The sequence below is a fragment of the Anoxybacillus sp. TBDG-1 genome (assembly GCF_054815885.1).
Genome location: NZ_JBTZSY010000016.1, coordinates 1 through 55,870 on the forward strand (window position 1 = coordinate 1; position 55,870 = coordinate 55,870).

The following is a 55,870-nucleotide window of genomic DNA, read 5'->3' on the forward strand; positions in this document are numbered from 1 at the left end:
CCGATGATCCTAAGACCATTATCCAAGAACATCGCGAAAAGTCCAACCCCGATGTAGTGCCATCCACGGGGGAGGGGCGCGCCCCTCCCCCGTGGGCAAGTCACTTACACATATGCGATTGTCAAGGAGCATATCCAACTGGAAATTCGATTTAAAAATCTTTCTAAACATACTATACGAGGAGAATGAAACATGAAACTGACTTACCACGGACATTCAGCTGTAAAAATTGAAACGAACGGAAAAACGATTTTCATTGATCCTTTTATTACAGGAAATCCACTAACAGATTTAAAAGCAGAGGACGTTCATGTCGACGTTATTTTATTAACACATGGCCATAATGATCATGTTGGTGATACAGTTGCATTAGCAAAGCAAAATGATGCGCTTGTTATTGCTCCTTATGAATTAGCTACATATTTAAGCTGGAAAGGTGTTCGGACTCATCCGATGCACATCGGTGGATCATTTACGTTTGAGTTCGGCAAAGTAAAATTGACGCAAGCGTTTCACGGTTCTAGCTATGTAGAAGAAAACGAAACGATTGTTTATACAGGAATGCCAAGTGGCATTTTATTCTATGCAGAAGGAAAAACGATTTATCATGCCGGAGATACAGCGTTATTTTCTGATATGAAACTTATTGGGGAAATGAATGATATCGATGTTGCTTTTTTACCAATCGGAGATAATTTTACGATGGGACCAGAGGATGCAGCGATTGCCGCGGAATGGTTAAAGGCAAAAACGGTTATTCCAATTCATTACAATACATTCCCTGTCATTCAACAAGATCCACAGCAGTTTGTGTCGATGATTGAGGGCGTTGGGCGCGTCTTGCATGTTGGGGAAAGTATTGAACTGTGAAAACGTTCGTTGAATGCGATCATGCACACCCTTATAATAAGAGTAAGAAACTGTCGAAAAAGGGTGGGGCAACTTGACAATTACGAAGCACGAACAAATTTTGCAATATATCGAGAGCTTACCGATTGGAGAAAAAATATCCGTTCGCCAAATCGCAAAAGAAATGGGGGTAAGCGAAGGAACAGCTTATCGTGCCATTAAAGACGCTGAAACAAAAGGATATGTGAGCACAATTGAGCGAGTCGGAACGATTCGAATTGAACAAAAAAAGAAAGAAAATATTGAAAAGTTGACGTATGCCGAAGTTGTCAATATCGTTGATGGGCAAGTGCTCGGAGGAAAAGAAGGATTACATAAAACATTAAACAAATTCGTCATCGGTGCGATGAAACTTGAAGCGATGATGCGTTATACAGGTGCAGGTAATTTGTTGATCGTTGGGAACCGAACAAAAGCGCACGAATTAGCGCTTGAAGCTGGGGCGGGCGTGCTCATTACAGGTGGTTTTGATACAGAAGAACATGTGAAAAAATTAGCGGATGAGCGGCAACTACCGATTATTTCGACAAGTTACGACACGTTTACGGTTGCGACGATGATTAACCGTGCCATTTATGACCAGTTAATTAAAAAAGAAATTGTTCTCGTTGAAGATATTTTGACGCCATTTGAAAAAACGGCATATTTGTATGTGACAGATCCAATCGAGCGATGGTATGAACTGAATCGTGAAACGAAGCATAGTCGTTTTCCGGTCATCGATCAACAATTAAAAGTACAAGGAATCGTGACGGCAAAAGATATTATGGGATATGAGCGTGACGTGTCGATTGAAAAAGTGATGACGAAACATCCGATTACGGTCAGTGGGAAGACGTCAGTCGCTTCCGCATCGCATATGATGGTATGGGAAGGAATTGAAGTGTTGCCGGTTGTCGATGAGTACAATCGACTTCAAGGAATTATTAGTCGCCAAGACGTATTAAAAGCGTTACAAATGGTTCAGCGTCAGCCACAAGTTGGCGAGACGATTGATGATATTGTAACCACCCAGTTTTTAACGGAAACAGCTGATGGTGTTTTTCGTTGTAACATTACTCCGCAAATGACAAATCATTTAGGAACATTATCATACGGTGTATTTACGACGATTGTAACCGAGGCGGCTACGCGTGCGCTTCGTTTACATAAGCGAGGCGATCTTGTTGTAGAGAACATTACCATTTACTTTATTAAACCCGTCCAAATTGATAGCGTCATCGATATTAAGCCGAAATTGCTAGAAATTGGACGTAAATTTGGGAAGGTTGACGTTGAAGTGTTTAATGAAGGGACGCTAGTCGGAAAAGCGTTAATGATGTGTCAATTGCTTGAACGACAATAGGCTGCGTACGGCAGCCTATTTCGTTTCTTCCGCTTCTTTTACCGCAAGCGGAAAATAATAGCGATGGGCACGGTAACCTGCCCAAATGCTTCCTGCACCGACGAGAAGAAACACAATGCCAACGATGAGAGATACCGTTGACTGATGAATGAAAAATTGGTTGATCGCAAAGAAAAATACAAATGAGCCAAGCGCAATGCTTGATTTTGCGCTAATCCATTTTCGCTCCATCGGTTTTTTACTGCGGAAATATTTTATTTTGTAATACAAATAAAACGAAAGCGAAAAAACGATAAGTATAACAAATATTGGCATATCCAATCCTCCAACATAAAAAATCGTTGCGTGATTATTTTACATCTTTTCGAATCATAATAAAATATGTTTTAATGGAGAAAAAAAGGGAGAAGCGCCATGGAACAAAAAGTTTTGGAAATTATTGATCATATTCGACAATTTGATACGATTATTATTCATCGGCACGTTCGACCAGACCCCGATGCGTACGGTTCACAGGGAGGATTAGCCGAACTTATTCAAGCTTCATTTCCAGAAAAACGAGTATATACAGTTGGAAAAGACGAACCATCGCTTGAATTTTTACGTAAAATGGATGTCGTTTCGGATGAAATGTATAACGATGCGCTTGTGATCGTTTGCGATACAGCAAATGAAGAGCGCGTATGTGATCAACGCTATAAGCTAGGGAAAAAAATTATTAAAATCGACCATCATCCAAATGAAGATCCATACGGTGACATCTTATGGGTAGATACAAATGCAAGTTCCGTTAGCGAAATGATTTATGAGTTATACTTAATTGGAAAAGAACATGGTCTCGTTTTAACGAAAGAAGCTGCTCGGCTTATTTATGCGGGCATTGTTGGTGATACAGGCCGTTTCCTTTTTCCAAGTACAAATCCGAAAACATTTAAATATGCAAGCGAACTAGTTGAATATGGGTTTTCGTTTGTCGATTTATATGATCAACTGTATCGGACAAAATTATCGATTGCACATTTAAGCGGATATGTGCTGCAAAATTTCGAGCTATCCGAACATGGAGTGGCTCATATTATATTAACAAAAGAGTTGTTAAAACAATATGATGTAACGCCATCAGAAGCTTCTCAACTCGTGAGTGTGCTTGGAAATATTGAAGGAATAAAAGCGTGGGTGTTTTTTGTAGAAGAAGATGATCAAATTCGTGTCCGTCTTCGTTCAAGAGGCCCGATCGTCAATGAAGTGGCGAAAAAATATCATGGCGGTGGTCATCCGTTAGCCGCAGGCGCATCTATTTATTCGTGGGAAGAAGTTGAACACGTATTGGCAGATTTAAACGAAGTGTGCAAGCAACAGTAGGATGCTTTCTACTGTTGCTTTAATTTTAATTCTATTGATATATTTGTAAAAAACAAAATTGTCTCGATATCGAGATGGTACGTTCGATTGTCGATAATGTACGTTTTATTTTCAATTGCTTTTTTTAATAGCTCTTTACTTTTATATACTGTTTCGATATCTTTGGCCGTTATATGTTGAATATCTCTTTTTATATCTTCTTCAATGCGGAAGGTTGTGTACGTATCGATGCCATACGATTGGGCGTTAATGATTTTCACATCAATTGATTGAATTGTCAGTCGCTTTTTATTTTCTTTGTTTAGCTGAATGTAATCTTGTTGCCAAATGTTTAAATCATGTTTTAACTGGGCAATAATTTCTTGTTGTGTTTTCAGTTGACGCACTTGTTTTTCTTGTAAAATGCCAAAAATTTGTGTGAAAACGATCCAGCTGATAATTGTTCCAATTGCCGCTCCAGCGAAAAAGCGTTGCCATCCTGGATCGCGTGAGTATGGTGGAACTCTCATGCGCCATGCTCCTGCGTAAACCAGCGAATGAATGTCATACCTGTTTGCGCGCCACCAGTTGCCGATAAAATGAGTAAAAATTGTTTAATGACATCCCGTATTTCTCCTTGGAAAAATCCACGTTCAACGCTATAAAACGTATCAAACGTGCCACCAATGGCTGCAATTAGCGCCCAAATTTTTAAACTGCTTGCAAATCGGTACATCATCGTCAGCGGCGGTTCGCCAGACAAAAAAGCCCCGAATCCACCGATTAACGCCCCTCCAACTAACACGCCTAAAGCAATGAAATAGCTTTGAATAAAAGCAGGTAAAAACGCTGTTTTCATCTCCATCTTGCTCACTCCTTCTGTATACTATGTATATGGGACAAACGAACAACGTATGTTTTGCTTTTCAGTTTTTACAGAGCTTATAATAGAAAAAAATAGAAAAGGTGGGAGACACATTGTCGTTTATCCATCTACAAGTGCGAAGTGGCTATAGTTTATTAAGTAGTACGGTCAAAATCGAGGAGCTTGTCACACGTGCACGCGATCTTCAATTTCCAGCGATCGCATTAACGGATGAAAATGTGTTGTACGGCACTATTTCTTTTTATGAGATGTGTCAAGCACATGGAATAAAGCCAATTATCGGTATGATAGCAACAGTCACGGATGAACATGGTTATATAGATCAGCTCGTGTTGTTAGCGAAAAATAACGACGGATATCGTCAACTTGTCCATATTGCTACAGCCGTTCAATTAAATGACGGGAAGGGCATTTCTTTATGTGACTTATCCCGCTACACGAGCGAATTAATCGGTATGACAAGCGGAGTACATGGAAGAGTGGAGCAGCATTTGCTGAACGGAGAAATCGGTCAAGCAGAAACGCTCGTTCAAACGTACGCGAAGCTATTTCAACGCGGCGATTTTTATATAAATGTGCAGCGACACGGCTTACAAGAACAAGAATATTTGTGGCCGCTACTTCTTGAATATAGTAAACGATGGAACATTCCACTTGTCGCAACAAACGATGTACGTTACATCTATAAAGAAGATGCGCTTGCATGTGAGTGTTTGCTTGCGATGAAACACGGAAAGAAAATGAATGACCCAAGCCGTCCGCGCTTTTCAACAAATGAATACGATTTAAAAAGCGCAGATGAAATGGTCTCTTTATTTTCAATGTATCGTGAAGCCATCGAGGAGACGGTGCGTATTGCACAGCGATGCAATGTGACGTTTGAGTCTAAAAAATGGTTTATGCCGCGCTATCCTGTTCCTTCGGGGAAAACAGCTGACGAATATTTGCAAACGTGGTGTTGGGAGCAATTCACAAAACGCTTTCCTGATCGCCCAGAAGCATATGTTACTCGATTACAATATGAACTGCAAATCATTCAACAGATGAATTTTAGTGACTATTTTTTAATTGTTGCTGATTTTGTTCGTTTTGCGCGTGAACAAGGTATACTCACAGGACCAGGACGCGGGTCAGCTGCAGGTTCGCTTGTCGCTTACATACTCGGAATTACACAAGTGGACCCATTAAAATATGGGCTTTTGTTTGAGCGTTTTTTAAATCCAGCCCGTTTATCTCTTCCCGATATTGATATCGATTTTGCAGATGACCGTCGTGAAGAAGTGATTCGTTACATTGAGCAAAAATACGGAGCCGATCACGTTGCACAAATTATTACGTTCGGGACTTTCGGGATGCGTTCTGCTATTCGTGAAGTTAGTCGTATTTTTGATGTCGATGAACAAGAAATTCAACAAACATTAGCAACTGGAACCCTCAATCATACGCGACCATGGCATTACGTTGCACAACGAATTGAAGGATTACCGAAGCATACGTCCGTTCATGCTGCTGGCATTGTTATTAGCCCACGTCCATTAACCGATGTGGTTCCTCTCCAAAGTGGGCAAACGACAACATATGTGACGCAATATGCGATGGATGCGCTTGAACGACTAGGATTATTAAAATTCGATTTACTTGCCCTTAAAAATTTAACGATGATCGAGCAAATGGTTCAAAGCATTGAGCAGCGTACAGGTCATCGCTTACGGTTTGAAAATGTGCCGCTTGACGACGAACAAACGTATGTGCTTTTAAGTGAAGGGGACACATTTGGCGTGTTTCAGCTTGAATCAGAAGGAATGAAGCGGGTATTGCGCGAATTACAACCGACAACGTTTGAAGATATTGTTGCAGTGAACGCTTTATTTCGTCCAGGACCGATGGATCAAATTCCGACATATATTTCTCGTAAACATGGTCGCGAACCGATTCGTTACATGCATGATGATTTGCAATCGATTTTGCAGTCGACATATGGCGTCATCGTTTATCAAGAACAAATTATGAAAATTGCTCAACAAATGGCGAACTTTTCATTAGCAGATGCTGATTTATTACGCCGGGCAATAAGTAAAAAAGACATTGGGCAAATGGAAAAAGAAAAAAAGCGTTTTATTGAAGGATGTATACAAAATGGATACGCTGCCCATATCGCAAACGAATTGTATGAGATCATCGTTCGTTTTGCTGGGTATGGGTTTAACCGCAGCCATGCGGTAGCATATAGCTACATCGCATATATGTTGGCGTATATTAAAGCGCATTATCCGCTCGATTTTTATGCAACATTATTAACAAACGTAAGCGGACAAAAAGAGAAAATGATGCAATGTGTATATGAACTTCGGAAAAAACGAATACGTTTACTTCCTCCTTCCATCGGACGAAGTGAAGAACATTTTACCGTTGATGAAAACGGCATTCGCTTTGGGCTGTTAGCAATTAAACAAGTGAGTTTCGCCTTTGTCAAACAAATGATTCGCGAGCGTCAAAAACGTCCGTTTTCCGATTTTTTTGATTTTGTTTCTCGACTACGCATCGAGTCTTCACAAAGAAAAATAGTCGAAGCACTTATTTTTTCTGGCTGTTTTGATGAATTTCATATCGATCGAGCCACGCTTTATGCAAGTATTGACGTTGCGATTGAGCATGCAGAGTTGATGAATCTCCCTCTGAATGTACGACCAAAATACGTTCATGTTGAACCGCTATCGCTTATCGATCAGCTGAAATATGAGAAACAATGGCTCAATGTATATGTGTCCCCTCATCCTGTTGAATCATTTGCCCATTTTTATTCGATGTGGGGGGCAAAACGTATGTATGAATGGATCATAGAAAGAGCGAAGGACGGAAAAGTGATTGTATATGTTGAGGAGGTGACGAAAAAGCGGACAAAAAAAGGGGAAGAAATGGTGTTTGCTACGATTTGTGACGATAGTGATGAGTGGCACGCAATTGTATTTCCAACGAGCTATAGGCGGTTTCATGCTTTATTGCAACAAGGCAGCGTACTGTATATGGAAGGAAAAATAGAGCAGCGACCGAGCGGTTGGCATCTTATTGTACAACAAGTGGGGAAACCGGTATGCGTTTATGTAAAAGTTGATGAGCAACATGCGTCATCAGCTGTGTTACAGCAGTTGAAAGATATATTCATCGCCTATCGTGGATATGCACCTGTTATTTTGTATTACGAAAAAGAACGAAAAAAAGTACAACTTTCTCATGAATATGCTGTATCTCCAACCGATGAATGTATCGAACAGTTAAAGGCACTGTTAGGGAATGGGAATGTCGTCGTGAAATAAAAATGCTTTACTATTTTTCATTTTTATTATATTTTTATAGAAGTTAAGTGGTCAGACCAGTAGCGACCACTTTGTGGGGGGATTGTTAGTGTCGTTGTTTGAAGAAGCGCTTCATATGCATGGGCGTTATCAAGGAAAACTAGAAATAAAAGCGAAAGTACCGTTAAAAAATGCTTACGATTTAAGCTTGGCTTATTCTCCCGGTGTAGCAGAGCCGTGCAAAGTTATCCATCATGAACCGAACAAAATATACGATTATACGTTGAAAGCGAATACAGTAGCTGTTGTATCGAATGGGAGCGCGGTATTAGGACTTGGGAACATTGGAGCAGAAGCGGCACTGCCGGTCATGGAAGGAAAGGCTGTGCTTTTTAAAAGTTTTGCTGGAGTTGATGCATTTCCAATTTGCTTAAATACATCAGACGTGGAACAAATCATTCAAACGGTCAAACTGCTTGAGCCAACGTTTGGTGGCGTTAACTTAGAAGACATTGCAGCTCCACATTGTTTTATGATTGAAGAACGATTAAAAGAAGAAATGAATATCCCTGTCTTTCATGACGACCAACATGGAACAGCGATCGTGACAGTCGCTGGCTTAGTCAATGCGTTGAAGCTAGTAAATAAAAAAATAGAAGATATTCAAATCATTATTAACGGGGCAGGAGCGGCAGGAATTGCGATTATGAAGTTGCTTCGTTGTTATGGTGTGAAACATATGATTATGTGCGATTCAAAAGGAGCGATTTACGAAGGACGTCCATATGGAATGAATGAGATAAAACATGAAATTGCTCAATGGACAAATGCTGAGAAAAAAGCGGGTACGTTACAGGAAGTGATCGTTGGGGCAGATGTATTCATTGGTGTGTCTGTTGCAGGAGCGTTGACAGCTAGCATGGTGGAAACAATGAATCGCGATGCCATTATTTTTGCAATGGCAAACCCGACGCCAGAAATTATGCCGGAAGAAGCGTTGCAAGCAGGGGCAACGGTTGTTGGCACAGGACGTTCTGATTATCCGAATCAAGTGAATAACGTGTTAGCATTTCCAGGTATTTTCAGAGGAGCGCTTGATGTGCGTGCAAAACAAATTAACGAAAAAATGAAAATAGCGGCAGTTGAAGCAATAGCACATTTAATTGCAGAAGATGAGTTGCGTGCGGATTATGTGATTCCTGCTCCGTTCGATCCGCGCGTCGCTCCAGCAGTTGCTGCTGCTGTGGCAAAGGCAGCAATCGAAACAGGAGTGGCTCAAGTGATTGTTGATCCAAAAGATGTAGAAAAGCGAACACGACAATTAGCTTTGATTGCAGGTGAGAACACCGATGACTACTTCTAAAGTGTACATTGAAACGTTTTGGCAAATTCATCGCATGATTGAAGAAGCAGGACTTCAACCAGGGGATCGATTGCCTTCGGAACGAGAGTTAGCTGACCGATTACGAGTCGGTCGCTCTTCCGTTCGTGAAGCGTTGCGAGCGTTGGAGTTGCTTGGATTAATCGAAACGCGCCGCGGTGAAGGAACATTTATGAAACCGTTTGGTGACCATCAGCTCATTCAACTACTCAGTTCGTTTATTTTGCAAGGAAATCGGGAAAAACGAGATTTAATCGAAACAAAAATGCTTATCGAACGAATATGTCTGCAGCTTGCTTGCGAACGACTAACAGATCAGAAGCTCGAACATATAGCCCGTGCTGAGCATACGTATGATTTATTTTTTCAACGAGTTGTGGAAGCAACCGATAACTATTTATTACTGCGCATTTGGCTTGTATTAAACGACTTTTTTGAACACGTATACACGTTGACTCTCCCTTCCGAGTTTTATGAACAAATGTGGACGGCGCTACAAAAACGGTCGTGTGAAGAAGCGACGGCAATTTATGAACAATACGTGATGCAAAAAATGTCGAAAGAAAACTGACACAATGTGACAAACAAAGTTGTCTCTATTCGGTAAAGTAGAAATGGACTAAGTAAGGGAGGGAAACATGTGCTCAAAGATTTGTTCTCTAAAAAGAAAAAGTATGCCACGATTCCTTCTGAACAAGCGAAGCAAGATGTACCAGAAGGTATTATGACAAAATGTCCGAAATGTAAAAAAATTATGTATACGAAAGAACTAGTGAAAAATTTACGTGTTTGTATATCGTGCGGTTATCATCATCCGATGTCTGCTCCTGAACGCATTGCGTGTTTGTTAGACGAAGGGACGTTTCATGAATACGATCGTCACCTTCTTTCTAAAAATCCGCTTGATTTTCCACAGTATATGGAGAAAATTGAGGAAGATCGTGAGAAAACGAAATTGAATGAAGCGGTTGTGACAGGAGAAGGAACGATAAACGGCTTTCCTGTTGTTATTGCAGTGATGGATTCCCGTTTCCGTATGGGGAGCATGGGATCAGTCGTCGGAGAAAAAATTGCACGCGCCATCGAACGAGCGATGGAAAAATCAGTACCTTTTATTATTTTTACCGCTTCAGGTGGAGCGCGCATGCAAGAAGGTGTATTAAGTTTAATGCAAATGGCGAAAACGAGCGCAGCGTTAAAACTGTTTAGCGAACAAGGTGGACTCATCATTTCAGTCATGACCCATCCAACGACAGGTGGTGTATCAGCAAGCTTCGCCTCGCTTGGAGATTACAATTTCGCTGAGCCGGGGGCGCTGATCGGTTTTGCGGGAAGACGAGTCATCGAACAAACGGTTCGTGAAGAGTTGCCAGAAGATTTTCAAACAGCGGAATTTTTATTGAAACATGGACAACTAGATGCTGTGATTCCGCGTCATGAGCTAAAAGACGTATTAACGAATGTATTAGACATTCACCAATCGCGAGGTGGAGACGAATGGCGTACGAATTAGAATTTGAAAAACCACTTGTAGAACTGCGAAAAAAAATTAGTGAATTAAAAGAATTTACAAAGCATCGTGACGTTGATTTTTCCGATGAAATTAATAAGTTAGAAGCGCGACTGGAAAAGCTTGAAAATGATATTTATACTAATTTAAGCCCGTGGGATCGTGTGCAAATTGCCCGACATCCGAATCGCCCGACAACGCTTGATTATATCGATCGGTTGTTTACGAACTTTTTTGAATGTCACGGTGATCGTTGCTTTGGCGACGATGAAGCGATTGTCGGAGGAATTGCGAAATATCACGGATTGCCTGTGACAGTCATCGGACATCAACGCGGAAAAGATACGAAAGAAAATATTCGCCGTAATTTTGGTATGCCTCATCCAGAAGGATATCGAAAAGCCCTTCGTCTAATGAAACAGGCCGAAAAATTTGGACGTCCGATTATTTGTTTTATTGATACGAAAGGGGCGTATCCAGGAAAAGCTGCTGAGGAACGCGGGCAAAGTGAAGCGATCGCGCGAAATTTATTTGAAATGGCGGGGTTGACTGTCCCTGTCGTATGCATTGTGATCGGTGAAGGTGGAAGCGGCGGTGCGCTTGCACTTGGTGTCGGAAACTATGTTCATATGCTTGAAAATTCAACGTATTCCGTTATTTCGCCAGAAGGGGCAGCGGCTATTTTATGGAAAGATGCGTCACTTGCCAAAAAAGCTGCCGAAACGATGAAAATTACAGCAAAAGATTTAAAGCAGCTTGGCGTCATTGATGAAATGATTCCAGAAGTACGCGGTGGTGCCCATCGAAATGTGGATGAACAAGCGAAATATATTGATGATGTGCTTAAACGTTCCTTGTGTGAATTGCTTCCATTACGTGCTGAACAGTTGATTGCGCAACGATACGAAAAATATAAGAAGATTGGCGATTTCATTGAATCCGAACAACATGTTTCGGTTATGTAAAAAGGTCATCCATTTTAGATGACCTTTTTCTTTACATGAACTAGACGACTTTGGGCAAACTCTTTGTAGTGAAAAAAAATCAACGTTTTGTGAAACATTTCATTATGTATTGTGTTCCACATACCTTCATGTTATCTTAAAGTAAGAGGTCATACTTCTTATTTTATTTTTTTAAAGAGGTGAAGAGCGATGAAAAGAATTGGTGTGCTTACAAGCGGTGGCGATTCACCGGGAATGAATGCTGCCATTCGTGCAGTCGTCCGAAAGGCGATTTATCACGGATTAGAAGTGTACGGCGTTTACCATGGATATGCAGGATTAATTACCGGTCAAATTAAAAAGCTTGAAATCGGAGATGTTGGCGATATTATTCATCGTGGCGGAACGATGTTATATACTGCCCGTTGCCCAGAATTCAAAACGTTGGAAGGACAGTTAAAAGGAATTGAACAGTTGAAAAAACACGGGATTGAAGGGCTTGTTGTCATCGGTGGTGACGGCTCATATCAAGGCGCGAAAAAGTTGACAGAACACGGTTATCCGTGTGTCGGTGTACCAGGAACAATTGATAATGACATTCCAGGAACAGATTTTACGATCGGTTTTGATACCGCGTTAAATACGGTCATTGATGCGATTGACAAAATCCGTGATACAGCGACATCTCATGAACGTACATATGTCATTGAAGTCATGGGACGTGATGCGGGTGATATCGCGCTTTGGGCAGGTCTTGCAGGTGGAGCAGAAAGCATTTTAATCCCAGAAGCTGATTATGATATGGACGAAATAGTGGCGCGTCTCAAACGTGGACATGAACGTGGTAAGAAACATAGCATCATTGTTGTTGCAGAAGGTGTCGGTAGCGGTGTAGAATTCGGTAAGCGCATCGAAGAAGCAACAGGGTTCGAAACGCGTGTGACAGTGTTGGGTCACGTCCAACGTGGTGGTTCACCAACTGCTTTTGACCGTGTTCTTGCAAGCCGTCTAGGCGCGCGCGCAGTAGAGTTGTTACTTGAAGGAAAGGGCGGACGTTGCGTTGGTATTCAAAATAACCAGCTGGTTGATCATGATATTATTGAGGCGTTAGCCCAAAAACATACAGTCGATCAGAAAATGTATCAACTATCAAAAGAGCTTTCAATTTAATGGATATTTGTGGTATCGTTTCCATATGCAAAGTGTAGGAGGGTATTTATGCGTAAAACGAAAATTGTTTGTACGATCGGTCCCGCGAGTGAAAGTATAGAAAAACTTGTGCAACTTATTGAAGCAGGAATGAACGTTGCTCGTCTCAATTTCTCGCACGGAAGTCATGAAGAGCATGCTGCACGCATTCGCAACATTCGTGAAGCATCAAAAATGACTGGAAAAACGGTTGCCATTTTATTAGATACAAAAGGTCCAGAAATTCGCACACACAACATGGAAAATGGTGCAATTGAGCTAAAAGCGGGTGCTGAAGTCACCATTTCGATGAAAGAAGTAATCGGTACACCGGAAAAATTTTCGATTACTTATGAAGGACTCATTGATGACGTACATGTTGGTTCAACCATCTTATTAGATGACGGGTTAATCGGTTTGGAAGTATTAGCTGTTGACAGAGAAGCGAAAGAAATCAAAACAAAAGTGTTGAACGGTGGCGTATTAAAAAATAAAAAAGGTGTCAACGTTCCAGGTGTGAAAGTCAAATTGCCAGGCATTACGGAAAAAGATGCAGATGACATTCGTTTCGGTATTGAACAAGGCATCGATTTTATTGCTGCATCGTTTGTTCGACGTGCTTCCGATGTGCTTGAAATTCGCGAATTACTCGAAGAACATAACGCATTACACATTCAAATTATCCCGAAAATTGAAAATCAAGAAGGCGTAGACAATATTGATGAGATTTTAGAAGTGGCAGACGGTTTAATGGTTGCTCGCGGGGATTTAGGTGTCGAAATTCCAGCGGAAGAAGTACCACTTGTGCAAAAAGAGTTAATTAAAAAATGCAATGCGCTCGGAAAACCGGTCATCACAGCGACACAAATGCTTGATTCAATGCAACGCAATCCACGACCAACTCGTGCAGAGGCAAGCGATGTAGCGAACGCCATTTTTGATGGTACAGATGCAATTATGCTTTCCGGAGAAACAGCAGCCGGTGCTTACCCAGTCGAGGCGGTACAAACGATGCACCGCATTGCTTTGCGCACAGAGCAAGCGTTACAATATCGCGATTTATTATCAAAACGGAGCAAACAAAGCGGAACAACAATTACAGATGCGATTGGACAATCGGTTGCTCACACGGCGTTAAATTTAGACGTTGCGGCAATTGTGACACCGACAGTAAGCGGTCATACAGCGCGTATGATTTCGAAATACCGCCCAAAAGCGCCAATTATTGCTGTTACATCAAATGAAGCTGTCTCTCGTAAATTAGCACTCGTTTGGGGTGTTCATCCACGCGTTGCCCAACATGCGACGTCAACAGATGAGATGCTTGATATTGCTGTTGAGGCGGCTCTCGATACAGGCATCGTGAAACATGGTGATCTCGTTGTCATTACAGCAGGCGTTCCGGTTGGAGAAACAGGTTCGACTAACTTAATGAAAGTGCATATGATTGGCGATATGATTGCGAAAGGTCAAGGCATTGGTCGTAAATCAGCATTCGGAAAAGTCGTTGTAGCGAAAACGTCTGAAGAGGCGCTTGAAAAAATGATTGAGGGCGGCATTTTAGTCGTCCCAGCGACAGATGCGGACATGATGAAAGCATTAGAAAAAGCTGTGGCTATCATCACCGAAGAAGGCGGCTTAACAAGCCATGCAGCTGTTGTTGGCTTAAGCTTAGGAATTCCGGTCATCGTCGGTGTAAACAATGCGACAACCATTTTAAAAGACGGACAAGATATTACAGTAGATGCGAGCTTCGGTGCTATTTATCGTGGTCACGCGAGCGTGCTATAATAAAGAAGGGGATGTCCCCTTCTTTATTATTTTGGAGGGATGTATGTGCGAAACATCTTTTTTCTTCTTTTTATCGTTATTCCAGCGTTAGAAATTGTCGTTCTTGTTTTGGCGGGAAAGGCGATTGGCATATGGTCAACATTTTCACTAATCGTTTTGACAGGCATGATCGGTGCATTTTTAGCAAAAAAACAAGGATTGCATACGTTACAACGGATGAAATATGAATTCATGAACGGACGCATACCAAGCGATGCATTATTAGATGGTGTTTGTATTTTAGTTGGTGGGACGTTATTGTTAACGCCAGGGTTTATTACTGACATGGCGGGTTTTATTTTACTTCTCCCATTTGCGCGTGAAAAAATAAAACCGTGGCTTGTGCGCCTGTTTAAGTGGATGTTCTATACAAAAACATGGATTTATATTCGAAAATAAAAAGCATAAGCTCAATAGCTTATGCTTCCTTTTTTCCGACAATAAAGTTCCAAATATCTTGAAAAACGCCAGCATGATGTAGTGTTCGACCAATGACAAGTAATACCGGTCCAACGATTAATCCGAGAAAACCGATCAATTTGAAACCGACGAATAAAGCGATCAATGTAGCTAATGGATCGAGCCCGATATTAGATGAAAGAAGTTTCGGTTCCATCACTTGTCGTTGTACGAGAACGACGAGATATAGCACACCAAGACCGATAGAAAAATGAGTATCGCCGCTCATCGCTGCGTAAACAATCCATGGAACAAACACTAATCCTGTTCCTAAATACGGTAAGATATCAACAATGCCGATGATAAGAGCGATTGTAATGGCGTACTCTACTTGCAACACGAGCAAGCCAACTAGTACGATCAGTGTTGTAATAGAAATGAGTGTCGCTTGCGCTTTAAGAAACCCAAATAGCGCCTTTTTTAATTCGGCAAACACTTTTGTCGTGCTCGTTTGCACTTTGTTTGGTAATAATTTTTGGAACAATGTTTTTAGACGATACCAGTCTTTGCTTATAAAAAATGTAGCAAGCAACGAGAAAATAAAAATTGTTGCAAAATTAGGTAACCATCCAATGATAGAAGGGATATTTTGTAATATATTTTGGATAAATTGCCCCACTGTTGTGGCAATTTTTGTTCCAACAGATTGAATGTTTGACATAATCGTATCTTGTTGTGATGTGTCTAAATTTTTAAAGAGCGTAGCTAGTTGGTTGTAGAGCGGGATGATTTGGCTTGCCACAAACTGTTCCATATAAATAACGAGTTTTTGAAAATGACTTGGCACAACTGTTGCTAAGTATTGTGTTCCGGTCACGATTTCTGCAATAAGAAGGGTGACAAGCCCAGCAACGAGTGCAAGTAAAAGAATTAAAACAACGATGACTGCCAACGCCCTTGGTATTTTCGCTTTTTTCTCCATTACATCGACAATTGGATTAATGAAAAAGGCGATCCCTAACGCAATTAAAAACGGATACGTTAACGTGGACAAATAATATAAGCTTGCTAATCCAGCGATGATCACAACGATTACAAATAAAAAACGAAGGGAACTGTACAAATATTGATTCGACATTCCCTCACCTCCCGTCTTTTGTCATTTACAACTATTATAATATACAATGCAAAAGAAGAAAAAGTTTCAAAGAAGGGGGCGTATTTCGTGCAACCATTTATTTTTTTGTTTATTCTCCTTGTCATTGGTATGATAGCAAAAAATCATTCCCTTACTGTTGCTGTATTTTTTTTACTTGTTGTGAAAAGTATCGGACTAAGCTCTAAAATATTTCTTTATTTAGAGCAAAAAGGAATTAATCTTGGTGTGACGATCATTACGATTGCTGTATTAGTCCCAATTGCAACTGGAAAAATAGGATTGAAAGAACTGACAGAGTCTGTTCGCTCGATTTACGCTTGGATCGCAATACTGTCAGGGATTGTTGTCGCTTTGTTGGCAAAAGGAGGCGTTACATTGCTTGCGAAAGATCCCCATATGACGACTGCACTTGTTCTTGGGACGATTTTAGCTGTATCTTTATTTAAAGGGGTCGCTGTCGGTCCGTTAATAGGTGCTGGCATTGCATATGTAATCATGAAAATGGTCGATGTATTTTCATGATCGATTACTTTTTTATAATAATATTTTTGAATTATGATTTCTTTTAGTTCACAAAAGTCTGATAATTGTTTATAATGGTAGTGGAGCATGTACGAAACTATCGTATATATTCCCCTGCTCGCTTCGTGAAGCGGATAGGTGAATATATAACAAAATGTAAGCATTTTCTTTGCATTTTTATTCAACTGTTTTGAGCAATCGCTCGACGACGCGTTTCAACATGGGAAAAGGGGAATAAAAGAAAAAAGGAGAGATGTAAGATGACAGTAACTCGCGGTCTCGAAGGGGTTGTAGCAACCACTTCCACAATTAGTTCAATCATCGATGATACGCTCACATATGTTGGGTATAATATCGATGATTTAGCGGAACATGCGACGTTTGAAGAAGTTGTTTATTTGCTTTGGCATCGAAAACTGCCAAATAAGGAAGAACTAGAGACGCTAACAAAACAGTTAGCGGAAAATGCCGATATTCCGCAACAAATCATTGATCATTTTAAAATGTATCCGCTTGATCAAGTTCATCCGATGGCAGCGCTTCGTACAGCGATTTCATTTCTTGGCTTATACGATGAAGAAGCGGAAGCGATGAATCCGGAAGCGAACTATCGCAAAGCTATTCGTTTACAGGCGAAAGTATCAACAATTGTTGCTGCGTTTTCCCGCATTCGCAAAGGATTAGAACCTGTACCACCGCGCAAAGATTTAAGTTTTGCGGCAAACTTTTTATATATGCTAACAGGTAAAGAACCGGATCCGATTGCTGAGGAAGCGTTTAATAAAGCGCTTGTGCTTCATGCAGATCATGAATTGAACGCTTCAACGTTTACTGCGCGCGTCTGTGTTGCCACTTTATCAGATGTATACTCAGGCATTACAGCAGCGATTGGAGCGTTGAAAGGACCGCTTCATGGTGGAGCGAACGAAGCGGTGATGAAAATGTTGACGGAAATTGGCACGCTTGAAAATGTAGAAACGTACATTCATAATAAATTAAGTAATAAAGAAAAAATTATGGGCTTTGGTCATCGCGTTTATCGCCAAGGCGACCCACGCGCTAAGCATTTAAAGAAAATGTCTGAAAAATTGACGAAGTTAACAGGTGAACCACATTGGTACGATATGTCGGTGAAAATTGAAGAGATTGTTACATCGACAAAAGGTTTACCGCCAAATGTTGACTTCTACTCAGCTTCTGTTTACCATAGTTTAGGAATTGATCATGACTTATTTACACCAATTTTTGCGATTAGCCGCATGTCTGGATGGCTTGCGCACATTTTAGAACAGTACGAAAACAATCGCCTCATTCGTCCACGTGCTGAGTATACGGGTCCTACAAGACAAGTATACGTGCCGCTTGAAGAACGAGCATAATGGCTGGTTGCACAAGGTGAGAAACTCGCCTTTCTCACCTTTTTATACTACATAATTTGGAGGTCGTTATCGTGATGCAAGGAGAAAAAATTACGGTTACAAATGGAGTATTAAATGTTCCAAACTATCCAATTATTCCATTTATCGAAGGGGATGGAACAGGTCCGGATATTTGGGCAGCAGCTTCCCGCGTATTAGAAGCAGCTGTTGAAAAAGCTTATAAAGGTGAGCGGAAAATTGTTTGGAAAGAAGTACTTGCTGGTGAAAAAGCGTTTAAATTGACGGGCGAATGGTTGCCTCAAGAAACGCTTGATACGATTCGTGAATACATAATTGCGATCAAAGGACCATTGACAACGCCAGTAGGTGGTGGGATCCGTTCATTAAACGTTGCGCTTCGTCAAGAGCTCGATTTGTTTGTTTGCTTACGCCCTGTCCGTTATTTCAAAGGAGTTCCTTCTCCGGTTAAGCGTCCTGAAGATACAGATATGGTTATTTTCCGCGAGAATACGGAAGATATTTATGCGGGAATTGAATATGCCAAAGGAACACCAGAAGTGAAAAAATTAATTGATTTCTTGCAAAACGAAATGGGTGTACGTAAAATTCGTTTCCCTGAAACATCTGGTATTGGTATTAAGCCGATTTCAGAAGAAGGTACGAAACGATTAGTGCGCGCGGCAATTAAATACGCGATTGAACACGGTCGGAAATCGGTTACGCTCGTTCATAAAGGAAACATTATGAAATATACAGAAGGTGCGTTTAAAAACTGGGGATACGAATTAGCTGAACAAGAATTCGGAGATCAAGTATTTACTTGGGCTGAATATGATCGCATCGTCGAAATGCACGGAAAAGAAGCTGCAAACCGAGCGCAAGCGGAAGCAGAAGCAGCAGGAAAAATTATTATTAAAGACTCGATTGCAGATATTTTCTTACAACAAATTTTAACTCGTCCACGTGAGTTCGATGTCGTTGCGACAATGAACTTAAACGGCGACTACATTTCAGATGCGCTTGCAGCACAAGTAGGCGGAATTGGTATCGCTCCAGGTGCAAACATTAACTATGAAACAGGCCATGCGATTTTTGAAGCAACGCATGGGACTGCACCGAAATATGCAGGATTAGATAAAGTGAACCCATCGTCTGTCATTTTATCTGGCGTAATGATGTTTGAGCATCTCGGTTGGAATGAAGCAGCGAAATTGATTATTGACTCCATGGAAAAAACAATCGCATCTAAAGTGGTCACATACGACTTTGCACGTTTAATGGAAGGCGCAACAGAAGTGAAATGTTCTGAATTCGCGGATGCTCTCATTCGAAATATGGGAGAATAAAATAAAAAAGGGGATGGAAGAACGTGGGTATGAAACGTAAAAAAATCTCAATTATCGGTGCTGGATTTACGGGAGCAACAACAGCGTTCATTTTAGCGCAAAAGGAGCTTGGGGACATTGTTCTTGTCGACATTCCCCAGTTGGAAAATCCGACAAAAGGAAAGGCGCTCGATATGCTTGAATCAAGCCCGGTTCTTGGATTTGACGCCAACATCATCGGTACGTCGGATTATGCAGATACAGCTGATTCAGATATCGTTGTGATCACCGCTGGCATTGCGCGTAAACCAGGCATGAGCCGCGATGATTTAGTCACGACAAATCAAAGTATTATGAAGGCGGTCACGAAAGAAGTCGTCAAATATTCGCCAAACTGCTTTATTATCGTATTAACGAATCCTGTTGATGCGATGACATACACGGTGTTTAAAGAATCTGGATTCCCGAAAAACCGTGTGATCGGTCAATCTGGGGTATTAGATACCGCACGTTTCCGTACATTTGTTGCACAAGAATTAAATTTATCTGTAAAAGACATTACGGGATTTGTTTTAGGCGGTCATGGGGATGATATGGTGCCACTTGTGCGCTATTCGTATGCGGGTGGCATTCCGCTTGAAACGTTAATTCCAAAAGATCGTTTAGAAGCTATCGTTGAACGTACGCGAAAAGGTGGCGGTGAAATCGTCAACTTGCTTGGCAACGGCAGTGCTTATTATGCGCCCGCTGCATCCCTTGCTGAAATGGTTGAAGCAATTGTGAAAGACCAGCGCCGAGTTCTTCCAGCCATCGCTTATTTAGAAGGCGAATATGGATATGAAGGTATTTATTTAGGTGTGCCAACGATTTTAGGTGGCAACGGAATTGAAAAAGTTATCGAATTAGAGCTAACAGAAGAAGAAAAAGCAGCGTTAGCAAAATCTGTTGAGTCGGTAAAAAATGTGATGAAAGTATTACAATAATAAAAATTCGGGGGAATCCCCGAATTTTTATATATGGTCAAACAAAGGGGAGATGAGTATGCTGAGCAAAAAACGCAAACTTGGACGTTTAATTTCGGACATTTCCGTTGGTGAGAAGCTCGTATTAACGGAAGCGATCGAAGATAAGGATTTATTGTTATATTTAGGGCTAACAAACGATGCCAATCCGCTTTATATTCAACATGACTACGCATCTCAAACGCCATGGAAACGTCCGATTGTACCAGCCATTATGTTAACAGGCATCATTACGTCGGCTGTTTCAAAGTATTTACCGGGACCAGGAAGCCACATCATTTCCAAAACGATTGAATTCAAACGCCCGGTATATCATTATGAACATGTTGAATTTGTATTTGAAGTGACTGATGTGGATGAAGAAAATAATGAGATTCATATCTCCATTCAAGCTACTCGGGATGGGGAAGAAATATTAGTTGGAGCATTGCGTGTCGTTCCGCCATATCCGTTTGTTGAAGAAAAAGCATTAGACAACTTTTAAAAAGGAGGCGTTGCCTCTTTTTTTATTTTTTTCTTTTTATATCATTCGTTATAATAAACATGTAACAAATTTACGTTGTTGGAGGATGGGTATGTCGAAACGTGTGTTAGTTGTCGATGATGAGCATTCAATCGTCACGTTATTAGAGTACAATTTAAAGCAGGCAGGATTTATTGTATTGACAGCTCATGATGGGGAAGAAGGTTTGAACAAAGCATTGGAGGAGAGACCAGATTTTATTATTCTCGATTTAATGTTGCCAAAATTAGATGGCATTGACGTATGCAAACAGCTACGACAGCAAAAAGTGATGACTCCTATTTTAATGTTGACAGCAAAAGATGATGAATTTGATAAAGTACTTGGGCTTGAATTGGGCGCTGACGATTATATGACTAAGCCGTTTAGCCCACGTGAAGTTGTAGCACGCGTTAAAGCCATTTTACGCCGAACGACCGTACTAGGACAAGAAGAAAAACAAGAAAATAGCGACGATTCGCTCGTTGTCGGACAACTGAAAATTTTCCCAGATCGTTATGAGGCTTATTTTGCACAACAAAGATTAGAACTCACTCCGAAAGAATTTGAACTATTAGCATACTTAGCGAAATATAAAGGGCGTGTATTGACACGTGATCAATTATTAAGCGCGGTTTGGAACTATGACTTTGCAGGGGATACACGCATTGTCGATGTGCATATTAGTCATTTGCGTGACAAAATCGAACATGATACACGAAAGCCTTTATATATTAAAACGATACGCGGTTTAGGGTATAAATTGGAGGAGCCGAAAGCGGATGAATAAATTTCGCTCCCGACTATTGCTCGGGCTTATTTCCGTTATTTTATCCGTTTTATTTGGCCTAGGTTTACTATTAGGTCAATTGTTTCAAAAATTTTATGCAGATACTGTGCATGATCGAATGGAGAAAGAGGCAAGACTGTTGGCCCTATATATGGAAAATAAACCGCTTCATTCTGATATGTTTGGGCAGCGATTGAACGCCATTAGCGATATGCTATCTGCCCGCATCACAATTGTTGATCGAGACGGAAAAGTTCTGTTAGATACAAATAATTACGTATTGATTGATAAAAAACGTCATCAAAAGCTAATTCAAACGTTATTAAAAAAAGAAGATGAATCAGTTATATTTGAAGAAGAACAAGACTTATATTATTATGCAGTTTCATTTTGGCAACGTGATCAACAACTCGGATATATTGTCATAAGCTTGCCGATGGATGCGATTGAGCGGGTAGACGAACAAATTTGGTTGTTGCTAACGTTTAGTTTAGCTATTGCTTTTTTCATTATTCTTTTATTAGGTATTAAAATTACAAACCAGTATACAAAACCGATTGAAGCAGCGACAAAAGTGGCGATGGAGTTGGCGCGCGGCAATTACAAAGCGCGGACGTACGAAAGTCGAGAAGATGAAACGGGAATGCTTAGCCAATCACTAAACATTTTGGCGCGTAATTTACAAGAGATGGTACGTATGCAAGAAATGCAACAAGATCGCTTGCGTGCGCTCATTGAAAATATGGGGAGTGGCTTAATTTTAATTGATCAACGTGGATACATTTCACTTATGAACCGCACATATAAGGAAATGTTTCATATCGATCCGTCTGACTATGTTCATCGTTTATATTATGAGGCGTTCCAGCATAAAGAAGTGATTACCCTTGTGGAAGAAATATTTATGACAGAAGTAAATGTACGTAAACAATTGCTTCTTCCCGTTGGGATTGAACGAAAACATTTTGAAGTGTACGGGACGCCCATTATTGGAACGAACGATGAATGGAAAGGAATTATTGTTGTGTTCCACGATATTACCGAACTGAAAAAGCTTGAGCAAATGCGAAAAGACTTTGTAGCGAACGTTTCGCACGAATTAAAAACGCCGATTACATCGATTAAAGGGTTTGCTGAAACATTATTAGATGGAGCGATGCATGATGCGCAAACGCTTGAATATTTTTTAACGATTATCTTAAAAGAAAGTGAGCGCCTTCAACATTTAATTCAAGATTTGCTTGATTTATCGAAAATTGAACAGCAAGGATTTACGTTAAATATATCCGTTGTTGACTTGCATGAGGTATTGAAAGAAGTCATCGTTATGCTTGAAGCGAAAGCCAATGATAAACAAATTACATTGGAATGCTCATCGAATGCATCGCTTTGTTATATGTACGGTGATTTACACCGTTTAAAACAAATTTTTATTAATTTAATTAATAATGCTATCGCTTATACCCCAGTAGGTGGACGCGTAACCGTTTATATCGAAAAGAATGATAAACAATTGTTTGTGCATGTAAACGATACAGGCATCGGAATTGAACAAAAGGAAATTCCACGTATTTTTGAACGTTTTTATCGTGTAGACAAAGCACGAAGCCGCAATTCAGGGGGGACAGGTCTTGGTTTAGCGATTGTGAAACATTTAGTAGAGGCGCATCACGGTACAATTTCTGTAAAAAGTGAAGTGGGGGTAGGGACGACATTCACCGTTCATTTTCGTGCAGATGCTTGTGCAGACGAATGATTTTTAACGATATATTTACAAATGATTTACCATATATTAAAAAAATGTTGGTAAGATGATATGTGAAAACCCCTTCATCCAAGAAGCCGATTGTCTTGGGATAGGCGAGGACAACGAATGTTCTCGTCTTTTTTCTTTTTTGGCGGTGATCGTGGTAAAATAAGCGTAAATGAATAAAAGAGGAGGTTTTCGGCTTGGCGAACAAATTAGTCTTAATTGACGGCAATAGCATCGCTTATCGCGCTTTTTTTGCATTGCCGCTCTTACATAACGATAAAGGGATTCATACAAACGCCATTTACGGTTTTACAATGATGTTAATGAAGCTCATTGAAGAAGAGAAGCCGACGCATATGCTCGTTGCGTTTGATGCAGGGAAAACGACATTTCGTCATGAAGTGTATACAGAATACAAAGGCGGGAGACAAAAAACACCACCAGAACTATCAGAACAGTTTCCGTTTTTACGCGAACTGCTTGATGCATATAACATTCGTACGTACGAACTTGAAAATTACGAAGCGGATGATATTATTGGGACGCTTGCGACAAAAGCGGAAAAAGAAGGATTTCACGTTATCATTATTTCCGGTGATCGTGATTTAACACAATTAGCCTCTGAACGCATTCATGTACATGTGACGAAAAAAGGAATAACAGATATGGAACGATATACGCCAGAGCATGTGCTTGAAAAATACGGATTAATGCCCACACAAATTGTTGATTTAAAAGGGTTAATGGGTGATGCGTCAGATAATATCCCGGGTGTTCCGGGAGTCGGAGAAAAGACAGCGTTAAAGTTGTTAAAGGAGTACGGAACAGTTGAACACGTACTAGCATCACTTGAACATATTTCAGGAAAAAAACTAAAAGAGAATTTACAAACGTATCGTGAACAAGCGCTACTAAGTAAGCAGTTAGCGACCATTCATCGCGACGTTCCGCTGACGTTATCGCTCGATGAATTAGCATGGCAGTCATATGATGTCGAACGACTGGCAGCATTGTTTCAAGAGCTAGGTTTTACGTCGCTTATGGACAAAATTAGTCAGCCTTCACAAGAAAAACTATCGTTAAAAGATATTTCATTTATTACTGTTCAAACGATTGACGAGCACATATTGACGGAAGATAGCGCCCTTGTTATCGAAGTGCTTGATGAAAATTACCATCAAGCACCGATTCTCGGATTTGCACTTGTGAATGAGCGAGGACATTTTTTTATCCCGACAGACGTTGCTTTTGCATCTTCCGTATTTCGAGCATGGCTTGAGAATGAGCAATGTAAAAAAAGTGTATTTGACGCGAAACGAGCAATCGTTGCGCTAAAGTGGCACGGCATTGAATTAAAAGGAATCGATTTTGATTTATTATTAGCGGCATACTTGCTCAATCCGACAGATGCAAACGGGGATATCGCAGCCGTTGCAAAAACGAAGCAATATACAGACGTACAAAGCGATGAGGATGTGTACGGAAAAGGGGCAAAACAGACGGTTCCGCCGACAAATGTATTAGCTGCACATCTCGTAAGAAAGGCAAAAGCGATTGCTTCTCTAAAAGAAACATATATTCATGAACTAAAACAAAATGAACAATTTGAATTGCTTATTCACTTAGAGTTACCACTTACGTTCATTTTGGCGCAAATGGAGTTTTACGGTGTAAAGGTGGATGTGAATTGCTTACAAAACATGGGGAGAGAGTTCACCGCTCAGCTCCAACAAATTGAGCAACGCATTTATGAATTAGCAGGTACGACATTTAACATCAATTCTCCAAAACAACTCGGAACGATTTTATTTGAGAAATTACAGTTGCCGATTGTGAAAAAAACGAAAACAGGCTATTCAACGTCGGCGGATGTGTTAGAAAAATTAGCGCCATACCATGAAATCATTGAGCAAATTTTACATTATCGTCAACTCGGAAAATTACAATCGACGTATGTAGAAGGATTAATGAAAGTAGTGCGCCAAGATACAGGGAAAGTGCATACAATTTTCCAACAAGCATTGACGCAAACAGGGCGCTTAAGTTCAACGGAGCCTAATTTACAAAACATTCCGATTCGCATTGAAGAAGGAAGAAAAATTCGTCAAGCGTTCGTCCCATCTTTTGATGATTGGGTCATTTTTGCGGCTGACTATTCGCAAATTGAGTTGCGCGTGCTAGCCCATATTGCTAATGACGAAAATTTAATTGCCGCATTTCATCATAATCTCGACATTCATACGAAAACGGCGATGGACATTTTTCATGTAAAGGAAGAAGAAGTGACCGCACATATGCGCCGGCAAGCGAAGGCGGTCAATTTTGGTATCGTTTACGGAATTAGCGACTACGGATTGTCGCAAAACTTAGGCATTACACGCAAAGAAGCAGCAGAATTTATCGAACGATATTTCCAAAGTTATCCGAGTGTAAAACGATATATGGAAGAAATTGTCCAAGATGCAAAACAAAAAGGATATGTGACGACATTGCTTCACCGTCGTCGTTATTTACCGGATATTACGAGCAGTAATTTTAATGTTCGCAGCTTTGCAGAGCGAACTGCGATGAACACCCCAATTCAAGGAAGTGCTGCGGACATTATTAAAAAAGCGATGATTGATTTAGCGACACGTTTACATGAAGAACGGTTACAAGCGCGTCTATTATTGCAAGTACATGACGAACTTATTTTAGAGGCTCCAAAAGAGGAAATTGATTTGTTGAAAAAAATTGTCCCAGATGTGATGGAAAATGCAGTATCATTACGTGTTCCACTAAAGGTCGATTACCACTTTGGACCGACGTGGTATGATGCGAAGTAAGGAAAGGATGAACAAACATGCCAGAACTACCTGAAGTGGAAACGGTGCGGCGCACGCTTCTTCCGCTTGTTGTTGGCAAAACGATTGAACGTGTAAAAGTACATTGGGAAAAGATCGTCCAACATCCTGACGTAGAAACATTTTGCGATCGATTAAAAGGACAGACAATTTACGATATTCAGCGACGAGGGAAATTTTTAACTTTTCAATTGGATGATGTCGTTCTTGTTTCTCATTTACGTATGGAAGGACGTTATATATACGAAAAAGAAGATACATCATTTGATCGGCATACGCACATCTTTTTTACATTTACCGATCGCACGGAACTTCGTTATCGCGATGTGCGCAAATTTGGCACAATGCATTTGTTCGATAAAGGGAAGGAATTACACGTTCCTCCTTTGTCGAACATCGGACTTGAGCCACTTGACGAGCAATTTACTGCTCCATGGTTTACCGATCAGCTTCAACGAACAAAGCGAACGATTAAAGCGACATTGCTTGATCAAACAATTGTCGCAGGATTAGGTAATATTTATGTTGATGAAGTGTTATTTCGTTCATCTATTCACCCAGAGCGTGTAGCAGCTACGCTAACTGCCCAAGAAATCGAAGCGTTGCATAGCGCGATTATTCAAACGATACAAGAAGCGATTGAAAAAGGGGGAAGTACCGTTCGAACGTACGTTAATACGCAAGGGAAGATAGGGACGTTTCAAACGCAATTATATGTATACGGCCGAGCAAACATGCCGTGCCGTCGTTGCGGGAACCTTATTACAAAAACAACTGTAGCTAATCGCGGTACACATTATTGCAAGCATTGTCAAACATAGCATAAGAACATTGCCTAGGCCTCTTCCATATACTATGGTAGCTTTTCAAAGGAAGGGGCGGGCGTATATGATTACGTGGTCTTTATTTTTGCTTGCTTTAGCTGTGAGCATCGACGGTTTGACTGTCGGTATTACGTATGGTATGCGGAATGTACATATTCCGCTTCGTTCGTTGCTTATTATTTCGTTTTTTTCATGCCTGACATTTTTAGTAGCGATGGGCATTGGTCGCATGCTGTATATGTTTTTTTCACCAACCGTTGCCAATGCAATGGGCGGGAGTATATTAATCATATTGGGGTTATGGATGATCATTCAATTTATGTTTAAAAGAGATGATAATGAAGAAAAGTTTTTAATGAACGTAGAAATTCGTTCGCTCGGCATTGTCATTCAAATTTTACGCAAACCAACGATGGCTGATTTTGACCGTTCAGGAACGATTACGGGGATGGAGGCGGTATTTTTAGGTATCGCCTTGTCGCTCGATGCGTTTGGGGCAGGCGTGAGTGCAGCGCTTTTAAATTATTCTCTGTTGTTCACTACATTTCTCGTTTGTTTGCTTAGCTTTAGTTTTTTATTTAGCGGGTTAAAAATTGGAAAATCGTTTAGGAAATATGACTGGCTACAAAAATACTCGTTTTTACCTGGGATTATGCTCATTGTGCTCGGGATTTTTAAAATGAGGTAGGGGTGAAGGCAGTGTTAACGATCGGATTAACTGGGGGCATCGCAAGCGGAAAAAGTACGGTCGCCGCGATGTTCCGCGACTTACATATTCCTGTCATTGACGCAGATGAAATCGCTCATCGTGTCACATCAGTTGGTGGTGAGGCATATCAGCTGATTATAGAAACGTTTGGGCGCGGCATTTTAGATTCAAATGGTGCGATTGATCGACGTAAACTCGGTGCGATCGTATTTCATGATGAACAAAAGCGAAAACAGTTAAATGCCATTGTTCATCCACTTGTTCGCAAACATATGTTGCAACAAAAAGAGAAATATGCAAAAGAAGGGAAAAAAGCAGTTGTTCTTGACATTCCCCTTTTATTCGAAAGTAAGCTTGAGCATCTCGTTGATCGCATTCTTGTTGTGTATGTTGATGAACAAACTCAACTTCGTCGCCTTCGTGAGCGCAATGGATTTTCGGTTGAAGAAGCATGGGCGCGGATAAAAGCACAAATGCCACTTGAAGAAAAAAGAAAGAAAGCAGATGCCGTCATTGATAATAACGGAATGATTGAAGAAACGAAACAACAGTTGTACGCATGTTTGATGCGCTGGGGTGTCCTTGAAAAATAGGATGCCTTTTTTTATTTTTTTTATAGCATAAACACCTTAAAAATGTTATACTATTTTTGTAGATTGTAGTTAAATAGTATAACACATATATTGAAAGGGGCTATATAATGAAAGCGAGAGTAGCGATTAACGGTTTCGGACGCATCGGACGTATGGTGTTCCGAAAAGCTATTATGGAGCATGATCTTGACATTGTAGCGATTAATGCGAGCTATCCGCCTGAAACGTTAGCTCATTTAATAAAATATGATTCAAACCACGGTAAATTTGACGGGGACGTCATTGCGGTTGAAGATGGCTTAATTGTGAATGGGAAAAAAGTACAGTTGCTCAATTCCCGTGATCCACGGCTATTGCCATGGAGGAAGCTTCAAATTGATATCGTCATCGAAGCGACAGGAAAGTTTAATGCAAAAGAAAAAGCGATGATGCACATTGAGGCAGGGTCAAAGCGCGTCATTTTAACAGCGCCAGGAAAAGATGAAGATGTAACGATTGTTATGGGAGTCAATGAACATATGCTTTCCCCGGAGCATGTCGTCATCTCAAACGCTTCATGTACAACAAACTGCTTAGCGCCTGTTGTGAAAGTGCTTGATGAAGCATTTGGAATCGAAAATGGACTCATGACGACTGTGCATGCGTATACAAACGATCAAAAAAATATTGACAATCCACATAAAGATTTACGTCGTGCTCGTTCGTGCGCGCAATCAATTATCCCGACAACGACAGGCGCAGCAAAAGCGTTAGCACTTGTATTACCACATCTAAAAGGAAAAATGCATGGCATGGCGTTGCGCGTTCCGACACCAAATGTTTCACTTGTTGACGTCGTTGTTGATGTGAAAAAGGACGTCACCGTCGATGAAGTAAACGAGGTGTTTATGCAAGCTGCGCGTGGATCACTAAAGGGCATTTTAGACGTGACGATGGAACCGCTTGTGTCAATTGATTTTAATACAAACCCACATTCTGCCATTGTTGATGGGTTGTCAACGATGGTGATCGAAAATCGCAAAGTAAAAGTATTAGCATGGTATGATAATGAATGGGGCTATTCATGTCGCGTTGTCGACTTAACAAAGCTTGTTGCAAAACAATTGTTAAAAAATGAAACGGTTACGATGTCATAACGCTGGGGGTTCCCAGCGTTATTTTTATACCTATTTTACAAAAAAACAAAAAACAATATTGAAAAAAAGGTATAAACAAAGTATACTATTTTTCGTGAACTTCTTGAACGCGTGGTAATGTGACTACTTAAAGGGTTAGGACCTCTTTGGACTAACTTTCCCCCGTGGTAGTTATACATTCCAGAAAGCAAAAGAAATTCATTTTGTATTTTTTAAAATTTATTAAAGGGGGATACGCTCATGGATACAATGGGTCGTCACGTTATCTCAGAACTTTGGGGATGCGATTTTGATAAGTTGAATGACATGGAGTTTATTGAAAAAACATTCGTTGATGCAGCGTTAAAATCTGGTGCAGAAATTCGTGAAGTTGCCTTTCATAAATTTGCACCACAAGGTGTTAGTGGCGTTGTCATTATTTCTGAATCACATTTAACGATTCACAGTTTTCCAGAACACGGTTATGCTAGCATTGATGTTTACACATGTGGACATTTAGATCCGACGATTGCAGCTGACTATATCGCAGAAGCGTTAGGTGCACAAACCCGTGAAACAATTGAATTGCCTCGTGGTATGGGTCCGATTGAAATTAAACAAGCAAAAGCTTTATAATAAAACGTAAGAGAGAAAGAGGTGTAGATTCTGCACCTCTTTTTTATCATTCATTGAAAAGTGAGGAGACGAACGGTGAAATGGAAATACGTACTAACCAATCATAATGAAACATTTGAACGTCATCCGGATGAACAGCTAAAAAGCCGCTATTATAAAACAACACAATCTGCTGCATTACAAGCAGTAAAAGAAATGTTCGAGCAAATGGATGGATGCCACATTGTGGCGATTTCAGCAGAACGCGGAGAAATAAGCGTATCACTAACGAAAGGAAAAAAAGCATTTATTGTTGCAACAATCGTTTCTGTTCGTCCGTTTGAAACAGCTATTGATTTTTCTGTGACGACAGAAACAAAATGGTTGCCGATTGACTTTGGGTTTAGTCGCCAACTTATTATTCGTTTATACGACCAATTAGCTAAACGATTCACATACATCGGATCGGGAATATATAGCGACAAGTAGTTGTATATGCGCCTTTTTTTGTCTACTATAAGGGTAAGATTATTGCTAGGGAGCTGATACATATGAAATGCCCGTCGTGTCATCACAATGGAACGCGCGTGCTTGACTCGCGTCCGGTTGATGAAGGGCGTTCCATTCGCCGTCGTCGTGAATGTGAACGTTGTCATTTTCGGTTCACAACGTTTGAGCGGATTGAAGAAACGCCGTTAATTGTTGTGAAAAAAGAAGGAACGAGAGAAGAATTTAGCCGTGAAAAAATATTACGCGGGCTCATTAAAGCGTGTGAAAAACGTCCGGTTGCGCTTGAACAATTAGAACAAGTGACGCAACAAATTGAGCGGGAGTTGCGCAACAGCGGTATAAATGAAGTGAAAAGCGAAACGATTGGTGAAATGGTCATGGAACGGCTATCAAAAATTGATGAAGTGGCTTATGTTCGCTTTGCGTCTGTATACCGTCAGTTTAAAGATTTAAACGTTTTTATTGAGGAGTTAAAAGAGCTTATTAAAAAAGAACAAGGGGAAAGGGCATAATGTGCTCTTTTTTAGAAGAAGGTCGATAATATGGAATACAGTTGGAAAGAGTTAATTGCGGTCGACCGATATATTGTGCATGCGAGCGGAGTTTTAAGCGAATTAGACCGAACAGTATTGACACTTTTATATCAACCGTTAATTGGTGCGCAAGCATATAGCTTATATATGACGTTATGGAGCGAGTTAGAACAATCGCGTTTATGGAGCGAGGAGACGACGCATCATAGTTTAATGGCAATTATGCAATGTAGTTTACCGACCATTTATGCGGAACGTTTAAAGCTTGAAGGGATCGGGCTGTTGAATACGTATATGAAGCGCACGGATGAAAATGATGAACGCGTATTTATTTATGAACTTTCTCTCCCTCTTACACCAGAACAATTTTTTACTGATGGTGTTTTAAATGTATTTTTATATGATCGTGTAGGAAAAACAAAATTTCAAAAGTTGAAAAAGTTTTTTTCTGATCGTGCTATCGATCGCACTTCATTTATACCTGTTACTCGCTCATTTCACGATGTATTTTCATCGATCCAACCTGAAAAAATGATTCATAAGTTAAGCGACGAAGCAAAACAAGAATTGATGCTTCAAGATGGACAACAGTATATCGGAAAAGAACGAGCAACGTATACGATGCGAGATGATATATTTGATTTTGACACATTTTATGCAGGACTGTCCCACCATCTCGTCCCACGTCGTGCGATTACTGAAAAAGTGAAAGATGCGATCAAAAAACTAGCCTTTTTATATGGCATCGGCCCGCTTGACATGCAAAAAATTGTGATGGGCGTCATTGATCCGACTGAACAAATTGATATTGAAGCATTAAGAAAAGCAGCGCAAGAATGGTATCAATTTGAACGAGGGGAAGTGCTCCCCCGTCTATATGATCGTGTGCAACCGTTAGCGGAACGAACGATGGCGCACGTTGAACCGAAAAATGAAGAAGAATATTTAATGAAACAACTTGAAACCGTTTCGCCGAGACAACTACTTATGGATTTTTCTGGTGGCGTTGAGCCAGCGCTGGCAGATTTGCAGCTCATTGAAGAGATTATGTTTAAACAAAAATTGCCACCAGGTGTTATGAATGTGCTTATTTATTACGTCATGTTGCGTACGGACATGAAGCTTCCGAAAAAATATGTAGAAAAGATCGCTAGTTCATGGGCGCGAAAAAAAGTGCGTACTGTAAAACAAGCGATGGAATTAGCGAAAAAAGAAGTGCGTGAATACGAAACATTTATGAAAGAAAAAGAGCAAAAAGGCTCGAAAAAACCGATTCGCACCGAATTGTTACCAGATTGGCTACAAACAGACTACTCACAATTTGAACGAAAACAAGCGAAAACAGAAGAAGAACTGGAACAAAAACGACGCGAGTTGGAAGAGCGGTTGAAAAAACCGAAAAGTTAGGGGATAAACGATGAAACCAATTCGGGAAACTATTCATCATTTAATGAATCGTCATGATTTTAAAGAGCGATATGAGGCGATGAAACGTGGGATTTTACGTGATTCGCATGTTCAAACATTTTTGTGTGGACATCATGTCACAGATGAGATATTGGATCGCCATCTCGGTAAATTGTACGAATTTGTCCAACAAAGTAAGCATTGTGAACGTTGCCAAAGCTTAGACCAATGCCCGAACTTGTTGAAAGGTTATACACCCCATTTAATTTGGCAAGGAAAAAACATTGACGTACAATATGAGCGGTGTGCTCGTAAAATACAAGATGATGAACGAAAAAAACAACAGTCGCTGATTCGTAGCTTATTTATCCCACGTGATATGTTACAGGCATCGTTTGACCAGCTAGAAACGAACGATCTTGGACGAATTGAAGCAATTGAGCTTGCGAACACGTTTGCATCGACATATGAAATAGGCAAACGAATGAAAGGACTATATTTATACGGTTCTTTTGGTGTAGGAAAAACATATTTGTTAGCAGCAATAGCAAATGAGTTAGCCCAAAGGCATATCGCTTCATTTCTCGTATACGTTCCAGAATTTGTTCGCTCATTAAAATCATCGCTTCAAACGGACGCGTTTCAAGATACGATTGAATATGCCAAACAAGTTCCTGTTCTTATGCTCGATGATCTGGGGGCAGAACTAATGTCAAGTTGGTGGCGCGATGAGGTGCTCGGACCAATTTTACAATATCGTATGCTTGAGCATTTGCCGACATGTTTTGCATCGAACTTTGATTTGAAACGCCTTACCCATCACTTCGCTCACTCGCAACGAGGTGAAGAAGAGCAGGTCAAGGCAGCGCGAATCATTGAACGAATTGTCTATTTAGCTACTCCGATCGAAATGAAAGGAAAAAATCGCCGAATCGAAATGTGATAAATAGACGGTGTTCCCCATATATATAAAACAAGCATGTTTCGGGAAAAAGGGGGGGCACCGTTGATTTATATCGTATTTCAAGATAGACAAGATGCACAACGATTATTTGCAGAATTAAGTAAAGCGCCACAACCATATGGAAAATTGCTTTACGACGACAAGACGATTACCGTCTTCTTTCATGAATCGAATGTTGCGCATATGCGCGCATTGTTCATTCCGATTTTTACTTCATGCATCATTCAAGCGTTCGAAGCGCGTTGGATTTTATCTATCATTTCTCGTACGTTCTTTTATGAGAATGAAGAAGAACAACAACAAATTTTACAGCTCGCTTATTCGTTTATTGACGGTGAGAGACATGACTATCGCCTTGGAAAACAAATGAATATCTCGCGTGAGCAATTGATTGCCCAATCGCTACATGAATGTTTACATGAAGGTGTATTTTCGTTCGAGTCGCTTATGACTTTTCGGTTAAAGCCGTATTATGATCGATTGATGCATTATGTTGAATTAGCCATTGACGAATACAAACTAGAACAAGAATATCAAGCGTTTATTCATATGTTGCGCGAAGTTGTTGCATCACGTCTGCCACAAATGAGCGTTGTTCACCTTTTGTATGAAAATGAAACGTTTCAATTTTTTGATGACCATTTATTTTACATGTCACCTCAACAACTGAAGCAGTTGATTGATCGTCGCCTCATGGTGAGTCAGCCGATGTACATTGATACATCTGTATTAGCCCCGCTCGTATCGATGGCACCGGAAAAAATATATATGTATACAGATGTTACAGATGTGGGAATGATTCAAACGATTCAAAATGTGTTTCAAGAGCGGATGGAGCTTCGAACACCTCTTGATTTTCCAAAAAAATATGCTTATAATGACATACATAATGAATAAGGTCAAAAGTGATGATGAGGACATGGGTGTATGTTTACGGTTCACAGAGAGGGAAGGCATAGGCTGAAACCTTCCTAACACGAAAGATGCACTTACCACCTCTAAACTTCGGCAGTGAACAATGGGACGATGCCCCGTTTAGTAATTGCTGACGGTTTGCGCCGTTATCGAAATGAAGCCGTTTATACGCTCATTGTGTATTTGTATAAACGGGAAGAAGGGTGGAACCACGAAGCCAACTCGTCCCTCATTTTTGGGACGAGTTTTTTTATTTTTAAAAAGGAGTGAATAGCTTTGGCGGATGTAGTAAAAATCACATTTCCAGATGGAGCAGTAAAGGAGTTTCCGAAAGGAGTGACAACAGAAGACATTGCGGCGTCAATTAGTCCGGGCTTGAAGAAAAAAGCCATTGCAGGGAAGCTGAACGATCACATGATTGATTTGCGTACACCAATTGAAGAAGATGGCGCACTGTCGATTGTTACACAAGATATGTCAGAAGCGCTTGACATTTTGCGCCATAGCACAGCGCACTTAATGGCGCAAGCGGTTAAACGACTATATAAAGATGTAAAGCTTGGCGTTGGTCCTGTTATTGAAAACGGTTTTTACTATGATATTGATGTTGATGTGCCAATTACAGCGGAAGACTTACCGAAAATTGAACAAGAAATGAAAAAAATCGTGAAAGAAAACTTGGACATCGTTCGTAAAGAAGTAAGTCGAGAAGAAGCGATTCGTCGCTATGAAGAAATTGGAGATCATTTAAAAATTGAACTTATTCACGACATTCCAGAGGGAGAAATCGTTTCTATTTACGAACAAGGAGAGTTTTTCGATCTTTGCCGTGGGGTGCACGTCCCATCAACAGGAAAAATTAAAGAGTTTAAACTGTTAAGTGTAGCAGGTGCGTACTGGCGCGGCGACAGCAAAAACAAAATGTTGCAACGCATTTACGGAACAGCCTTTTTCAAAAAAGAAGATTTAGATGAATATTTACGCCTTTTGCAAGAAGCGAAAGAGCGCGATCATCGCAAGCTTGGAAAAGAACTCGACTTATTTATGACATCACAAAAAGTTGGACAAGGATTACCGCTTTGGCTTCCAAAAGGAGCGACGATTCGCCGAACAATTGAACGTTACATCGTCGATAAAGAGTTGTCGCTTGGCTACCAACACGTATATACACCGGTGCTTGGTAGTGTAGAATTATATAAAACGTCTGGCCATTGGGACCATTATAAAGATGGCATGTTCCCACCGATGGAGATGGATAATGAGCAGCTTGTATTACGTCCAATGAACTGTCCACATCATATGATGGTGTATAAACATAAAATTCATAGCTATCGCGAACTGCCAATTCGCATTGCAGAACTCGGCACGATGCACCGTTATGAAATGTCTGGAGCGCTTACAGGTTTGCAGCGTGTGCGTGGCATGACGTTGAATGATGCACATATTTTCGTGCGCCCAGATCAAATTAAAGACGAGTTTAAGCGCGTCGTTAATTTAATTTTAGACGTATATAAAGACTTCGGTTTAACTGATTATTCATTCCGTTTGTCTTATCGCGATCCACAAGATAAAGAAAAATATTATGATGACGATGCGATGTGGGAAAAAGCACAAAGCATGTTAAAAGAGGCAATGGACGAACTCGGACTTGACTATTACGAAGCGGAAGGCGAAGCGGCGTTTTACGGTCCGAAACTAGACGTTCAAGTGCGCACAGCGCTCGGAAAAGATGAAACATTATCTACTGTGCAATTAGACTTCTTACTGCCAGAACGTTTTGATTTAACATACATCGGTGAAGATGGAAAACCGCATCGTCCAGTCGTCATCCATCGCGGTGTCGTATCGACGATGGAACGCTTCGTCGCTTTCTTAATTGAGGAGTATAAAGGAGCGTTTCCGACATGGCTAGCGCCTGTACAAGTGCAAGTAATTCCAGTCGCTCCATCTGTCCATATGGATTATGCGTACGAAGTGAAGCACGCCCTACAAACAGCAGGTGTGCGCGTCGAAGTCGATGAGCGTGAAGAAAAAATTGGCTACAAAATTCGCGAAGCGCAAATGCAAAAAATTCCGTACATGCTCATTGTTGGGGATAACGAAGTAAACGAACGAGCAGTGAACGTGCGAAAATATGGGGAACAAAAGAGCGAAACGATGGCGCTTGATGCGTTTATTGATTTCATCCAAAAAGAAGTACGAAAATAGTTGCATTTTCTCTTCATGTTTGTTATAGTTTTGCTTGTTGTGATGAATGGACATCGGTTGACAATGTGTTTTCGTTTATGGTATATATGTTAAAGTAAAGGTAAATACTTGTTTGGAACAAGCAGAAGCACCCGCTTCTCACCTGATCGACGCCTTATGGCTGTTAGCAGGTTTCATGACAAAGAAATGTTGTGAGCGAGACGTGTGGGTGTATTATGCCCACACGTTTTTTGTCGTGTGCGTTCTGCTTTAACAAACAAGCTTGAAAAAACCGTGGAGGTGGCTAGTTATTAGCAAAGATTTTATTATTAATGAAAACATTCGGGCACGTGAAGTTCGTTTAGTCGATCCAAATGGCGAACAGCTTGGGATTAAGACGAAACAAGAAGCGTTAGAAATTGCAGCGCGTTTAAACTTGGACTTAGTGATGGTTGCACCAAATGCGAAACCGCCAGTGTGCCGCATTATGGACTATGGTAAGTTCCGCTTCGAGCAACAAAAGAAAGAAAAAGAAGCGCGCAAAAAACAAAAAGTGATTAACGTAAAAGAAGTTCGTTTAAGCCCAACGATCGAAGAGCATGACTTCAACACGAAATTGCGCAACGCGCGGAAGTTCCTTGAAAAAGGAGATAAAGTGAAAGCGACGATTCGCTTTAAAGGACGTGCAATTACGCATAAAGAAATTGGTCAGCGCGTGCTTGATCGATTTGCTGAAGCGTGCGCGGATATTGGTACGGTTGAGACGGCTCCGAAAATGGACGGCCGCAGCATGTTTTTAGTGCTAGCACCGAAAAACGACAAATAACAAAAGGGAGGAACACCTTATGCCAAAAATGAAAACTCACAAAGGCTCAGCGAAGCGTTTCAAAAAGACAGGAACAGGCCAATTAAAACGTTCACACGCATTCACTAGCCACTTATTCGCAAACAAAACACAAAAACAAAAGCGTAAACTTCGCAAAGCAACGCTTGTATCAAAAGGCGACTTCAAACGTATTCGTCAATTGTTAGATAACGTAAAATAATTTTAGGAGGGAAATGTTATGCCACGTGTAAAAGGCGGTACAGTCACACGCAGACGTCGTAAAAAAATTCTTAAACTAGCAAAAGGATACTTCGGTTCGAAACATCGTTTATATAAAGTTGCAAACCAACAAGTGATGAAATCGTTAATGTACGCGTATCGCGATCGTCGTCAACGTAAACGCGACTTCCGCAAACTTTGGATTACGCGCATTAACGCTGCAGCGCGCATGAACGGTCTTTCTTACAGTCGTTTAATGCACGGACTAAAGCTTGCAGGTATCGAAGTAAACCGCAAAATGCTTGCTGACTTAGCAGTAAACGATGCAGCAGCGTTCACACAACTTGCGAACATCGCAAAAGAAAATTTAAACAAGTAATAAAGGAAATGACCATTCTCCCTTGAGGGGATGGTCATTTTTTGTAAGAGGGGGAGAAAAAATGGATATAAGAAAATTATTCGCTATGCAGCGGCAATTGGACGAACGAATTGAGACGGAGCGCGGATTGCGCGGTGAACGTTTAGTTGAACGGAAATTGTTAGCTCTTCTTGTTGAAATCGGGGAACTTGCGAATGAAACGCGTTGCTTCAAGTTTTGGAGTTCGAAGCCACCAGCAGCAGTCGAAACGATTTTAGAAGAATATGTTGACGGTCTTCACTTTATTTTATCGCTCGGGCTCGACCTTTCTTTACATGAGGGTGTACAATGGCCAAACGTACAAGAAAGCCAACCGCTTGTTGATCAATTTTTACGCGTATTTGAGGCGGTTCACGCGTTTCGTGGACAGCTAAATGAAGAAGCATACAATCAACTAGTGTATGCGTACGCTCAGCTTGCTCATGCTCTCTCTTTTACTGCCCAGCAAATTGAACGTGCGTACATCGCGAAAAACGAAGTAAATCATGAACGACAAAGTCACAATTATTAACAAATGTCGAAATGTTTAGTATAATGAATGTTGTACATAGAGAGGAGTGACAGATGTGAAAAAGCTCGATGAAACGTTAACGATGTTGAAAGCGTTAACGGATGCAAAAGGCGTTCCAGGAAATGAACGGGAAGTACGCGAAGTGATGAAATCATACATCGCTCCGTATGCGGATGAAGTGACGACGGACCGCCTCGGAAGTTTAATTGCAAAGAAAGTAGGAAAAGAGAACGGTCCGAAAGTGATGATTGCAGGTCATTTAGATGAAGTTGGTTTTATGGTGACGCAAATTGATGAAAAAGGCTTTATTCGTTTCCAACCGCTTGGCGGCTGGTGGAGCCAAGTCATGCTCGCTCAGCGAGTGACGATCGTGACGAAAAAGGGCGACATTACCGGGGTCATCGGGTCGAAACCGCCGCACATTTTACCAGTTGAAGCAAGAAGAAAGCCTGTTGAAATAAAAGATATGTTTATTGACATCGGGGCTTCTAGCCGAGATGAAGCGATCGAATGGGGCGTGCGCCCGGGCGATGCAATCGTGCCGTATTTTGAATTTACGGTGATGAACAATGAAAAAATGTTGCTTGCGAAAGCATGGGATAACCGCATCGGTTGTGCCGTTGCGATCGATGTGTTGAAACAATTAAAAGATGTGGAGCATCCAAACGTCGTGTATGGCGTTGGTACAGTGCAAGAAGAAGTGGGCTTGCGCGGTGCGCGAACATCTGCTTTTGCGATCGAACCAGATATTGCATTTGCGGTTGATGTTGGCATTGCTGGTGATACACCAGGTGTATCAGAAAAAGATGCGATGGGAAAACTCGGAGGTGGACCGCATATCGTTTTATACGATGCAACGCTCGTTTCTCACAAAGGATTGCGAGAATTTGTTGTTAACGTTGCGGAGGAAATGAACATCCCGTACCGCTTTGACGCGATGCCAGGCGGTGGAACAGACGCTGGTGCGATCCATATGACGATGCGCGGCGTTCCAGCGTTAACGATCTCTATCCCAACGCGCTACATTCACTCCCACGCTGCCCTTCTTCACCGCGATGACTACGAACAAACAGTAAAACTACTAGTCGAAGTCATTAAGCGTCTCGATGAAGAAAAAGTGAAAGAAATTACGTTTGATTAAGAGAAGAGAAGTCGACCTGCACACGGTCGGCTTTTTTATTTTTTCAGAAAATTTTTATTGACTTAAGTTAAATAATTTACTAAAATTTTTACTAACAGACGTAAGCGCTTACTAAAATAAAACTTATTTCTAGTGGGAGATAACAATGAATAAGAAAAGGTTATTTATGTTTAGTAATTTAATTGTCTCTATCATTTTGATTTTTTTGACTGGATGTAAGGCCGATAATGGAGACGGAAAAGTGGGTTCGAGTGAAAAGGTGAAAATCGAATTCTTCCATTACAAATCTGAAGCGAAAGATACGTTTGATAAATTAATTGCTAAGTTTGAAGAAGAAAACCCAAATATTGATGTTGTTAATGTTAATCCACCAGATGCTGAAACGGTTTTGAAAACCCGCGTTGCCAAGAGGGATATTCCTGATATCGTTGCTATTGGAGCGAACTCTACATTCGCTGAACTGTCCAAGGCGGGGGTATTTGTCGATGTGACGAGCGCATCAGAACTTGATTCCATTCAATCGGCTTATATTGATATGTTACGCGATGTTACTGGATTAGAGAAAGTATACGCCATTCCATTAGTCCAATACGTGTTTCAGTCTGAATTTGGCACAGATTATAACTTGGCATTTGCCTCCTACTTAATGGCACTTTCACCGATGATTATCGTTTACTTGTTTGCGCAAAAATGGATTATCAGCGGAGTAACAAGAGGCGCAATTAAATAAAAAATAATGGGGGATTACCATGGCGATTACGTTCGATTCTATAAACAAAACATTTCATTTACAAGCAAAAGACACAAGCTATGTTATGCAAGTTTTCCGCGACGGGTATTTAGTCCATCTTTATTTCGGGAAAAAAGTTCGCAACTATCACCATTCGAATAAATTACAGTTTTTAGATCGAGGATTTTCTCCTAATCCTGACCCATCTGATCGAACATTTTCATTAGATACATTGCCGCAAGAATATCCAGCATACGGCAATACAGACTTTCGCACACCGGCTTATCAAATACAACTTGAAAATGGGTCTACCGTATCGGATTTGCGCTATAAAACACATAAAATCTACAAAGGCAAGCCGAAATTAAATGGATTGCCAGCGACTTATGTCGAAACAGAAGATGAAGCGGAGACGCTGGAAATCGAGTTAGAGGATGATATCACAAAACTAAAAGTAATCCTTTCTTATACCGTATTTGAACATTTCAATGCGATTACACGTTCTGTTCGCTTTGAAAATCAAGGTTCAGAAAATATAAAAATTTTACGTGCGTTAAGCATGAATATCGATTTTCGCGATGCGAACTTCGATTTTCTGCATCTTTCAGGCGCACATTGCCGAGAACGATATGTAGAAAGAAAACCGCTTTTTGTCGGCACTCAATCGATCGAAAGCCGAAGAGGGGCAAGCAGCCATCAACAAAACCCATTCATCGCGTTGTTAAGAAAAAATGCCAATGAAGACGAAGGTGAAGTATTTGGTTTTAGCCTCGTGTACAGCGGAAATTTCCTTGCTCAAGTGGAAGTTGATCAATTTCACACAGCACGCGTGTCGCTAGGAATTAATCCGTTTGATTTTACTTGGCTATTAGAGCCTGGCGAATCGTTTCAAACACCGGAAGTGGTGATGGTCTATTCCGATCAAGGACTAAACGGGATGTCGCAAACGTTTCATCGACTATACCGAACTCGTTTAGCCCGCGGACCATTCCGAGACAAAGAACGTCCAATTCTCATTAACAACTGGGAAGCCACCTATTTTAATTTTAACGAAGAAAAAATTTTGGAAATTGCGAAAGCAGGCAAAGAATTAGGAATCGAGTTATTTGTATTAGACGACGGTTGGTTTGGCAAACGGGACGATGATAAAAGCTCTTTAGGAGATTGGTTCGTTGACAAAAGGAAGCTTCCAAATGGATTAGCAGGACTAGCTACAAAAATCCGAGAGATGGGAATGCAGTTTGGACTATGGGTTGAACCGGAGATGATTTCGGTCGATAGCGATTTATATCGCAAGCATCCAGACTGGTGCCTCCATGTTTCAAAACGGCCGTGTTCAGAAGGACGTAATCAGCTTATTTTGGATTACTCACGTAAAGAAGTGTGTGATTACATTATCAAAGTAATGTCCGATATTTTATCAAGCGCCCCCATTTCGTATGTGAAATGGGATATGAATCGTCACATGACCGAAATCGGATCTGCTGCCTTGCCGCCAGAAAGACAAAGAGAAACAGCCCACCGTTATATGTTAGGGTTGTATCGCGTAATGGAGGAAATCACCTCCAAGTTTCCGCACGTTTTATTTGAAAGTTGTTCAGGCGGAGGCGGGCGTTTTGATCCAGGGATTCTTTATTACATGCCGCAAACGTGGACGAGTGACAATACAGATGCGATCTCTCGTTTAAAAATTCAATACGGCACAAGTATCGTTTATCCAATCAGCGCAATGGGAGCGCATGTGTCAGCAGTTCCAAACCATCAAGTTCATCGCATCACTTCACTGGATATTCGCGGGCATGTGGCGATGTCAGGAAACTTTGGCTATGAACTCGATTTAACGAAATTAACCGATGAAGAGAAGGAAAAAGTGAAAGAGCAAGTGGCCTTTTATAAAGAAATTCGTCGTTTAGTGCAATATGGCAACTTTTATCGAATCCTAAGCCCATTTGAAGGAAATGAAACGGCGTGGATGTTCGTTTCAGAAGACCAATCCGAAGCGTTTGTCGCTTACTTTAGGGTATTAGCGGAGGCGAATGCTTCGCTTTCCTCAGTTCGTCTAAAAGGATTGGATCCGAATAAGCAATATTATTTAATTGGGAAAGGGGAGTTATATGGTGGCGATGAGTTAATGTATGCAGGATTGAATGTTCCATATATTAAAGGGGATTTTGTAAGTTTTACGTGGGTATTAAAAGAATGGAAAAAGGCTCTCTAATCCTTGTAATGAAGGTACTATTCACCAGATGTTATACACATCCAAATTGATACTTTAACCTCTAGTTCACACAGCACACATGATGTGGTGTAACACTTCATCTGGGTGTGTAAGATTGTTGTCCGAATCGATTGATGGACTGTGTAATGTCATTTTGATCTTTATGCAAGACGTTGGCAATCACCTCTCTTCTTCAGAAGATGCGCCGTCATGCGCTTTGACAGTTTGTTTGATAGCGAATAAAAACGTATGTCTTTGCTCTATAAACCCTTTTCAATCACTTAAATGATGGGCATGACGAAGCGCATGAATTGCTTGGGGGTGTGTTGGATACGTACTGAACGTATCATATATTATCGTTCCTTATATATTGTGCGAGAATCCCGATGGCATTGGTTACTTTCTTCTCACGAGAAACATGAGGAACAAGATATGTATACGTCGATGTGCACGCCATATGCCCCATGCAAGCTTGCCATCGATGCTCAAGCCCGTTTCACCGATATGCAAGATGTCGGGGGTGATGATGTTCATATTGGATTGAAGGGATTTACGTCTATGCAAACGAGTATTCTTGTATTTTTTGGGTGTTGATATAATTCTCCAAATCATATTACTTAAACGCTTTTAAGCGATCCGTTGAATATTGTGCAAATAAGTGACAAGCACAGCGAGTCGTGAACTATATTGCACATGGTTCGTTACATGTGGTGTTCAAGTATGTTAAAACCAATAAATTTAAGCAAAGTGGTGTTCTAGAATGATCGAACGATTAAAAAATGAATATATAAAAGTGTTTCAAAGTCGATATAACAGACCTTTCACCTTCTTCGCCCCAGGTCGTGTGAATTTGATTGGTGAACATACAGATTATAACGGGGGATATGTGTTACCTTGTTCATTGCATATCGGAACGTATGCCGTTGCACGACTAAATGACGATGGGATCATTCGATTGTATTCAAAAAACTTTCATGAAGATGGAATTGTCTCAGTGACAAAAGACGAACTTTCATATGACGAGCGTCATGGATGGGCGAATTATCCGAAAGGAATGATTCGTGCGCTCATGCCAAAAGATGTACAAAGCGGGATTGACGTCTTATACTATGGCAATATTCCGAATGGGGCTGGATTATCTTCATCTGCGTCGATTGAGCTCGTTACGGCCGTCATGTTGAAGTATTTGTTTGAATTAAATATCGAGATGTTGGAATTAGTGAAGATTAGCCAACAAGTAGAAAACGAATATATCGGTGTTAATTGTGGCATTATGGATCAATTTGCGGTTGGAATGGGAAAAGCAGGTCATGCGCTACTGCTCGATTGCCAAACGCTTCAATACGAGTATTTGCCCCTGTCTTTGGAAGATTGCTCGATCGTCATTGCCAATACGAATAAAAAGAGGGGATTAGCTGATTCAGCATATAACGAGCGACGTGCGACATGCGAGCAGGCGTTAGCGAAATTACAACAACATGTACGCATCAACTCGCTTGGAGATATGACGATGGAACAGTTTAATCAATATGCACATGTATTGTCTCCGATCGAACAAAAAAGGGTGCGACATGTCGTTTCAGAGAATGAACGGACAAAGCAAGCGGCTTTTGTTTTACGCCAAGGAGATTTGCATACGTTTGGACGATTGATGCGTCAATCACATGAATCGTTGCGTGATGATTATGAAGTGACCGGGAAAGAGTTAGATACGCTTGTTGAAGCGGCATGGAAACATGAAGGTACAATAGGAGCACGTATGACGGGGGCAGGCTTTGGTGGTTGTACTGTAAATATTGTAAAGGACGATCATATTCCATCATTTATTGAGGAAGTTGGTCGAATGTATGAAATGGAGATCGGCTATGTCCCGAGTTTTTATGTAGCGAAAATAGGTGATGGAGCAAAACGGCTTAAAAAAGAAGGAGAGGACATGCAATGATTCTTATTTGCGGTGGGGCAGGATATATTGGGAGTCATGCGGTATATCGTTTCATTGAAAAAGGAGAACAAGTTGTTGTCGTTGACAATTTACAAACAGGGCATCGAAAAGCTGTTCATCCAGATGCGCTTTTTTACGAGGGCGATATTCGTGATCGTCACTTTTTAAGCGACATATTTAAAAAGCATGAAATAGATACCGTGATTCATTTTGCAGCCAACTCGCTTGTTGGTGAAAGTGTGAAACAGCCGTTAGCTTATTACAATAACAATGTTTATGGTACAGAAGTGTTGCTTGATGTGATGAATGGGCATGGCGTAAAACAAATCGTTTTCTCATCAACGGCTGCGGTGTATGGGGAACCAAAACAAATTCCGATTCAAGAGGCGGATGAAACAAATCCTGAAAGTCCATACGGTGAAACAAAACTAGCGATGGAAAAAATGATGAAATGGGTGAACGTCGCATACGGTATTCGTTACATTTCTTTACGATATTTTAATGTTGCTGGGGCGTATGGAACGATGATTGGCGAAGATCATCGTCCGGAGACCCATTTAATTCCGCTTATTTTACAAGTACCGTTACGGAAACGAGAGGGGATTCATATTTTTGGAGATGATTATGACACGCATGATGGCACATGTATTCGTGACTACATTCATGTGTTAGATTTAGTAGATGCCCATATGTTAGCGGTAGAAAAACTAAGAAACGGTGGAGAAAGTGACATATACAATTTAGGAAATGGAAACGGTTTTTCTGTGAAAGAAGTCGTTGAAGCAGCACGTCGTGTCACAGGGCATCCGATTCCCGCCAAAATTATGCCGAGACGACCTGGAGATCCTGCACGCTTAGTTGCTTCATCAGAAAAAGCGAGACACGAGCTCGGATGGAAGCCGATACACACAACGATAGAAGAAATTGTTGCTTCAGCATGGGAGTGGCATCAAGCGAATCCGAACGGATATGAAGAGGTGTAAACGATGGTAAACATTTATGAAGAAATTGAAGCACTAATTCAGTATGCGCTCCATCATCATTTAATCGAAAAGGAAGACGTCATTTATACGCGCAATCGACTGCTAGCTTTGTTAAAATTGGACGAATGGCAACAAGTTGATGTTATTCCTTTCTCGGATCGCCCACTTGTTCCCATTTTACAACATATCATGAATTGGGCGGAAGAACATGAACGGTTTGTTGGAAAGACAGTGACAGAGCGTGATTTATTTGATACAGAAATCATGAATTGTTTTGTGGCGCGTCCGTCTACGATTATTCAAATGTTTTATGAAAAATATAAACGAAATAAGCAAGAAGCAACAACTTGGTTTTATGAGCTTAGTCAAGCATCCAATTACATTCGTGTAGACCGAGTGAGGAAAAATAGACGATGGAAAGTGCGAACGAAATATGGGGATATGGATATAACGATCAACTTATCTAAGCCGGAAAAAGATCCTCAAGATATTGCGCGCATGAGGGAAACAAAAGAGCAACATTATCCTGCTTGCTTGCTATGTATTGAAAATGAAGGGTACGCAGGCACAATTCGTCATCCTGCGCGGGCGAACCATCGTATGATCCCAATTGAGTTATGTGGGGAACGTTGGTTTTTTCAATATTCCCCTTACGTTTATTACAACGAACATTGCATCGTACTGCGTGATAAGCATGTGCCGATGAAAATGGAAAGGAAAACGTTTGAACGGTTGCTTGATTTTGTCGATCAATTTCCGCATTACTTTATCGGCTCCAATGCTGATTTACCTATTGTAGGCGGATCAATTTTATCACATGATCATTTTCAAGGTGGAAAATATACGTTTGCGATTGAAAAAGCTCCATCTGATTTTTCGTTTACATTGCCAGCTTATCCTCACGTACAAATGAGCATGATTCGTTGGCCTATGTCAGTTATACGTATACGCGGGGCAAAACAAGATGTGTTACGAGTGAGCGATTTCGTTTATACAAAATGGAAAACGTATAGCGATCCTCACGTAAATATATATGCACAAACAAACGATGTACCGCACAATACCGTGACGCCAATTGCTCGTCGACGTGGGGAGTTGTACGAGATGGACATCGTGTTAAGAAACAATCGCACATCAGCGCAACATCCATACGGTATTTTTCATCCACATGAGGAGCTCCATCATATTAAAAAAGAAAATATTGGATTAATTGAAGTCATGGGATTAGCCGTATTGCCTAGCCGATTAGCGGATGAGCTAGACCATATCGCACGGTATATGAAAAATCAAACGCCAAAAGAGCAATGGGAACCGTCGTTATTGAAACATTGGGAATGGGTGCAAGACATAATGGAAAGACACTATGTTGTTGATGATGTACATGAATTATTAAAAGAAGAAGTAGGAAAACGATTTGAACAAGTACTCGAACATGCGGGAGTGTTTAAGCGGACGGAAGAAGGAAAGCGAGCGTTTCATCGCTTTATTCAACACCTTCAGGAATGAAATGAATAAAGATGAAAAAAAAAGGATGTATATCGGTGTAGACTATTATCCAGAATACTGGCCAAAAGAAATGATTGAAGAAGATATTCGAAGAATGGGTGTGAAAACGGTCAGAAGATGGGGGCAAATGGCTATTGGAGCTGTTTTTTTCGTGCGTGCTTCCAGCTCTTGAACGCGATACTTCAGTTGTTCATTTTCTTTGCGCAGCTGTTTGATTTCGTGACGCAAATGTTCATTTTCTTGAACAAGTTGATGAATGAGCTGTTTTTGTTGTTGGACTTTGCTGATTAAGCTCTCAACTGTAAATACAGCTTGTTGTACCGTCAACATGCGATATTGATGGAAAATGTTTTCGAGGAGGTGAATTGAGGATTCAGGGGGTTGATGTAGCAGTGTTAAGAGAGCATGATGAAGCCGGGAAGGTTTAGAGAAGTCTCGTTCCGACAGTTGGCAACATAATATGCATAAGATGATAATGTCTATAAACATTGGATCTTACGCACTTAGTGAAAAGGCTCATTTCATTAAGACAACAACTGAAAAATGTATGTTTTTCGGCTGTATATTCTTAATTAGACTCCTTTTTCATCAAAAGTTCATAAGAATTAAAAAAACAGGAGGGATTTTCTTTGAAAAAGATTTTGACACTATTTTTAGTAAGTATTCTTCTATTAACTGCTTGTTCTTCAGAAACGAAAACCGGGGGAGCTACAGATGGTACAAAAAGTACGAATGAAATAACAGTGTGGACGTGGGATCCAAATTTTAACGTAAAAGCGATGAAAATTGCAGAAGAGTTTTATAAGAAAGAGAATCCTAATTTTAAATTAAAAATTATTGAAAATGCTCAAGAGGATATCGTTCAAAAGCTTAATACAAGTTTAAGTTCTGGCACAACAAAAGGCTTGCCAAATATCGTATTAATTGAAGACTATAGTGCACAGAGCTCCCTTAAAGCGTATCCTGATGCATTCTATGACCTATCAAAATATTTCAAAGCGGAAGATTTTGCTGAATATAAACTTGCTCCTACTAGCTTAAATGGTAAACATTATGGGCTTCCGTTTGATACAGGGGTTGCTGGGTTATATGTGAGAACAGATTATTTGCAAAAAGCGGGATATACTGTTGATGATTTACAAGGATTGGACTGGAACAAATATATTGAAATTGGGAAAAAGGTAAAACAAGCAACGGGTAAATATATGCTTGCACTCGATCCTAAAAATCTGGGGATTATTCGTGAGATGATTCAAACTAGTGGTTCATGGTATGTGAAAGAAGACGGAGTAACCCCGAATTTGGCAGACAATGAGCCGCTGAAGGAAGCATTTAAAACTTACAAAGAAATTGTAAACGCAGGGATATCGAAACCTATTTCTGACTGGAGTCAATTTGTTGCCTCTTTTAATAGTGGAGCAGTTGCATCGATCCCGACAGGAAACTGGATTACAGCTTCTGTTAAAGCCGAAGCTTCTCAGGCTGGTAAGTGGGCTGTTGTGCCTTTTCCGAAACAATCGGGCATTCCTAACTCTGTTAATGCTACGAACCTAGGTGGAAGTTCTTGGTATGTACTTAACATTCCTGGAAAAGAAAAGGCGGCAGAATTTCTAGCTAAAACGTTTGGATCAAATGTTGAGTTTTATGAAGCGCTAAACAAAGAAATTGGTGCAATTGGCACATACAAACCAGCTGCTAATAGTGAGGCCTATAAGGCTGCAGATGAGTTTTTTGGAGGTCAAAAAGTAACAGCTGATTTCTCCAAATGGATGACAGAAATTCCTCAAGTAAACTATGGTGCACATACGTATGTGATCGAAGATATTTTAGCAGCTGCGTTGCAAGATTACTTAAAAGGCAAAGATCTTGATAAAGTGTTGGAAGATGCACAAAAACAGGCAGAACAACAAGTTAAATAAATATACAGAACATCTATCAATTGTTTTATGAATTAAGCCCCGGGATTCCGCCGTCCTGTCTGGTTTTTATACTAGCACCATTCCGTAGGAGGCGGAGTGGTTCGGGGCTTTTCAGTGAAGAGGTGCGCCTTGAGTTGTTATTTTCATGCGCGGAAGGAGAGTAAAAGTTTGTTCATGGATTTTTTGTTATCAATAGTGATAGGGAGTTGAGATAGAGTGATTCCGTCAACAAAGATGAATATAGATTTGACGATTAAAACAGGTCGAAATATTAATCGGAAACACCGTATTAAGAGCACAATAGTTGGATGGTCTTTTGTGATATTGGCTACTATTATGATTTGCGTATTTTATTTCTATCCAATGGTTCAGGCATTGATTCTTTCGTTACAATCAGGTTCGGGTGCGAATCTAACTTTTGTTGGACTGAAAAATTATGCTCGTCTATTTAACGATCCTACCTTTTTAACAACTGTAAAAAATACAGTGATATACCTTATTATTCAAGTTCCGATTATGATTATTGTCGCTTTATTCTTAGCCGTACTATTGAATAATCCGAAATTAAAGCTGAGAGGATTGTTCCGAACAGCAATCTTTTTACCATGTGTCACTTCCCTAGTTGCGTATTCTGTCATATTTAAATATTTGTTTAGCCAAGATGGATTGATCAACGTTATGTTGACGAAATTTTCCCTTATATCTGAGCCAATCAACTGGCTAGGTGATCCTTTTTGGGCTAAAGTGACCATTATTATTGCTCTTACATGGAGATGGACAGGCTATAATATGATTTTTTACTTATCTGCTCTACAAAATATCGATCAATCCATTTATGAAGCCGCTAAAATTGATGGTGCTTCGCCAGTTCAGCAGTTTTTTAAAATTACGATTCCATTGTTAAAGCCTATGATTTTGTTTACATCAATCATTTCAACAATCGGTACGCTCCAGCTGTTCGATGAAGTAGTGAACATTACGCAAGGGGGACCGGGAAATGCAACGATGACGATTTCTCAATATATCTACAATCTTTCATTTAAATATACTCCTGATTTCGGTTATGCGGCAACAGTTTCGTATGCGATTGTGATTATGATTGTATTCTTTTCTATTATTCAGTTTAAAGTGGCAGGTGATAAAAATGAGTAATCTTAAAAACGTATTCAACTATACTGTTTTAACCATTGCATCTATTGTTTCTGTGTTTCCATTTTTGTGGATGGTTGTTAGTGCAACGAATAAATCAGTAGAAGTGACGAAAGGGCGGTTATTGCCAGGTAGTCACTTTATGGAAAACTTCCGCAACCTGCTTGATAGCACTAATCTGGTCAATGCATTAATGAATTCGGCAAAAATCGCGATTGTAACAACTTTACTTGCACTGTTGGTCTCCTCTTTGGCTGGTTACGGATTTGAAATTTTTAAAAGCAAAACCAAAGATTTGGTATTTAATTTCTTATTGCTTTCAATGATGGTACCTTTTGCTGCTTTAATGGTCCCGTTGTTTAGAATGTTTGGGACAATATCGCAAATATTTCCGAGCATAGGTATTGATACAATGATGGCCGTTATTTTGCCGACAGTCACAACGGCATTTCTGATTTTTTTCTTCCGCCAAAGCACGAAAATGTTCCCGAAGGAAATTATTGAAGCGGGCCGAATTGATGGATTGTCTGAATGGGGGATCTTCTTCAGGCTGTATGTACCTACCATGAAAACAACCTATGCAGCCGCGGCCATTATTACATTTATGTCGAGCTGGAACAGCTATTTATGGCCACTTGTCATATTACAGTCCCCGGAGAACCAGACGGTGCCATTGCTTATATCAAATCTCGGATCGAGTTATTATCCGGATTTTGGAATGATCATGACCGCTATTGTGATCGCTACCTTGCCGACGGCGCTAATCTTCTTTTTCATGCAAAAGCACTTCGTTGCTGGGATGCTCGGTTCAGTAAAATGATGAGTAGGGAGTGTGAAAATAATGAAAAAAACATTAACAACCCCCACATTAGAATGGCTTTTGGATCCTTGTGTTTTCGAGGTTAATCGCCTACCTGCCCATTCGGACCATATTTATTATGAGACGTTGGAAGAAGCAAAAAGTGGAATTTCCATGTCGATGCGCTATGAGTTGAATGGGAATTGGAAGTTTCACTATGCAGTCAATCCAGCTAGCCGCCCGGCGGAATTTTATCAGCTCGATTTTGACTGCTCAAACTGGAGTGATATTTCCGTACCAGGACATATTCAGTTGCAAGGTTATGGAACTCCCCAGTATGTAAATATAATGTATCCGTGGGATGGTCATTGCGATGTTCATCCTCCAGAAGTTCCTATGGATTATAATCCAGTAGGAAGCTATATAAAAATTTTTAATCTCCCTAAAAGCATGAAAGATAAACCGGTGTATATTTCTTTTCAAGGAGTAGAGTCAGCGTTTTATGTTTGGTTGAACGGGCAGTTTGTTGGGTATAGTGAGGACTCTTTCACGCCGGCAGAATTTGAACTTACACCTTTTATAAAGGATGGAGAGAATAAGCTCGCGGTTGAGGTTTACCAGTACAGCACCGGAAGTTGGCTTGAGGATCAGGATTTCTGGCGTTTTTCTGGAATCTTTCGCGATGTATACCTTTATACAGTGCCAGATATTCATGTCTATGATTTACATGTTCGCGCCGAATTGGATTCGTCCTATACGAGAGGCATGTTAACGGCGGACCTTACCTTTTTGTCTCCGGTACCTGCCGGCTCTAGGTTTATCGCTGAACTGTATGATGCGAAAGGCGACCTTGTCGCCAAAAAAGACGGAGAGCTTCATGGCGAAAAGGGGACATTTTCCATTGCGGTCGATGAACCGGAATTATGGAGCGCGGAGAAACCGTATTTGTATAAGCTATATATTCAGATTTTTAACGAGTTTGGCCAATTGGTAGAGGTTGTTCCACAGAAGGTCGGTTTTCGAAGATTCGAGATCATCAATAAAGTTATGCACCTTAACGGAAAACGGATTGTATTTAAAGGCGTTAACCGACATGAATTTCATTGCCGAAGAGGCCGGGCGATCACAAAGGAAGATATGCTATGGGATATTAAAACATTGAAGCGTCATAACATTAACGCAGTCCGTACGTCACACTATCCGAATCAAAGCTATTGGTATGAACTATGCGATGAATACGGCATCTATGTCATTGATGAAATGAATTTGGAAACGCACGGAACGTGGCAAAAAATGGGCCGTGTCGACCCCACATGGAATGTTCCGGGGAACAATCGAGAATGGCAAGACATTGTTATGGACCGGGCGATTTCAATGTTTGAAAGGGATAAGAACCATCCTTCCATCCTGATTTGGTCATGTGGAAATGAATCGTATGCTGGGGAAGTTCTGTTAAACGTCGCCAACTATTTTCGGTCAGTCGATCCGAGCCGTCTTGTCCATTATGAAGGAGTATTCCATGCCCGCGAGTACAATGATATAAGCGACATAGAAAGTCGTATGTACGCAAAGCCTCATGAAATTGAAAAGTATTTAACAGAAAATCCGGATAAACCGTATATCAGCTGCGAATATATGCATGCAATGGGGAACTCGCTCGGCGGGATGTACAAATATACGGATTTGGAACAAAAGTATCCGATGTATCAAGGTGGTTTTATTTGGGATTTCATTGATCAAGCCCTTGTGAAAAAAGATCGTTATGGAAAAGAATTTTTGGCATATGGAGGGGACTTTGGCGACCGTCCAACCGATTACGGTTTCTGCACGAACGGAATTGTCTATGCCAACCGGGAGTTGTCACCGAAGATGCAGGAAGTAAAATATCTTTATCAAAACTTTAAGCTTTCACCGGATCAATACGGTGTCAATATTAGAAATGAAAGTCTTTTCACTGACACAAGTGAATATGATTTAGAATACGTCCTATTCCTTGAAGGGAGAGAGTTGTATCGAAGCAAGCTGAATGTATCGGTAGCACCGCAGGAAGAGAAAAGAGTCGAGTTCGACTGGCCCCTTGGGATGATGGCAGATGCAGGTGAATATTGCATTCATGCATCATTTAAATTGAAAGAAAAAACACTTTGGGCTGATGCTGGTTATGAGGTGGCATTCGGCCAGTTTGTATTCCAGATTGGTTCCAAGGAATTCGTTGTTCCTAGCGGAAAGTTAAAAGTTGTCCATGGTGATGTCAACATTGGGGTGCACGGCAAAGATTTTACGATCATGTTTTCCAAACAGGCAGGAAGCCTAGTTTCAATGAATTACGCAGGCAAGGAGATGATTGCGGTCCCTCCTGCACCATTGTTTTGGAGGGCCACGACTGATAATGACCGAGGTTTTTTGCAAGACTTCTATTCGGGGCTTTGGTATGCGGCGAGTTTGGCGCGTAAATGTGTAAAAGTCGATGTGAAAGAGGAAGCGGCCCAAGTAAATGTCACCTTTACCTACAAATTTTCCATTAACCCTGAATTGGAAGTGAAAATTGGTTATACCGTTTATGCTGATGGCAGCATTCGCGTGAAGGCGGTCTATCATGGAGTCGAGAATCTTCCGTCAATGCCGATTTTTGCGGTATCATTCAAGGTTCCAGCCGACTATAATCAACTCGAGTGGTATGCAATGGGGCCCGAAGAAAACTATGTCGACCGCTCAAAGGGGGCAAGACTTGGAATCTTTAGAAATCAAGTATCTGACAATGTATCGCGCTATCTCAAACCGCAGGAATCAGGAAACAGAACAGGTGTTCGTAAAGTAAGCTTAACGAACAACAATGGACAGGGAATAAAAATTTCTTCTATAACTGAACCGTTGGAATGCAACTTTTCGCCATACACAGCTTTTGAACTTGAACATGCCAATCATCATTACGAGCTGCCCAATATTCATTATACGGTTGTCACGGTAGCAGGTCGACAAATGGGAGTTGGCGGGGACGACAGCTGGGGCGCCCCAGTTCACGATGAATACGTCATAAAGGCAGATCAAGACATGGAATTTGAGTTTATGATTCATAAAGTTTAGCGACAACAGCATCATGATGTAAACTTCTCATCTTAGCGTTTTCATTTATCTTGAAAAATAAAAATTGCCCTAACAATATGTGTTCATTAAAAACTAATCTTCTTAATTACTCGTGCACACTCCGATGATCCTGTTGCCCTAAGGAAACCAATGGAAAAGGAGCAGGATCATTCATGAAGCGTTTGTGCATCACCAACGATCACGGATGGACACCTCGGACACTTCGCAAACAGGAACGGAAAATCAAAAACACCCTTCTTCGCCAACGGGTGATGGCGGTTCGCCTGGTCATGGAAGGCTATTTGGGCAAAGAGGTGGCCTCCATGGTCAACGTGTGCCGACAAACCGTTTCCCATTATGTGTCGCTGTTCAACGAAGGCGGCCTTGAACTCCTGCTTCATCGGGATTTCGCCCCCGGGCGGGAGCCGTTTCTCACCGAAGAACAGCAGGAAGAGATCAAACAGCTTGTGTTGACCACCACTCCCGTAGAACTGGGCTGGGACGTCGCTTCGGCGTGGAACACCAAACTCCTGCAATCCTATGTCGAAAAGCACTTCGGTGTTTGCATTTCCCGCGAAGCGTTGCGAAAACTCCTGCACCGCAAAGGGCTGTCGTGGACACGGCCGACCTACACATTGGCGAAAGGCAATCCGGATCGACAAAAGAATTTTGAGAAACAGATCGACTTCATAAAAAAAACTTAATGGATCCTGATTCGGTCTTGTTGTACCTTGATGAAACACATATCCGCTCTTACCATGTCTTGCGGTCCACATGGTCGGAAGTCGGCCGCCAAAAACAAGTGCCGACGTTCGGCCATCATGCCCACGTATCGCTGTTTGGCGCGGTCAACATCCACGATGGCGAAACGGTGCTTCATCAAACGACCGCTGCCAATGCCGCGACGTTCTTGGATTTCTTGCGAATGCTCAAAGAGCACGATCCGGACCGTCTCATGGTCTTGGTGTTGGATAACGCCCGCATTCACCATGCCAAAATGGTCAAGGAGTTTTTGCGGGAAGAAGGGCAGTGTTTTCACTTTTCCCTATTCGCCACAGCTGAACCCGATCGAACGCTTATGGAAATGGTCGAAAGATACGGTGATTGCCAATGTATTTCACAAGGATCGCAACGATATCATTCAAGCCATTACTCGGTTTGTCAACTACATCCACGAACGTCCGGAGGAAGTGCTGCAGCGCTTAGGGTGTGCAGGATGACTGAGAAGTTAACTCTTCATGTTGCATGTATATACAAATTCCCGCGCCGGCTCCCGATCAAAGATAAAGGTTCATTCAAAAAGATGCTCCTGAAATATCCATTTTTCCATGAAGTTGAGGAAGATGATTAGCCTAAATATAAATAAGAGGTGTAAGAGATGGATATAAGAAAAGAGTTTGAAAACCCCCAGTATTTTTTTGATTCATATTATAATCAGACTTTTTTCGACGCAAGATTAGAAGATAAATTTTTAGAGTTTCTTAATGAAGAACCTAAATGGGTACCAAAGGCGCTAAAACAGGAAATTCAAAAGTTAGAACAAATATATAATAATAAAGATATTGAGACATGGAAAAAAATAGAGGAACTAGTGCATGAAAATAGTATGCGATATTTTCCATACGAAGATGGTAAAGAGTAACTATTCACCCCGATAGTAGTATGTAAAAAAGCGCAAGGGCATCTCCGTGATAGAAAATGCCCTAAGTGATAGAAAGAACACGATCGAGCG

Annotated in this window: 51 protein-coding genes, 2 pseudogenes and 1 other annotated feature; of the genes and pseudogenes, 47 read left to right on the forward strand and 6 right to left on the reverse strand. The window is 40.8% G+C overall.

Features of this window, described 5'->3' with window-relative positions:
• The first annotated feature begins 192 nt into the window (after positions 1 to 192).
• Positions 193 to 870, forward strand: coding sequence for a metal-dependent hydrolase (locus ACYQY7_RS06630; protein WP_461201290.1), 678 nt, complete (start codon positions 193 to 195; stop codon positions 868 to 870).
• A 73-nt stretch (positions 871 to 943) separates the two neighbouring features.
• Complete coding sequence (locus ACYQY7_RS06635; protein ID WP_461201291.1) at positions 944 to 2,254, forward strand: DRTGG domain-containing protein; 1,311 nt, start codon at positions 944 to 946, stop codon at positions 2,252 to 2,254.
• 15 nt (positions 2,255 to 2,269) lie between these two features.
• Here ACYQY7_RS06635 and ACYQY7_RS06640 read toward each other — a convergent pair whose 3' ends face one another.
• On the reverse strand, positions 2,270 to 2,569 hold the full coding sequence (locus tag ACYQY7_RS06640; protein WP_461201292.1) for a YtpI family protein: 300 nt from the start codon (positions 2,567 to 2,569) through the stop codon (positions 2,270 to 2,272).
• Positions 2,570 to 2,668: 99 nt separating this feature from the next.
• On the opposite strand from ACYQY7_RS06640, the gene ACYQY7_RS06645 reads away from it, so the two are divergent.
• Complete coding sequence (locus tag ACYQY7_RS06645) at positions 2,669 to 3,616, forward strand: DHH family phosphoesterase (protein ID WP_461201293.1); 948 nt, start codon at positions 2,669 to 2,671, stop codon at positions 3,614 to 3,616.
• 8 nt (positions 3,617 to 3,624) lie between these two features.
• Here the strand turns inward: ACYQY7_RS06645 and ytrI are convergent, their stop codons facing one another.
• Positions 3,625 to 4,125, reverse strand: coding sequence for a sporulation membrane protein YtrI (ytrI, locus tag ACYQY7_RS06650; protein WP_461201294.1), 501 nt, complete (start codon positions 4,123 to 4,125; stop codon positions 3,625 to 3,627).
• Complete coding sequence (ytrH, locus tag ACYQY7_RS06655; protein ID WP_461201295.1) at positions 4,122 to 4,460, reverse strand: sporulation membrane protein YtrH; 339 nt, start codon at positions 4,458 to 4,460, stop codon at positions 4,122 to 4,124. The genes ytrI and ytrH overlap by 4 nt, the downstream gene beginning before the upstream one ends.
• A gap of 113 nt (positions 4,461 to 4,573) precedes the next feature.
• On the opposite strand from ytrH, the gene dnaE reads away from it, so the two are divergent.
• From dnaE to ACYQY7_RS06695, 8 genes are all read left to right on the forward strand, one after another.
• Positions 4,574 to 7,795 carry a DNA polymerase III subunit alpha gene (gene dnaE, locus ACYQY7_RS06660; RefSeq protein WP_461201296.1) on the forward strand — a complete coding sequence of 1,074 codons (3,222 nt, stop codon included), beginning with the start codon at positions 4,574 to 4,576 and terminating at the stop codon, positions 7,793 to 7,795.
• Between the two features lie 88 nt (positions 7,796 to 7,883).
• A complete protein-coding gene (ystJ, locus tag ACYQY7_RS06665; protein WP_461201297.1) occupies positions 7,884 to 9,137 on the forward strand; it encodes an NADP-dependent malic enzyme in 1,254 nt (417 codons plus the stop codon).
• On the forward strand, positions 9,124 to 9,726 hold the full coding sequence (locus ACYQY7_RS06670; RefSeq protein ID WP_461201298.1) for a FadR/GntR family transcriptional regulator: 603 nt from the start codon (positions 9,124 to 9,126) through the stop codon (positions 9,724 to 9,726). The genes ystJ and ACYQY7_RS06670 overlap by 14 nt, the downstream gene beginning before the upstream one ends.
• 69 nt (positions 9,727 to 9,795) lie before the next feature.
• On the forward strand, positions 9,796 to 10,668 hold the full coding sequence (accD, locus tag ACYQY7_RS06675) for an acetyl-CoA carboxylase, carboxyltransferase subunit beta (protein ID WP_461201299.1): 873 nt from the start codon (positions 9,796 to 9,798) through the stop codon (positions 10,666 to 10,668).
• Entirely contained in the window at positions 10,653 to 11,630 is a 978-nt protein-coding gene (gene accA, locus ACYQY7_RS06680; RefSeq protein ID WP_461201300.1) for an acetyl-CoA carboxylase carboxyl transferase subunit alpha, read from the forward strand. Before accD ends, accA begins: the two co-directional genes overlap by 16 nt.
• 189 nt (positions 11,631 to 11,819) lie before the next feature.
• Positions 11,820 to 12,779: a 6-phosphofructokinase gene (pfkA, locus tag ACYQY7_RS06685; protein WP_461201301.1), complete on the forward strand. Its 960-nt coding sequence runs from the start codon at positions 11,820 to 11,822 to the stop codon at positions 12,777 to 12,779.
• A 48-nt stretch (positions 12,780 to 12,827) separates the two neighbouring features.
• The gene (gene pyk / locus ACYQY7_RS06690) at positions 12,828 to 14,588 is read left to right on the forward strand and encodes a pyruvate kinase (RefSeq protein ID WP_461201302.1); all 1,761 of its coding nucleotides are present in this window, start codon (positions 12,828 to 12,830) and stop codon (positions 14,586 to 14,588) included.
• A gap of 45 nt (positions 14,589 to 14,633) precedes the next feature.
• Positions 14,634 to 15,026 carry an FxsA family protein gene (locus tag ACYQY7_RS06695; protein ID WP_461201303.1) on the forward strand — a complete coding sequence of 131 codons (393 nt, stop codon included), beginning with the start codon at positions 14,634 to 14,636 and terminating at the stop codon, positions 15,024 to 15,026.
• A 19-nt stretch (positions 15,027 to 15,045) separates the two neighbouring features.
• Here the strand turns inward: ACYQY7_RS06695 and ytvI are convergent, their stop codons facing one another.
• Positions 15,046 to 16,164, reverse strand: coding sequence for a sporulation integral membrane protein YtvI (gene ytvI / locus ACYQY7_RS06700; protein ID WP_461201304.1), 1,119 nt, complete (start codon positions 16,162 to 16,164; stop codon positions 15,046 to 15,048).
• Positions 16,165 to 16,251: 87 nt separating this feature from the next.
• Between ytvI and ACYQY7_RS06705 the strand changes: the two genes are divergently transcribed.
• The 26 genes from ACYQY7_RS06705 (at position 16,252) to ACYQY7_RS06830 (ending at position 42,756) form a co-directional block, all read left to right on the forward strand.
• A complete protein-coding gene (locus tag ACYQY7_RS06705) occupies positions 16,252 to 16,707 on the forward strand; it encodes a DUF441 domain-containing protein (RefSeq protein WP_461201305.1) in 456 nt (151 codons plus the stop codon).
• Between the two features lie 260 nt (positions 16,708 to 16,967).
• Entirely contained in the window at positions 16,968 to 18,086 is a 1,119-nt protein-coding gene (gene citZ, locus ACYQY7_RS06710) for a citrate synthase (RefSeq protein WP_461201306.1), read from the forward strand.
• 71 nt (positions 18,087 to 18,157) lie between these two features.
• Entirely contained in the window at positions 18,158 to 19,432 is a 1,275-nt protein-coding gene (gene icd, locus ACYQY7_RS06715) for an NADP-dependent isocitrate dehydrogenase (protein ID WP_055440076.1), read from the forward strand.
• A 23-nt stretch (positions 19,433 to 19,455) separates the two neighbouring features.
• Positions 19,456 to 20,394, forward strand: a complete 939-nt coding sequence (mdh, locus tag ACYQY7_RS06720; protein WP_461201307.1) for a malate dehydrogenase — start codon at positions 19,456 to 19,458, stop codon at positions 20,392 to 20,394.
• Between the two features lie 52 nt (positions 20,395 to 20,446).
• The gene (locus ACYQY7_RS06725; protein ID WP_461201308.1) at positions 20,447 to 20,917 is read left to right on the forward strand and encodes a MaoC/PaaZ C-terminal domain-containing protein; all 471 of its coding nucleotides are present in this window, start codon (positions 20,447 to 20,449) and stop codon (positions 20,915 to 20,917) included.
• 91 nt (positions 20,918 to 21,008) lie between these two features.
• Positions 21,009 to 21,725, forward strand: a complete 717-nt coding sequence (locus ACYQY7_RS06730) for a response regulator (protein WP_461201309.1) — start codon at positions 21,009 to 21,011, stop codon at positions 21,723 to 21,725.
• Positions 21,718 to 23,481, forward strand: a complete 1,764-nt coding sequence (pnpS, locus tag ACYQY7_RS06735; RefSeq protein WP_461201310.1) for a two-component system histidine kinase PnpS — start codon at positions 21,718 to 21,720, stop codon at positions 23,479 to 23,481. Before ACYQY7_RS06730 ends, pnpS begins: the two co-directional genes overlap by 8 nt.
• A gap of 194 nt (positions 23,482 to 23,675) precedes the next feature.
• A complete protein-coding gene (gene polA, locus ACYQY7_RS06740; protein ID WP_461201311.1) occupies positions 23,676 to 26,303 on the forward strand; it encodes a DNA polymerase I in 2,628 nt (875 codons plus the stop codon).
• Between the two features lie 17 nt (positions 26,304 to 26,320).
• The gene (gene mutM, locus ACYQY7_RS06745; protein ID WP_461201312.1) at positions 26,321 to 27,142 is read left to right on the forward strand and encodes a DNA-formamidopyrimidine glycosylase; all 822 of its coding nucleotides are present in this window, start codon (positions 26,321 to 26,323) and stop codon (positions 27,140 to 27,142) included.
• Positions 27,143 to 27,209: 67 nt separating this feature from the next.
• Positions 27,210 to 27,833, forward strand: coding sequence for a sporulation membrane protein YtaF (gene ytaF, locus ACYQY7_RS06750; protein WP_461201313.1), 624 nt, complete (start codon positions 27,210 to 27,212; stop codon positions 27,831 to 27,833).
• Positions 27,834 to 27,844: 11 nt separating this feature from the next.
• Positions 27,845 to 28,447, forward strand: a complete 603-nt coding sequence (gene coaE / locus ACYQY7_RS06755; protein ID WP_461201314.1) for a dephospho-CoA kinase — start codon at positions 27,845 to 27,847, stop codon at positions 28,445 to 28,447.
• 107 nt (positions 28,448 to 28,554) lie between these two features.
• Positions 28,555 to 29,583, forward strand: a complete 1,029-nt coding sequence (locus ACYQY7_RS06760; RefSeq protein ID WP_461201315.1) for a glyceraldehyde-3-phosphate dehydrogenase — start codon at positions 28,555 to 28,557, stop codon at positions 29,581 to 29,583.
• A gap of 240 nt (positions 29,584 to 29,823) precedes the next feature.
• Complete coding sequence (speD, locus tag ACYQY7_RS06765) at positions 29,824 to 30,198, forward strand: adenosylmethionine decarboxylase (protein ID WP_012574217.1); 375 nt, start codon at positions 29,824 to 29,826, stop codon at positions 30,196 to 30,198.
• A gap of 75 nt (positions 30,199 to 30,273) precedes the next feature.
• A complete protein-coding gene (locus ACYQY7_RS06770; protein ID WP_461201317.1) occupies positions 30,274 to 30,666 on the forward strand; it encodes a cytosolic protein in 393 nt (130 codons plus the stop codon).
• A 62-nt stretch (positions 30,667 to 30,728) separates the two neighbouring features.
• Positions 30,729 to 31,199 (forward strand): transcriptional regulator NrdR, encoded by a 471-nt coding sequence (gene nrdR, locus ACYQY7_RS06775; RefSeq protein ID WP_461201318.1) that lies wholly within the window; start codon positions 30,729 to 30,731, stop codon positions 31,197 to 31,199.
• Between the two features lie 30 nt (positions 31,200 to 31,229).
• Positions 31,230 to 32,627 (forward strand): replication initiation and membrane attachment family protein, encoded by a 1,398-nt coding sequence (locus tag ACYQY7_RS06780; protein WP_461201319.1) that lies wholly within the window; start codon positions 31,230 to 31,232, stop codon positions 32,625 to 32,627.
• Between the two features lie 10 nt (positions 32,628 to 32,637).
• Complete coding sequence (gene dnaI, locus ACYQY7_RS06785; protein ID WP_461201320.1) at positions 32,638 to 33,570, forward strand: primosomal protein DnaI; 933 nt, start codon at positions 32,638 to 32,640, stop codon at positions 33,568 to 33,570.
• 63 nt (positions 33,571 to 33,633) lie between these two features.
• The gene (ytxC, locus tag ACYQY7_RS06790; RefSeq protein ID WP_461201321.1) at positions 33,634 to 34,488 is read left to right on the forward strand and encodes a putative sporulation protein YtxC; all 855 of its coding nucleotides are present in this window, start codon (positions 33,634 to 33,636) and stop codon (positions 34,486 to 34,488) included.
• Between the two features lie 294 nt (positions 34,489 to 34,782).
• Positions 34,783 to 36,714, forward strand: a complete 1,932-nt coding sequence (thrS, locus tag ACYQY7_RS06795) for a threonine--tRNA ligase (RefSeq protein ID WP_461201322.1) — start codon at positions 34,783 to 34,785, stop codon at positions 36,712 to 36,714.
• A gap of 113 nt (positions 36,715 to 36,827) precedes the next feature.
• Positions 36,828 to 36,951 (forward strand) — a sequence feature (ribosomal protein L20 leader region).
• 25 nt (positions 36,952 to 36,976) lie between these two features.
• Positions 36,977 to 37,519, forward strand: coding sequence for a translation initiation factor IF-3 (gene infC / locus ACYQY7_RS06800; RefSeq protein WP_004889092.1), 543 nt, complete (start codon positions 36,977 to 36,979; stop codon positions 37,517 to 37,519).
• A gap of 19 nt (positions 37,520 to 37,538) precedes the next feature.
• The gene (rpmI, locus tag ACYQY7_RS06805; protein ID WP_003397838.1) at positions 37,539 to 37,739 is read left to right on the forward strand and encodes a 50S ribosomal protein L35; all 201 of its coding nucleotides are present in this window, start codon (positions 37,539 to 37,541) and stop codon (positions 37,737 to 37,739) included.
• Positions 37,740 to 37,757: 18 nt separating this feature from the next.
• Entirely contained in the window at positions 37,758 to 38,117 is a 360-nt protein-coding gene (rplT, locus tag ACYQY7_RS06810; protein ID WP_003397837.1) for a 50S ribosomal protein L20, read from the forward strand.
• A gap of 61 nt (positions 38,118 to 38,178) precedes the next feature.
• Positions 38,179 to 38,667, forward strand: coding sequence for a dUTP diphosphatase (locus tag ACYQY7_RS06815; RefSeq protein WP_461201323.1), 489 nt, complete (start codon positions 38,179 to 38,181; stop codon positions 38,665 to 38,667).
• 55 nt (positions 38,668 to 38,722) lie between these two features.
• Entirely contained in the window at positions 38,723 to 39,808 is a 1,086-nt protein-coding gene (locus ACYQY7_RS06820) for a M42 family metallopeptidase (RefSeq protein ID WP_461201324.1), read from the forward strand.
• 166 nt (positions 39,809 to 39,974) lie between these two features.
• A complete protein-coding gene (locus ACYQY7_RS06825; protein ID WP_461201337.1) occupies positions 39,975 to 40,538 on the forward strand; it encodes an ABC transporter substrate-binding protein in 564 nt (187 codons plus the stop codon).
• Positions 40,539 to 40,557: 19 nt separating this feature from the next.
• Complete coding sequence (locus ACYQY7_RS06830; protein WP_461201326.1) at positions 40,558 to 42,756, forward strand: alpha-galactosidase; 2,199 nt, start codon at positions 40,558 to 40,560, stop codon at positions 42,754 to 42,756.
• 186 nt (positions 42,757 to 42,942) lie between these two features.
• Here the strand turns inward: ACYQY7_RS06830 and ACYQY7_RS06835 are convergent.
• A pseudogene (locus tag ACYQY7_RS06835) lies at positions 42,943 to 43,464 on the reverse strand (IS66 family transposase); the annotation flags it as partial.
• A 52-nt stretch (positions 43,465 to 43,516) separates the two neighbouring features.
• Here ACYQY7_RS06835 and ACYQY7_RS06840 point away from each other — a divergent pair.
• Genes ACYQY7_RS06840 through ACYQY7_RS06850 form a run of 3 tightly spaced genes read left to right on the forward strand, consistent with a single transcriptional unit; the run spans position 43,517 to position 47,187 of the window.
• Complete coding sequence (locus ACYQY7_RS06840) at positions 43,517 to 44,698, forward strand: galactokinase (protein WP_461201327.1); 1,182 nt, start codon at positions 43,517 to 43,519, stop codon at positions 44,696 to 44,698.
• Positions 44,695 to 45,681 (forward strand): UDP-glucose 4-epimerase GalE, encoded by a 987-nt coding sequence (gene galE, locus ACYQY7_RS06845; protein ID WP_461201328.1) that lies wholly within the window; start codon positions 44,695 to 44,697, stop codon positions 45,679 to 45,681. The genes ACYQY7_RS06840 and galE overlap by 4 nt, the downstream gene beginning before the upstream one ends.
• 3 nt (positions 45,682 to 45,684) lie before the next feature.
• Complete coding sequence (locus tag ACYQY7_RS06850; RefSeq protein ID WP_461201330.1) at positions 45,685 to 47,187, forward strand: UDP-glucose--hexose-1-phosphate uridylyltransferase; 1,503 nt, start codon at positions 45,685 to 45,687, stop codon at positions 47,185 to 47,187.
• A gap of 85 nt (positions 47,188 to 47,272) precedes the next feature.
• Here the strand turns inward: ACYQY7_RS06850 and ACYQY7_RS06855 are convergent.
• Positions 47,273 to 47,517 (reverse strand): annotated as a pseudogene (locus tag ACYQY7_RS06855) (DUF6444 domain-containing protein); the annotation flags it as partial.
• A gap of 299 nt (positions 47,518 to 47,816) precedes the next feature.
• Here ACYQY7_RS06855 and ACYQY7_RS06860 point away from each other — a divergent pair.
• From ACYQY7_RS06860 to ACYQY7_RS06890, 7 genes are all read left to right on the forward strand, one after another.
• Positions 47,817 to 49,106, forward strand: a complete 1,290-nt coding sequence (locus tag ACYQY7_RS06860) for an ABC transporter substrate-binding protein (RefSeq protein ID WP_461201331.1) — start codon at positions 47,817 to 47,819, stop codon at positions 49,104 to 49,106.
• 234 nt (positions 49,107 to 49,340) lie between these two features.
• Positions 49,341 to 50,258 carry a carbohydrate ABC transporter permease gene (locus ACYQY7_RS06865; RefSeq protein WP_461201338.1) on the forward strand — a complete coding sequence of 306 codons (918 nt, stop codon included), beginning with the start codon at positions 49,341 to 49,343 and terminating at the stop codon, positions 50,256 to 50,258.
• On the forward strand, positions 50,251 to 51,075 hold the full coding sequence (locus tag ACYQY7_RS06870) for a carbohydrate ABC transporter permease (RefSeq protein WP_461201332.1): 825 nt from the start codon (positions 50,251 to 50,253) through the stop codon (positions 51,073 to 51,075). Before ACYQY7_RS06865 ends, ACYQY7_RS06870 begins: the two co-directional genes overlap by 8 nt.
• Before the next feature lie 21 nt (positions 51,076 to 51,096).
• Positions 51,097 to 54,138, forward strand: a complete 3,042-nt coding sequence (gene lacZ, locus ACYQY7_RS06875) for a beta-galactosidase, LacZ type (RefSeq protein ID WP_461201333.1) — start codon at positions 51,097 to 51,099, stop codon at positions 54,136 to 54,138.
• A gap of 173 nt (positions 54,139 to 54,311) precedes the next feature.
• On the forward strand, positions 54,312 to 54,842 hold the full coding sequence (locus ACYQY7_RS06880) for a helix-turn-helix domain-containing protein (RefSeq protein WP_461201334.1): 531 nt from the start codon (positions 54,312 to 54,314) through the stop codon (positions 54,840 to 54,842).
• Entirely contained in the window at positions 54,842 to 55,489 is a 648-nt protein-coding gene (locus ACYQY7_RS06885; protein ID WP_461201335.1) for a transposase, read from the forward strand. The genes ACYQY7_RS06880 and ACYQY7_RS06885 overlap by 1 nt, the downstream gene beginning before the upstream one ends.
• 27 nt (positions 55,490 to 55,516) lie before the next feature.
• Complete coding sequence (locus ACYQY7_RS06890; RefSeq protein WP_461201336.1) at positions 55,517 to 55,780, forward strand: hypothetical protein; 264 nt, start codon at positions 55,517 to 55,519, stop codon at positions 55,778 to 55,780.
• Positions 55,781 to 55,870 lie beyond the last annotated feature (90 nt).

Coding starts and splice junctions, on each gene's coding strand:
- ACYQY7_RS06885 (WP_461201335.1), top strand. CDS start 54,842: ATGGATCCTGATTCGGTCTTGTTGTACCTTGATGAAACACATATCCGC.
- speD (WP_012574217.1), top strand. CDS start 29,824: ATGGATACAATGGGTCGTCACGTTATCTCAGAACTTTGGGGATGCGAT.
- pnpS (WP_461201310.1), top strand. CDS start 21,718: ATGAATAAATTTCGCTCCCGACTATTGCTCGGGCTTATTTCCGTTATT.
- ACYQY7_RS06780 (WP_461201319.1), top strand. CDS start 31,230: ATGGAATACAGTTGGAAAGAGTTAATTGCGGTCGACCGATATATTGTG.
- mutM (WP_461201312.1), top strand. CDS start 26,321: ATGCCAGAACTACCTGAAGTGGAAACGGTGCGGCGCACGCTTCTTCCG.
- ACYQY7_RS06730 (WP_461201309.1), top strand. CDS start 21,009: ATGTCGAAACGTGTGTTAGTTGTCGATGATGAGCATTCAATCGTCACG.
- ACYQY7_RS06865 (WP_461201338.1), top strand. CDS start 49,341: ATGAATATAGATTTGACGATTAAAACAGGTCGAAATATTAATCGGAAA.
- lacZ (WP_461201333.1), top strand. CDS start 51,097: ATGAAAAAAACATTAACAACCCCCACATTAGAATGGCTTTTGGATCCT.
- ACYQY7_RS06725 (WP_461201308.1), top strand. CDS start 20,447: ATGAGTATGCTGAGCAAAAAACGCAAACTTGGACGTTTAATTTCGGAC.
- ACYQY7_RS06815 (WP_461201323.1), top strand. CDS start 38,179: ATGGATATAAGAAAATTATTCGCTATGCAGCGGCAATTGGACGAACGA.
- pfkA (WP_461201301.1), top strand. CDS start 11,820: ATGAAAAGAATTGGTGTGCTTACAAGCGGTGGCGATTCACCGGGAATG.
- ACYQY7_RS06640 (WP_461201292.1), bottom strand. CDS start 2,569: ATGCCAATATTTGTTATACTTATCGTTTTTTCGCTTTCGTTTTATTTG.
- ytrH (WP_461201295.1), bottom strand. CDS start 4,460: ATGGAGATGAAAACAGCGTTTTTACCTGCTTTTATTCAAAGCTATTTC.
- galE (WP_461201328.1), top strand. CDS start 44,695: ATGATTCTTATTTGCGGTGGGGCAGGATATATTGGGAGTCATGCGGTA.
- ytaF (WP_461201313.1), top strand. CDS start 27,210: ATGATTACGTGGTCTTTATTTTTGCTTGCTTTAGCTGTGAGCATCGAC.
- accA (WP_461201300.1), top strand. CDS start 10,653: ATGGCGTACGAATTAGAATTTGAAAAACCACTTGTAGAACTGCGAAAA.
- nrdR (WP_461201318.1), top strand. CDS start 30,729: ATGAAATGCCCGTCGTGTCATCACAATGGAACGCGCGTGCTTGACTCG.
- ACYQY7_RS06630 (WP_461201290.1), top strand. CDS start 193: ATGAAACTGACTTACCACGGACATTCAGCTGTAAAAATTGAAACGAAC.
- ACYQY7_RS06840 (WP_461201327.1), top strand. CDS start 43,517: ATGATCGAACGATTAAAAAATGAATATATAAAAGTGTTTCAAAGTCGA.
- ytrI (WP_461201294.1), bottom strand. CDS start 4,125: ATGAGAGTTCCACCATACTCACGCGATCCAGGATGGCAACGCTTTTTC.
- ACYQY7_RS06645 (WP_461201293.1), top strand. CDS start 2,669: ATGGAACAAAAAGTTTTGGAAATTATTGATCATATTCGACAATTTGAT.
- ACYQY7_RS06825 (WP_461201337.1), top strand. CDS start 39,975: ATGTTTAGTAATTTAATTGTCTCTATCATTTTGATTTTTTTGACTGGA.
- ACYQY7_RS06890 (WP_461201336.1), top strand. CDS start 55,517: ATGGATATAAGAAAAGAGTTTGAAAACCCCCAGTATTTTTTTGATTCA.
- ytvI (WP_461201304.1), bottom strand. CDS start 16,164: ATGTCGAATCAATATTTGTACAGTTCCCTTCGTTTTTTATTTGTAATC.
- ACYQY7_RS06830 (WP_461201326.1), top strand. CDS start 40,558: ATGGCGATTACGTTCGATTCTATAAACAAAACATTTCATTTACAAGCA.
- ACYQY7_RS06880 (WP_461201334.1), top strand. CDS start 54,312: ATGAAGCGTTTGTGCATCACCAACGATCACGGATGGACACCTCGGACA.
- ACYQY7_RS06850 (WP_461201330.1), top strand. CDS start 45,685: ATGGTAAACATTTATGAAGAAATTGAAGCACTAATTCAGTATGCGCTC.
- ACYQY7_RS06760 (WP_461201315.1), top strand. CDS start 28,555: ATGAAAGCGAGAGTAGCGATTAACGGTTTCGGACGCATCGGACGTATG.
- rplT (WP_003397837.1), top strand. CDS start 37,758: ATGCCACGTGTAAAAGGCGGTACAGTCACACGCAGACGTCGTAAAAAA.
- rpmI (WP_003397838.1), top strand. CDS start 37,539: ATGCCAAAAATGAAAACTCACAAAGGCTCAGCGAAGCGTTTCAAAAAG.
- pyk (WP_461201302.1), top strand. CDS start 12,828: ATGCGTAAAACGAAAATTGTTTGTACGATCGGTCCCGCGAGTGAAAGT.
- dnaI (WP_461201320.1), top strand. CDS start 32,638: ATGAAACCAATTCGGGAAACTATTCATCATTTAATGAATCGTCATGAT.
- ACYQY7_RS06670 (WP_461201298.1), top strand. CDS start 9,124: ATGACTACTTCTAAAGTGTACATTGAAACGTTTTGGCAAATTCATCGC.
- ACYQY7_RS06870 (WP_461201332.1), top strand. CDS start 50,251: ATGAGTAATCTTAAAAACGTATTCAACTATACTGTTTTAACCATTGCA.
- citZ (WP_461201306.1), top strand. CDS start 16,968: ATGACAGTAACTCGCGGTCTCGAAGGGGTTGTAGCAACCACTTCCACA.